At 48.5% G+C, this 57,671-nt stretch carries 42 protein-coding genes (2 of these 42 cut by a window edge); 23 read left to right on the top strand and 19 right to left on the bottom strand.

The window, feature by feature from the left end:
• From recB to rmuC, 13 genes are all read right to left on the bottom strand, one after another.
• Positions 1–2,014 carry the 5' portion of an exodeoxyribonuclease V subunit beta gene (recB, locus tag SHEWANA3_RS11850; protein WP_011717195.1) on the bottom strand. 1,778 nt of this gene lie to the left of the window's left edge, so the window shows 2,014 of its 3,792 coding nt (coding positions 1–2,014); it begins with the start codon at positions 2,012–2,014; the stop codon falls past the left edge of the window.
• A complete protein-coding gene (gene recC, locus SHEWANA3_RS11845; protein WP_011717194.1) occupies positions 2,014–5,718 on the bottom strand; it encodes an exodeoxyribonuclease V subunit gamma in 3,705 nt (1,234 codons plus the stop codon). Before recC ends, recB begins: the two co-directional genes overlap by 1 nt.
• Positions 5,719–5,827: 109 nt before the next feature.
• Positions 5,828–7,975, bottom strand: a complete 2,148-nt coding sequence (locus SHEWANA3_RS11840) for a DUF3488 and transglutaminase-like domain-containing protein (RefSeq protein ID WP_011717193.1) — start codon at positions 7,973–7,975, stop codon at positions 5,828–5,830.
• Positions 7,972–9,057 carry a DUF58 domain-containing protein gene (locus tag SHEWANA3_RS11835; RefSeq protein WP_011717192.1) on the bottom strand — a complete coding sequence of 362 codons (1,086 nt, stop codon included), beginning with the start codon at positions 9,055–9,057 and terminating at the stop codon, positions 7,972–7,974. The genes SHEWANA3_RS11840 and SHEWANA3_RS11835 overlap by 4 nt, the downstream gene beginning before the upstream one ends.
• A gap of 50 nt (positions 9,058–9,107) precedes the next feature.
• The gene (locus SHEWANA3_RS11830; protein ID WP_041412651.1) at positions 9,108–10,019 is read right to left on the bottom strand and encodes an AAA family ATPase; all 912 of its coding nucleotides are present in this window, start codon (positions 10,017–10,019) and stop codon (positions 9,108–9,110) included.
• Between the two features lie 446 nt (positions 10,020–10,465).
• Positions 10,466–10,900: a hypothetical protein gene (locus tag SHEWANA3_RS11825; protein ID WP_011717190.1), complete on the bottom strand. Its 435-nt coding sequence runs from the start codon at positions 10,898–10,900 to the stop codon at positions 10,466–10,468.
• A gap of 82 nt (positions 10,901–10,982) precedes the next feature.
• Positions 10,983–11,399, bottom strand: coding sequence for a hypothetical protein (locus SHEWANA3_RS11820; RefSeq protein ID WP_041412650.1), 417 nt, complete (start codon positions 11,397–11,399; stop codon positions 10,983–10,985).
• Between the two features lie 91 nt (positions 11,400–11,490).
• Positions 11,491–12,288: a hypothetical protein gene (locus SHEWANA3_RS11815; RefSeq protein WP_041412649.1), complete on the bottom strand. Its 798-nt coding sequence runs from the start codon at positions 12,286–12,288 to the stop codon at positions 11,491–11,493.
• Between the two features lie 144 nt (positions 12,289–12,432).
• Positions 12,433–12,885, bottom strand: coding sequence for a GNAT family N-acetyltransferase (locus SHEWANA3_RS11810; protein WP_011717188.1), 453 nt, complete (start codon positions 12,883–12,885; stop codon positions 12,433–12,435).
• Positions 12,886–13,011: 126 nt separating this feature from the next.
• Positions 13,012–13,380, bottom strand: a complete 369-nt coding sequence (locus SHEWANA3_RS11805; RefSeq protein WP_011717187.1) for a ribonuclease E inhibitor RraB — start codon at positions 13,378–13,380, stop codon at positions 13,012–13,014.
• A gap of 820 nt (positions 13,381–14,200) precedes the next feature.
• The gene (locus SHEWANA3_RS11800; protein ID WP_011717186.1) at positions 14,201–14,902 is read right to left on the bottom strand and encodes an EAL domain-containing protein; all 702 of its coding nucleotides are present in this window, start codon (positions 14,900–14,902) and stop codon (positions 14,201–14,203) included.
• Positions 14,903–15,116: 214 nt separating this feature from the next.
• Positions 15,117–17,042: a transglycosylase SLT domain-containing protein gene (locus SHEWANA3_RS11795; protein ID WP_011717185.1), complete on the bottom strand. Its 1,926-nt coding sequence runs from the start codon at positions 17,040–17,042 to the stop codon at positions 15,117–15,119.
• A gap of 93 nt (positions 17,043–17,135) precedes the next feature.
• Entirely contained in the window at positions 17,136–18,701 is a 1,566-nt protein-coding gene (gene rmuC / locus SHEWANA3_RS11790; protein WP_011717184.1) for a DNA recombination protein RmuC, read from the bottom strand.
• Between the two features lie 274 nt (positions 18,702–18,975).
• Here rmuC and msrP point away from each other — a divergent pair, with 274 nt between their 5' ends.
• Together msrP and msrQ are read left to right on the top strand one after the other, a co-directional pair.
• A complete protein-coding gene (msrP, locus tag SHEWANA3_RS11785) occupies positions 18,976–20,010 on the top strand; it encodes a protein-methionine-sulfoxide reductase catalytic subunit MsrP (protein ID WP_011717183.1) in 1,035 nt (344 codons plus the stop codon).
• 111 nt (positions 20,011–20,121) lie between these two features.
• Positions 20,122–20,769 (top strand): protein-methionine-sulfoxide reductase heme-binding subunit MsrQ, encoded by a 648-nt coding sequence (gene msrQ / locus SHEWANA3_RS11780; protein WP_011717182.1) that lies wholly within the window; start codon positions 20,122–20,124, stop codon positions 20,767–20,769.
• A 91-nt stretch (positions 20,770–20,860) separates the two neighbouring features.
• On the opposite strand, the gene gloA is transcribed toward msrQ, so the two are convergent.
• On the bottom strand, positions 20,861–21,271 hold the full coding sequence (gene gloA, locus SHEWANA3_RS11775; protein ID WP_011717181.1) for a lactoylglutathione lyase: 411 nt from the start codon (positions 21,269–21,271) through the stop codon (positions 20,861–20,863).
• 703 nt (positions 21,272–21,974) lie between these two features.
• Here gloA and SHEWANA3_RS11770 point away from each other — a divergent pair.
• From SHEWANA3_RS11770 to SHEWANA3_RS11735, 8 genes are all read left to right on the top strand, one after another.
• Positions 21,975–23,225 (top strand): cation diffusion facilitator family transporter, encoded by a 1,251-nt coding sequence (locus tag SHEWANA3_RS11770; protein WP_011717180.1) that lies wholly within the window; start codon positions 21,975–21,977, stop codon positions 23,223–23,225.
• Positions 23,225–23,686, top strand: a complete 462-nt coding sequence (locus tag SHEWANA3_RS11765) for a MarR family transcriptional regulator (RefSeq protein WP_011622868.1) — start codon at positions 23,225–23,227, stop codon at positions 23,684–23,686. Before SHEWANA3_RS11770 ends, SHEWANA3_RS11765 begins: the two co-directional genes overlap by 1 nt.
• A gap of 247 nt (positions 23,687–23,933) precedes the next feature.
• Positions 23,934–26,027, top strand: coding sequence for a prolyl oligopeptidase family serine peptidase (locus SHEWANA3_RS11760; protein WP_011717179.1), 2,094 nt, complete (start codon positions 23,934–23,936; stop codon positions 26,025–26,027).
• 258 nt (positions 26,028–26,285) lie between these two features.
• Positions 26,286–27,911: a phosphoethanolamine--lipid A transferase gene (locus SHEWANA3_RS11755; RefSeq protein ID WP_011717178.1), complete on the top strand. Its 1,626-nt coding sequence runs from the start codon at positions 26,286–26,288 to the stop codon at positions 27,909–27,911.
• 155 nt (positions 27,912–28,066) lie between these two features.
• Positions 28,067–29,095, top strand: coding sequence for a GGDEF domain-containing protein (locus SHEWANA3_RS11750; protein WP_011717177.1), 1,029 nt, complete (start codon positions 28,067–28,069; stop codon positions 29,093–29,095).
• A 240-nt stretch (positions 29,096–29,335) separates the two neighbouring features.
• The gene (locus tag SHEWANA3_RS11745; protein ID WP_011717176.1) at positions 29,336–29,770 is read left to right on the top strand and encodes a MarR family transcriptional regulator; all 435 of its coding nucleotides are present in this window, start codon (positions 29,336–29,338) and stop codon (positions 29,768–29,770) included.
• A gap of 57 nt (positions 29,771–29,827) precedes the next feature.
• Positions 29,828–30,883: an HlyD family secretion protein gene (locus SHEWANA3_RS11740; RefSeq protein WP_011717175.1), complete on the top strand. Its 1,056-nt coding sequence runs from the start codon at positions 29,828–29,830 to the stop codon at positions 30,881–30,883.
• Complete coding sequence (locus tag SHEWANA3_RS11735; RefSeq protein ID WP_011717174.1) at positions 30,880–32,460, top strand: DHA2 family efflux MFS transporter permease subunit; 1,581 nt, start codon at positions 30,880–30,882, stop codon at positions 32,458–32,460. Before SHEWANA3_RS11740 ends, SHEWANA3_RS11735 begins: the two co-directional genes overlap by 4 nt.
• Before the next feature lie 123 nt (positions 32,461–32,583).
• On the opposite strand, the gene SHEWANA3_RS11730 is transcribed toward SHEWANA3_RS11735, so the two are convergent.
• A complete protein-coding gene (locus tag SHEWANA3_RS11730) occupies positions 32,584–35,298 on the bottom strand; it encodes an acetate--CoA ligase family protein (RefSeq protein ID WP_011717173.1) in 2,715 nt (904 codons plus the stop codon).
• A 274-nt stretch (positions 35,299–35,572) separates the two neighbouring features.
• Here SHEWANA3_RS11730 and SHEWANA3_RS11725 point away from each other — a divergent pair, with 274 nt between their 5' ends.
• From SHEWANA3_RS11725 to SHEWANA3_RS11680, 10 genes are read left to right on the top strand one after another with little or no spacing between them, the layout of a single operon-like run.
• On the top strand, positions 35,573–36,709 hold the full coding sequence (locus tag SHEWANA3_RS11725; RefSeq protein WP_011717172.1) for a methyl-accepting chemotaxis protein: 1,137 nt from the start codon (positions 35,573–35,575) through the stop codon (positions 36,707–36,709).
• A 14-nt stretch (positions 36,710–36,723) separates the two neighbouring features.
• Entirely contained in the window at positions 36,724–37,017 is a 294-nt protein-coding gene (locus SHEWANA3_RS11720) for an STAS domain-containing protein (protein ID WP_011717171.1), read from the top strand.
• Between the two features lie 24 nt (positions 37,018–37,041).
• A complete protein-coding gene (locus tag SHEWANA3_RS11715; protein WP_244096560.1) occupies positions 37,042–38,715 on the top strand; it encodes a fused response regulator/phosphatase in 1,674 nt (557 codons plus the stop codon).
• Positions 38,716–39,081: a response regulator gene (locus tag SHEWANA3_RS11710; protein WP_011717169.1), complete on the top strand. Its 366-nt coding sequence runs from the start codon at positions 38,716–38,718 to the stop codon at positions 39,079–39,081.
• 18 nt (positions 39,082–39,099) lie between these two features.
• The gene (locus SHEWANA3_RS11705) at positions 39,100–41,214 is read left to right on the top strand and encodes a chemotaxis protein CheA (RefSeq protein ID WP_011717168.1); all 2,115 of its coding nucleotides are present in this window, start codon (positions 39,100–39,102) and stop codon (positions 41,212–41,214) included.
• A gap of 14 nt (positions 41,215–41,228) precedes the next feature.
• The gene (locus tag SHEWANA3_RS11700; protein WP_011717167.1) at positions 41,229–41,741 is read left to right on the top strand and encodes a chemotaxis protein CheW; all 513 of its coding nucleotides are present in this window, start codon (positions 41,229–41,231) and stop codon (positions 41,739–41,741) included.
• Between the two features lie 5 nt (positions 41,742–41,746).
• The gene (locus tag SHEWANA3_RS11695; protein WP_011717166.1) at positions 41,747–43,720 is read left to right on the top strand and encodes a methyl-accepting chemotaxis protein; all 1,974 of its coding nucleotides are present in this window, start codon (positions 41,747–41,749) and stop codon (positions 43,718–43,720) included.
• Positions 43,721–44,551 (top strand): CheR family methyltransferase, encoded by an 831-nt coding sequence (locus tag SHEWANA3_RS11690; RefSeq protein WP_011717165.1) that lies wholly within the window; start codon positions 43,721–43,723, stop codon positions 44,549–44,551.
• On the top strand, positions 44,552–45,172 hold the full coding sequence (cheD, locus tag SHEWANA3_RS11685; protein WP_011717164.1) for a chemoreceptor glutamine deamidase CheD: 621 nt from the start codon (positions 44,552–44,554) through the stop codon (positions 45,170–45,172).
• Positions 45,173–45,175: 3 nt separating this feature from the next.
• Complete coding sequence (locus tag SHEWANA3_RS11680) at positions 45,176–46,231, top strand: chemotaxis response regulator protein-glutamate methylesterase (protein WP_011717163.1); 1,056 nt, start codon at positions 45,176–45,178, stop codon at positions 46,229–46,231.
• 168 nt (positions 46,232–46,399) lie between these two features.
• Here SHEWANA3_RS11680 and SHEWANA3_RS11675 read toward each other — a convergent pair whose 3' ends face one another.
• The gene (locus tag SHEWANA3_RS11675; RefSeq protein WP_011717162.1) at positions 46,400–48,031 is read right to left on the bottom strand and encodes a diguanylate cyclase; all 1,632 of its coding nucleotides are present in this window, start codon (positions 48,029–48,031) and stop codon (positions 46,400–46,402) included.
• Between the two features lie 317 nt (positions 48,032–48,348).
• Here SHEWANA3_RS11675 and SHEWANA3_RS23025 point away from each other — a divergent pair, with 317 nt between their 5' ends.
• Both SHEWANA3_RS23025 and SHEWANA3_RS11665 read left to right on the top strand, forming a co-directional pair.
• On the top strand, positions 48,349–49,410 hold the full coding sequence (locus SHEWANA3_RS23025; protein ID WP_011717161.1) for a nuclease-related domain-containing protein: 1,062 nt from the start codon (positions 48,349–48,351) through the stop codon (positions 49,408–49,410).
• Between the two features lie 98 nt (positions 49,411–49,508).
• Positions 49,509–49,958 (top strand): SRPBCC family protein, encoded by a 450-nt coding sequence (locus SHEWANA3_RS11665; RefSeq protein ID WP_011717160.1) that lies wholly within the window; start codon positions 49,509–49,511, stop codon positions 49,956–49,958.
• Positions 49,959–50,115: 157 nt separating this feature from the next.
• On the opposite strand, the gene SHEWANA3_RS11660 is transcribed toward SHEWANA3_RS11665, so the two are convergent.
• The 3 genes from SHEWANA3_RS11660 to SHEWANA3_RS11650 form a co-directional block, all read right to left on the bottom strand.
• Positions 50,116–51,708: an ABC-F family ATPase gene (locus SHEWANA3_RS11660; RefSeq protein ID WP_011622847.1), complete on the bottom strand. Its 1,593-nt coding sequence runs from the start codon at positions 51,706–51,708 to the stop codon at positions 50,116–50,118.
• A 232-nt stretch (positions 51,709–51,940) separates the two neighbouring features.
• A complete protein-coding gene (locus tag SHEWANA3_RS11655) occupies positions 51,941–53,902 on the bottom strand; it encodes a phytase (RefSeq protein ID WP_011717159.1) in 1,962 nt (653 codons plus the stop codon).
• A 25-nt stretch (positions 53,903–53,927) separates the two neighbouring features.
• A complete protein-coding gene (locus tag SHEWANA3_RS11650; protein ID WP_011717158.1) occupies positions 53,928–56,762 on the bottom strand; it encodes a TonB-dependent receptor in 2,835 nt (944 codons plus the stop codon).
• 621 nt (positions 56,763–57,383) lie between these two features.
• Here SHEWANA3_RS11650 and SHEWANA3_RS11645 point away from each other — a divergent pair.
• A protein-coding gene (locus SHEWANA3_RS11645) for a GGDEF domain-containing protein (RefSeq protein WP_086017256.1) crosses the window boundary here: on the top strand, positions 57,384–57,671 show its 5' portion. It continues 687 nt past the right edge of the window; the window shows 288 of its 975 coding nt (coding positions 1–288); its start codon is at positions 57,384–57,386; the stop codon falls past the right edge of the window.

Here is a 57,671-nt window from a genome sequence, read left to right as displayed (position 1 = left end):
TGCCGCGTTTTTGCCAGATCTGGTGCAGCTCAAAAAACTGCTCCAGCAGTCTTTGGCGCTGCTCTTCATCTTGGTTAAAGGCATGGATTTGCTCGGCGCGATAACCAAGCAGGGCGGTTGCAAGGGCGCTACGCAGGGCGCGCTCGTCCTTGGGACTGGCCAAGGCGCGCAGAATGAGCGCCATTTCCCGCGCTTCGACTGTTTCAAATACGCTGTCGCGACTTAAAAAGACGGCGCCAATCTGGCGCTTGCTCAGCGCGGTTTTCATCACGGCCGCTTCGTTTCTATCGCGCACTAAGATGGCGATATCTTTAGCAATTAATGGCCCTTTGGGCGTGCGGCATTGACCATTGGCGGCCTGCGTCAGTAAACGGGTGATTTCGGCGGCGGTGTCTTCAGCCAAGGTTTGTCTAGCACTGGCTTTATTAAGCCCCGTTTCGCCTTCACTCAAGAGTTTTAACCGCAGCGCGGCACTATTGGGCGCTTGCTCGACGAGTTGTTTGGCCGCCGCACTGGCAGGCGTTTTGACTGGATCGAAGGGAATCGATTGGCTAATAAAAGGATCTGAATGCTGGGCAAATAAATGATTTACTCCGGCCACCAGATTGCGGCTCGAGCGATAGTTAGTATCGAGAAAATAGTGCGCCTGGGTTTGTCTGCGCGCCTCGATATAAGTGTAAATATCGGCGCCGCGGAAAGCATAAATCGCCTGTTTTGGGTCACCAATCATCAGCAGGCTTAATTTGCTATCCGTGCGAGGCTTAGGTTCAGCCGCCGAATTTTGAGTATCAAGCCCCAAACGGGTTTGATAAATCCCTGAGAAAATAGCAAATTGCAGAGGATCCGTATCTTGGAACTCATCGATTAAGGCCACGGGGAAGCGACTCGCCACCGCCTTTGGCAAAGTGTCGGGATTGGCCTGCATCGCCGCTGCCAAGGTGGTGAGCAGATCATCTGGTGTCAGCACATTTTTTTGCTGTTTTTGCTTGGCAAAACGCTCGCTGATCCCTTGTTTGGCGCTATAAAGAAATGCGGGTTTAATCGCGTTAATCAATGCGGCTAACTGCTCCATATGGTCAAGCAGTGGCGCCTCGCTCGCACTTGGGAGCACGCCGCCCTTATTCAGCTTAAGCTCGGATAACGACAGCGCTTCGAGCACTTTAAGCGGCGGTAAGCCATGACCAAAGGCTAAAAAGTTATCCAGCTGGTCGAACATTTCCGCCAGTTTAGGGTAATTGTCGCTCGCCTTACCAAAACGTTGACCGTTAAGCGGCAGGCTATGCAGTAACTCTAACAGCGCGTCGCGGCCACGCGGCCAGGCGAGTTTAAAGCGCTGCACACTCTGGCTTAAGGACTCTGCCAAACGAGCAAAGGGCTGCACAGGTTTAAGCGGTTTGGCCTCACTGGCACCGAGCAAGGCTCTCAACTGCTTGACTAATCCGTCGGGATCGCCAAATTCGCTGGCAATGATTTGGGCTAAATACTCAGGTAGCGGATAGCAGGCCTCGCGCCAAAAGTCCCGCACCGCATGGTGTAAAAACTCGCTGTCGTCTAAGGTGAAATCCGACTCGAACAACAATGATGATTCGAAGGCGAGATCGGCCAAAATTCGTTGACAAAATCCATGAATCGTAAAAATTGCCGCTTCGTCGAGGGATTTGAGCGCCAAATCGAAGCGTCTCAGGGCGATAGCGCGCTCGGCTTCAGGGGTCTTATCGTACAGCGCCTGCACAAAAGGATCGTTAATCTCTAATCCTAAGAAACACTTAAAGGCAACCTGAATGCGGCGGCGAATCCTGTCCCTCAGTTCCTCAGTGGCGGCATTGGTAAAGGTCACGACCAGAATTTGTTCACAATTGAGCGGTTCGCTTAAGCCATCCCCAAGCAGTAATCTGAGATACAGACCTGAAATGGTGTAGGTTTTCCCCGTGCCCGCACTGGCCTCGATTAAGCGACTGCCACCAAATGGCAGGGTGAGCGAATCTAACGGCAAAGCGGGTGATACCTTAGTCATCAGTGCGCTCCCTCTGTCGTGGCGGTTTGGGCTTCATTCAGGGCAAATTCCTCGAGTTGGGCGAGGGTATCCTTGTGATACAGGCTAAGCATTGGCCGATAGATGTCATCGGCGAGCTTGCCAAAATGTGCCTCGGTAAAGTCGTCGGGAAAATGAAACAGCCGCTGATAATGGGGATCTGTGCCTTCGCCAAGTTCACCTTGCTCGTCCAGCCATTCGCTCTGCGCCGCTTCGAGCCGTGCTTTGTGCGGGTCTGTGCTTGTGTGCGAGTCTTGCGCTTCATGCGCCTCAGCGCTGGCATAGGCGAGGGAGGTTCTTGGCATAAAGCACAGGGGATGAATTTGGCCCTGATAAAAATACTTTAATAAGTTGGCAAGCTGCGCATGGGCAAGCGCTGGCGTAATGGGCGCGAGGGCATGAAAATGCCCCATATCCAGCAGATAGCTAGGTTGCAGGTAGCTAGGTTGAGCCACTCCGGCGGCCATCAAACATAAATGACGTAAATACAAGGCTAAAATGTCCCGCCCATGGGCACTGCCGGGGCGGCAAGTGACCAATCCTTTAGGGCTGATATCATCGATTCGACCTTCGAGGATCACCCGCTTGGCTTTTAACTGAGTTCCAGAGTTCTGATGGGGTAACTCAAAGCTGAGCCGAATATCGGCATGCCGGGGAGCGACATCGCCGCGCATAAACAGGGTTCTACCGATCAGCGGCGCGATATCATGGCTGTATTGGCGCAGTAGCAGATCATCAAAGGGCTGCATAGGCAAGTTACCGCTGGCTTTAAGGCGTTGTAACAGTTCAGTGCTGGGCTCGTTTTGTCCTTGCTCAAGCGCATCGCCAAGGAGCTGAGCCTGTAATAAATAACGCTCTAACGCATTAAGACTAAAGGGCTCATCGTTATCATCTGCTTGAATATTAAGGTTTAAATCGACTTTCAGGGTACGATTAAAGAAATACTGCGCGGGATTGCGAAAGAAGCGAATAAAGGCCGAGATATCCACATGCTCTGCTTCGCCAAGCGGCTCAATATCCTGAACACTATCACCAATTGCGTCATCTTCGAGCACTATCTGGGTATGGGCTTCGATAAATCGGCCATGTTGCAACTGGCTATTGCTATCGGGCGGACACCACTGCTGGCTATAACTCTGTTTTATCCCATGGGAGGTGAGGGCTTGCGGCAGTGCTGCTTGATACAGTTTAGGATCAAAAGGTTGCAGCGGCTGATGGCTCACAATGGCCTCAAGCAATGCCTGTTGGGCGACTTCGTTACTGACATTAGAAGCTTCTGCTGCAAGGGATTCAGGTAAATAACATAGCTGGCAATATTCTATTAGCTCGGAGACCAGCATAGATGGAATACGCTCCGAGTTATCCCGTTCGCTACGGCCAATATAACTGATGTACAGCTGCTCCCGAGCCGAGAGTAACGCCTCTAAATACAGGTATCTATCATCTAATCTACGGGAACGATCGCCTTTGCGCGCACCCAAATGGGCCATCAGATCAAAGCCCACAGGATGTTGCACCCTAGGATAGACACCATCATTCATCCCCAGCAGACAAACCACCTTGAAGGGAATCGAGCGCATCGGCATTAAGGTACAAAAATTTACGCTGCCCGCGAGGTATCGTTGGCCGACACGTGACTCGGTTAAGCGTTGATTAAACCAAAGCGCCAGCACTTCGATGCTTAAATCTAAGTCGTTGGCTTGTGCACCCATATCGGCAGGGCTGGCGGCAAGTAGCTCTTGCTCTAAGGCGGCAATCGCATCGCGAATTTCCTGCAGCTGCTCTCGTTCGTCCTCATCGGGGGCGTAAAAGGCGTTTAACAGCTCGGTGAGTTCGAGTAACCGCAGTGAGGGCGCTTGCGCCTTGGCTAATACTTGGGTGGTCTCATCGAGGACTTCAATAAAATTCAACAGTTTGCCAAGGGCCTGTGCCGATTGACCCTCCACCCCAGCCACCGTTAAATAGTGCATTCCCTGCGGGGATGACTGATATAGCGGCGCATCGTCCCTTAAGGCATAGCCTAAGATTAAGCGTTTTATGCCAAAGGCCCAGGAGTTTTGCTCGAAGGCGGGCACACCCTGTTTAAGGCGGCTCTGTTCATCGCGGCCCCAACGCACACCTGCTTCATCTAACCAGCGGCGAATGAGTGGCAGCTCGTCTTCTTCGAGCTGAAAACGTCGCAAAATGGCTGGGACTTCGAGAATGCTTAAAATATCCGTCAGTCCGAAACGGCTCTGATTAATATTGAGTAAATTCAAAAAGCTATTAATGAGTGGCGATTCCTGCGCCGCGCCGCGGTCGGCAATGGCATAGGGGATATATTCCAGTCCCTGTTTGGCCGCAAACACCGCATCGATATAGGGGGCGTAGGCGGCGACATCCGGCATCATTACCACTATGTCTTTGGGGGTGAGTTGGTTGTCGCTATCCAGCAGGTCGAGTAAATGATCGTGCAGGGTTTCGACTTCCCTAAGCGGGCTGTGGCAACTCTTGATTAGAATCGAATCATCGTCGGCTGTTAATACCCGGCGATTCGCGACCTCTTGATATAGCTCAGCATCCGGCCCGAGTACCCGATCGAGTGTCTGCATTTCTAAAATATCGTATTGCACACCAGCCAGCATACTTGCGTTAGTGTGGGGATCGTTAGGATCGCCGCAGGGCTCGCAGTACACATCGTCGCCAAAGTCACAGTGCTCTGGGGGCAGTTCGAGCAGCATATCGAGTAATTCGCGGCCCATCTTGCCATTGTTGGCGAGCAGGGGATTGCCGACTTCGAGTTTATCTTCCCATTGCTCAGCTAATTGGCGTTTTCCTGCATATTGCAATGCCATACGCGCCCGATGGCGTGGGTCGATAATGTCGCCCCAGTAATGCTGACAGGGGCTAAGGCTTAAGATAATCACATCGATGCGGCTCGCGAGCTGGTGGAGCACATCGATGGTTTGGGGCGCCATGGAGGAGATCCCAAACACAAATAAACGTTGCGGCAATTTTGCGAGGGAATTGGCGCTATCCCCCAATGCGGCAATCAAATCCTGATGCAGATTGGCCCTATGGTAGTGGCTTTGACGCAGCTCATCGCGATTGTAGGCAATCAGCGCGCGCCAGAGGATGGGTTGCCAGCTTTGCTCCTCATTCAATTTGAGCGATTCGAGCGGCTCATTAGCTTCCCACGCGGCAATCCAGTCGGGGCGGTAAACTAAATACTGGTCGAAGATATCGGCGATGCGGCCGCAGAGCTGGTAAAGCTTAATATCATCGGCGCTTATGGCGCCAAGCTGATGGTTGCTATGGGTGTCAGCCGCGCTCGATTCCAGATTATCTATGGTATGGCCCAAATAATGGCGCAGTGGCCCAAAAGAAGGTTCATCCAGTAGCCGCGGCAGTAGTTGCATCAGCTTCCAGGTCATAGCCGCCTTAGTGAAGGCGTTTTCCTTGGGGACATTGGGGAGTAAATCGTGGCACAGTTGCCAAATAAAGCTGGAAGGTAGTGGGAACTCCAGCGCGGCGGCAATACCATTTTGTTTTGCAATTTCAAGGCGTAACCAAGTCGACATCCCGGGGCTTTGCACCAAAATATGCTCACTTTGCAATAACCCCGCGCCGGGTAGCGGCTGGCGCAAATACGCGGCAAGATGGGCACAGAGCACTTCCATTTGATTGGATTGGATTAACTTCAGCATATTCGACTCACGATTGGGGATTGCTGTTATGCATAGCAAAGTGGCTTGGCAATTCTATGTGACTGATTTATAAGATTCAACAATCTTGTCCCCCTGCAGTTTATCCCGCCTATTTTAACTGTTTACTTGGGCCAAATAGTCGCCAGTTAAGGGATTTAGCGGCGTTATTAAAGCGCTTTAACGCCGCTTGATAGTCACCGTCCGCAAGCTGTTGGTATTTCAGCGCGACATAGCTTTGGGTCAGGGTGTCAAACTCGCGGCAAAACTCTGGGGATTGCTGCTGATGCGTGTCAATAAGCTGCTCGGCAAAGGCGTTCGGGCCAAGGTGAGCGGGACGAACGATGCCAAATTTACTGAGGCGCTGGCAGATACGCTGGTACTTAGCGCTGATAGGATCCTGCTCCCGTTTAAATCGAAACAGCCCCACGCTGTAGGCGATATAGAGGCCGATAAGGCTGATACAGACACTCATAAACACCGCCACCTTGGTTTTAGTGACATCCCCTAAAATGCCGCTTAACACTTTGTTTTGCCGCTCCTGATTGAAACCGAGCACCCAGAGACTCCAGTAATAATCGAGGCTGGCAAAGCGCTGCCTTAACTCGTTGAGCCAAGGCATGGTTTTAAATCGCAAACTGCTAAAGGGGCTTTCTTGCAGGTAGCTTTGTTCGGGGGAAAACTCGGCATCGAAGCCTTGCTCAATACGATTAGGCGCGACCATGGCCGTTGGATCGAATCGTACCCAGCCTTCATTCTCGAGCCAGACTTCGGCCCAAGCATGGGCCATATATTGATACACGCTCAGGTAATCGGCCTGCGGGTTGTATTCGCCCCCTTGATAGCCCGTGACCATACGCGCGGGTAAGCCAGTGGCCCGGGCCATAAAGATAAATGCGGAGGCATAATGGGCGCAAAATCCGGCTTTATTTTCAAATAGAAAATCATCGACTTGCTGCGGGCCAATGGGCGGCGGGGTGAGGGTGTAAAAAAACGGTTCGCGATTAAAATAGCCCATCATGGCGAGAAGACGCTGCTTTGGCTCGGGATAGTTGGCCTTAAACTCGGTGGCGAGCGCCAGAGTTTTGGGGTTAGTGTCTTCGGGCAGTTTCTGGTTTATTTGTCGCTGCTTGGCAGTTAACTTGAGGTCCATTTGGGCCTTAGGCCAAGAACGGGCACTGTAGCCCATGCGTTGATCGACATTACGTAGGGAATAGAGGCGATAATCGGGGAGATTGATGACCTTTTCATCTTGGCTGTAGGCCACATCGAGCCCGAATAACCAAGGCTGGTGGCTAGGTTCCACAATCACTTGATAGTCGTATCGCTGCGGCGCATGGCTGCCTGTATCATCTGTCATCGCTGCGGGGAGTTGCCGCGCGGGATCTGGTCTTGAGGGCGGAAAAAACAGCGCATCCTTTTGAATTTGTTTGATGCCGACATCTTGGCGCCAGGTTTGGCCGTCGTAATCTTCCAGTACCAGCGCGCGCCAATAGAGTTCGGCTTGGATGGGTCTCGCCTCGGTAAAGCTTACCCTAAAGGCCAGTGCGGAGGAGCGGGTGAGTTTGCTGATATCGCTCACGGAAAGGGTATCCGAGAGCCCGGTTTGGGCTTCTTTCATATTCGGGACTAGCCAGAGCGGGGCAAAGCGCGGCAAGACCAAAAACAGCAGTAGCGCCAGTGGCACACTCTGAAGCAATAATTTAGCGCCAATCCAAGCGGTATGTTGCCAGTTGTGTTTACTTTGATACAGGGTCACCAGTACGCAGGTATTAATGATAGTGACACCAATTAAATGCACGGTATTGAGCATGGATTGATGGTCGATAAAGGTCAGCGCAATTAAAAAATAGCCCACAATTACCACGGCTCGCACATCTCGAACACTTCGCATCTCAATGTATTTTAAGGCATATCCTAAAATCAGCAGGTTGACTAAGGCGTTTAATAGCCCAATCTCTCCCGATACTAATGCGAGGGTAACCGCGGCGCCAATGGCAAGACTTGTGACTAAGTAGCGTGGTGGTTTTGCCACTTTGCCAACATAGATACCGACTCGCCACACCAGGCAAATGGCGCAGATCCCAAGGGTCCAAGGCGTCGTTTTATCAAACAAGGGGCTGAGTACCGCAATATTGGTGAGCAGCAGCCAAAATAGCGTTTGGCGGCTGATATTATCCCCCGTCTGCGGCCCATTGGCATGGTAGGTCGTCAGCTTGTGAGGATTAGCTTTGTGATGTGTTGAGGCTTGTGTTGTCATCGCCGCGGCTCCATTTTTGCCGCATGAACGCCTTGTCCATGGGGAGGAAGCGGATGCTTATGGCTAACGCCTTGGTTATTCGCCAATTTATCGATTTTATCCAGCGTACTGATATCTTGCCCGTAGAGTGCGAGCGCCCTTTGGCAGGCGATGCGATGGGCATTGCCCGTATCGGGTGTGAGGATCAGATCTTCCGCCCCGACACGTTGTAGCCACAGACCAAAATATTGCTCCTGCTGACTTAAATGGTTGACTTGCCAACTGAGCTGACCTAATTGCTGTTCAAGCTGTGCGGGATCGGGGACTAAGGTTAGCCACACGGGATCGCCCTGAGGCTGCTCGAACTCCTTGGTTAGCATGCCACGCCCTTGAGCCCATTGTTTCCATGCCACTTGTTTGAGGGATTCTCCGAGCACATGGGGCTTAAGCCCTTTGTATTCATCGATGCCGGCAATGTATTTTCCGGCTCTTTCTAACCGTTCGTCTTCACCGGATTCGGTGGCTGCTTTTAGCTGCAAAGGGCTTTCAATCGGGTGAGCGTAGACGATGTGCGCATTATCGAGATCAATATGGGACCAAGCGCGGCAAAGCCCTAAGGGATAAAAGGATTCAATCTTAAGTCGCCCAGGCGATACCAAGCCGCGGCGATCATGGGCAAACGAGACCAAGGCTTGCACCTCATCGGCGCCGACCTGTTTGAGTAAGTAAGCTAAATTATTCGGATAATTTAAGCTGATATTGTGGCTGCTGTGACTTGAGGTGAGCAGGACTGGAAAGGTGATGGTTTCGCCCGCATATACCTCAGGTGCTGTGAGCGCGCGAAGGCGCAAACCTGCGAGATTTTTATAGCTGTAGAGGATGCAGGTATTAAATAGGCTGAGTAGCAAAATGCTCAGCCCAATCACTAGGTTATTTTGATAGTTAGTGCCAAACAGATACAGCAGCAGTACCAGAGCAAGCCAGACTAACCCAAAGCCACTGGGCAGAATAAAGATGCTGCGATGGCTGAGGACAAACTCAGAACTGGGCGGCATGCGTCTTGCCAACCAGCGTTGCCAGAAAGCCGTCAATACTCGTTTCATCCTGTCCTCATCATAGTCTGAGCATCCTTATCGATATGATTAACAAGGCATTACATGATGGGATTGACGCTGGCGAGGATCCGCTCCGACAGCGCTTCCCCCTGCAATTGGCTGCTGGTGCGCAGTCGATGTTCGGCGACGCTGCAAAACACCGCTTGCACATCTTCGGGGACTAAATAGTGTCTTCCCTCTAAAAATGCCCATGCTTTAGCTGCCTGCAACAGGGCTTTGGTCGCGCGGGGCGACAAGCCGACGGCATCGGTTTGGTTGCGCGAGTCATGCACTAAGGCCAAGACATAATTGAGCAGCGCGTCCGACGCCGCGACTTTGTCGCATTGTTCCTGCAACTGGGTTAACGCCAGCGGGGTTAAACATTGGGGTAAATTATCGAGGGTTTGCGGTGTTTGGTCGCTTTTCAGCATCGCCAGCTCCGCATCATGGCTAGGATAACCGATGGAAATCCGCATCATAAAGCGGTCGAGTTGGGATTCGGGCAGCGGAAAGGTGCCGGATTGCTCCGTGGGGTTTTGTGTGGCAATCACAAAAAAGGGATTGGGTAATCTGTGGGTGATGCCATCGACGGAAATTTGCTGCTCGGCCATTGCCTCGAGCAGGGCGCTCTGAGTCTTAGGGCTGGCGCGGTTAATCTCATCGGCCAGCACCATCTGTTTAAAAATAGGGCCAGGATGAAACACAAATTGCGCTTGGTGTTTATCAAAAATCGATACCCCGAGAATATCGGCGGGCAGCATATCACTGGTAAATTGAATACGTTGATAGCTAAGGCCGAGGCTTTGGGCTAGGGCATGGGACAGGCTGGTTTTGCCCATGCCGGGCAAATCTTCAATTAATAGGTGCCCACGGGCGAGAATACAGGCGAGGGCTAAGCGAATTTGCCGTGGCTTGCCTAATAAAACTTGTTCAAGTTGTTGTAATAGTTGGCTTAAACCAGAATGTGCCACGGGAGACTCCTTGTGCATGGATAAGGTCATTCGCTCTACCACTATGGCGGAATATGTCGCGCTTAGCCAGTCGCTTTTACTGTGAAATCAATCGGCTTAGTGAGTCGTTGCTAAGTAATCTCATGCAGGATCTTACTGCTTTGAGCTTGAAGCTTAGGTATATAGGTGAGCCGTGGCATTTGCTCGCCGACGCGCAGTAAGTCCATCCGTGGATGCTCGACCGCCCCGTCCGTGGGGGCGGACGGTCGTCTCGCTAATCGCCATGGCTCACCTTCCTAGCATCGGTGTCGCCTGTGGGTTTTAAAGAAAGACAGAACAACTTTGGAACAAAAATCAGTTAGGTTATTAACTCTAACTTATGAGTTTCGGATTACAATTTCTATGGAGTGATGCTTTAAACAGCGGAAAACGCTAGCGCAGCGAGTGGTTTTCCGCTGTTTAACTTGTTAGGCATTTGACTCACCAAGAAACTCAGAGATTAAATGCCATTTCTCCTCATATGCTTCGTAGTTGGGAATATCTTTGAGATTTACTTTGCCCCAGTCTTTGCTGCGTGGAGCAGACTCAATTACACCAACAGGAAAAACATAATACCTTGGTGGCAGAACTTCTTTTTTGCCATCTTTTGAACCGCGATTAAGCAAAACCACAACAACGAAATCACAGCCGAAGTTTTTGATGGGAAAGCCGCCAGCACCAGTGCGCCACCTACTTTTGACCTGAACCATGGCAGATTTATTTGATTCAGGATTTGTTGCAACCAAATCATAGCCCGGCATGTTCGTATACGTTTTATACGAGGCGATCTTGTGTAACAGAAGCTGGCCTAGAACCAAAAATTCAGCCCCCTCAGCTTCCAACCTTGTATCTAATCTTGGCATGTGACTCCTTGATGCTTAACGCCGCGCACAGGGGCCGACAATGGCGGTCCCAGCGACCAACGGGAGCGACTTCTGCGGTTTGTTAGGGCTCTTCATTGCCTCTTGACTCGATCGGCACTTGAAGGTCTTGGATTGTTAATTCCCCAACAGTTTTACCATTACCTACTTGAATAGAAAATGCTGTTTGTACAAAAAGATTTATGCCAAGCATAAAAACCAACGAGGGGATCACGTAATAGAATAAACTACCTACGTTTCCGGCTTTATGCTCTCTCCTGACTATGCTGTTGAAAGACTTTATATTTAAGGTGAACAAGTAGATCGAAAGAGCAAGCATTAAACCACCTGTTAAGTAGTTTACGTATATCATGAAGTGCACTGTCATGGGCTTGCTAAAGTAGTGCATAGCAACATAAAAAACGACACCACATAAAGCAAAGTTTCTTATGCTATCAAATATATCTTTTGCCTTCGCTTTATCATCATTCCATTGTGACATGGTACTTAGTACTCCATTGCCCTAACGATAAGCTGTGGGGCGCGTGACGCGCAGCGGCACAGCGTCCCACACGAGCGACTTGTTAGCCTTTTTAGAAAAGTGTTTTGGTAAATTTTTCAACGCCACTTATGAGCTCCTGAACCTCATCTTTGGTTGGCTCGCGATCTTTACTGTGATCACATAAATTTCGAATGTCACCAAGCCGCTGAATTTGGCGCCACGCAGGCGTATCTAGCACTTCTGCGCCTTTCAAAAGGTCATTAAAGTCACTAATCGTTGGATTTTTCTTTCTAGTTGTGATGTTATGGTTTTCTGCCACCTGGCCAAGGTGCTTTTCTAATACTACTCCGGCTACCGCACCTGCACCTCGGGAAAAACCGCTCTTTAGTAACTCTTGAGCCGCAGCAATTTCTGAATCAAACAAATCTGCCTGTACAAGTTGGCGGATATCGAATAGTGAACTCTCAAACCGAGATGAGACTGCTTTGACGATCGCTAGTTGCTGCTCTAAGTGAGGAATAGCCGCATCAGGTCCCACTACTTTCTCTTTCTCCCAGCCTCGTGTAACTCTCAAACCTTGAAGATAATCTTCAATTCGGTAGTTCTCGTAACTTATATCTTTTCTAGGCTTGGGCTTCTCATAATGGCGCGCAAAATCAGCTAGTCTGTCGGGAAGAAGCTGCTTTATTAAAGCCTTCGATTCCGAATACCAAGATTGATAGTCAGTGCCAAATTTCGGCAGTACCTTTTTAAGAGCGGCGAAATCCTTTCCATAGGCTTTCTCAACTGCCTCTGGATGGCAGTCATACTGCATGGCCAACAACAAAAGCTCCCCCGTTCTAGAAAGGGCCTTCAAATCTTTTTTGAATTTTTCCAAGTTGGCTTGCATGGTATCTCCATTACGACATTTGGCTAACGCCCGCCTAAGGGGCTGGCAACGCATTAACAATAAACTCAATCACAACAACCGTAACCACCGTGGCTCATTGGGACTGGAAACGCCGCTCGTTGACAGTCCCTCTTGAGGCGTTTGTTATGCCAATTTTACCCGTTGAGTGTAATGTTCAAAGGCTGTGACTTTCACATAACCTTCAGACTCATAAAGCGATTTAGCTTTTTCATTGGATACCGCTGTCGCCAGTTTGACTGTTATCGCGTCTGTGTTTTTGGCAAAAGCAGCAACTTTCTGTAGTAAAGCTCTGCCGACACCTTTTTTACGTGCATTCTCAGACACATACAGATCGTTTAAATACCACATCCTTTTCATCGCAACTGAGGAAAAGGAAGGATATAGCTGTGCAAAACCTAGAGGCTCATTATCTTCTGATAAGGCTAGAAAAATCACTGAGTCACCATTTTTCATGTGCATCTCGATAAAATTTCTAGCACCTTGAATATCACTTTCTTGCTCATAAAACTGACGATAGGCATCAAATAAGATCGCAATGTCATCTAAATTTGAAACACTCGCTTCAACCACTTTCATCTGAACTTCCTTGTTCATAATTGGCATAACGCCGCCATAAACGGATGCGGAAGCAACGCGTAGGCAGTCCGGTGGAGGCCGCGTTTTTTTGCGGCCGTAACGAATTTAATGGCCTTGTTAAAAGTTTTATTTGGCTACAGGGCCAATATCCATACCATCATATGAATCAAGGCCAAACTCATGAGCAAAAATATACAGTTCATCATTTCTTGCATCTAGAGTCTTGGGTGAGTGAGTCTCTATACGCTCAACATGCAACCAAAACATGTCAGGTTCATTCGGTTCTTCTTTATCGGATAGATATATATCCACAAAGGTATACCCTTTTGAAATCAATGCTTCTTTGGCTTCTTCAAGTTTCGTAGGTTCGTTGTGAGTAAAGAAATAACCCCACAGCATGTTACCCGAAATGTTCCAGTCAGTGTTTTCACGAATATTCGAAAACATTTCCTCAAGTTGATTTATGGAAATATTCTTTCCCGGTATTTCAGACATCCCTTTCTCTCCCGCATATAGAAAGCTTGAAAACGTAAATAATAGTACTGTAGCTATGAGTTTCATGGACTTTTAACATTTTATTCGTGCGCATGCGCGTTTACCTCGTTGGACCAGTAAAAACACGCATAGTTAACTATCTGTATGTAAAGAAGTTATCAGCTTTTTATAAAATACACCATCTGGAAAAACGCGCATGCGCGTTTTCCAAACCTATTAACTAAAATTCAGTTATTATATTCACCTGATTTTAAAGAGTTTTATTTATTGCGGATGGAATTAGTGCGCTCTGATTTTGTCTGAAAATCATACCAAAACACCTAAGTTTAAATACGACTGTATACCCATACGTTGTTAGCTGATTTCTGGTAAGGCCAAACATAGGCAAATAGATAAGAATTTGTATGGCAGCAGGAGTGGGAATTTTCGGTTGAGCTAACGAGCCGAAATACAGAATGGGGCAAAAAGCTTTTAGCCAATGAACAGTTCAATGATCGTAAAGATTGCTATTGTTGCAACTGTGACTGTTGGCGGCATGGCCGCTCTTTCACATCTGACCCATAGGGATATGGGAAATGCCACTATGATGTAGGGAACATCATAGGCCATGTGAACGCGGCATTCGTACATCCATGTACAGCAGATGTCGTCGTCGAGCCCTCAGGGATGCTTCTTGTGAAATAAAAGGGCGGCGTGTCACAGGGGAAACAATGACAATCCATATCTGCGCTAGGTGACATTAAATTTGAAGAATCTCAGAGTTACCAATGGCCATGAACATGATTAATTCTTCCATACCAGTATGTGACTGCATCCTTCCCTAACAAATTAACCTTTCACTTTGCTCGGGGCGGATAAACCAAGGTTTGAATAGAAATCCCTGTACTAGATCGATATTTAGCTCGCGGGCTAGCTGGAGTTGTGCCTCGGTTTCTATGCCTTCGAGGATGCATTGTTTGCCCGTGCGTTTGCCAAATTCAATCAGGGCGCTGAGCAGGGCGATACCATGGGGCGCGTCGATTAATTTAAGCCAGTAGCGGTCAAACTTGAGGTAGTCCACATTCATCATTAAATCGATGGAGAGCATGGAGTGAGGGGCGCCGATATCATCGAGCGCCACTTGAATATTGGCCGCTTTAAATTGATGGAACAAGCGATTAGCAAGTTCGGCATCACTCACGCAGGTGTTTTCAATGATTTCTACCGTTAATTGCGGATGCTGCGATAGCTGGTCGAGTAACTTTTGGGTATGCGCGCCATCCACCGCGTGGGGGTCCACATTCACAAATAATCGCTGCGCCTGAGGGGCGTGTTTGAGCTGAAAGGCTTTTGCCTGAAACTCGACCGCCGCCAGTTGTTCGCTGGCTTCGTGTAATTGCTCAAACACTAGATTCGGGGCGATGGCTTGACCCTGCTCAAGGTAAAAACGGGCGAGTGCTTCATAGCCATGAATGCGTTGAGTATGGGGACAGACAAAGGGCTGATATTCGCAACTTAAGGATAAACCGCTGAGATTGAGCATCGAGACTGGCGTGTTAAATGACTAATCGCTAATTATTCGCATTTAGTGGCCAAGAGTGCAAACAAGTTTACCTGGCTTGAGCGCGTTTGCCGATTAAACACTCATACGGTTAAACCTTGTGATAAAACGGCATCTTGATGTGGCCAAAAATAATCAAGGTGGCCAACGCCACCTTGATTACTGTTTGATAACTATCCCATTTCCGCCATGCGGCTTAGTAATGGAACTTAAGCTCAGCCTCATTAAATAAAGGCTGTGGCTTTTGTTTTTGCGCCTCGTAAATCAACCGATAACTTAACACGGCTTGCACATATTCACGGGTTTCGGTGAAGGGAATGGACTCGATAAAACTCATGGCATCGAGCTTTCCATTCGACTCCGCTAACCAGCGGCGAACCCTCGAGGGGCCAGCGTTATAGGCGGCGGTTGCTAACACGCGGTTTTGATTGAAATCCTTCAACAATTGTGCGTAATAGGCACTGCCTAAGTTTAAGTTCAGCTCGGCGCTGTAGAGATCCTTAGGATCGCTGTACTTAGCCCCGTGTTTCTTCGCGGTAGCCTTGGCTGTTGCGGGCATAATCTGCATTAAACCGCGGGCGCCGACACCTGAGGTCGCATAGAGGAAAAACGCACTTTCGCGGCGGCTAATGGCGCGGATTTCATCAATGTTGACCTTGTGCTTTTTACTGGCGTGTTCGAAGCCTGACTGATGTGCCATCGGGAAGCGCAGGGGAATATCATCCCAGAGCTTGCCTTGAATACTGGCTTCTACGCCAAAGTCATACCAGCCTTGATCGTGGGCATAACGACCATAGCGGGCGCGCATCTCATTATTGCTGCGCTTTAGTAGGGCGACCCATTCATAACGGGCATCGAAGTAACGATCCAGCGCCATCAACTCCAGTACGCGCACAAAGCCTAAATCGTCTTCGAGTTTTTGACTGGTCCCATCCACCACAGGCTCAGGGCTTTGATTTAAGGACACGGGCTTATTCAATAACTGCGATGCGGCAAAACCGTAAAAGTTGCGCTCATTACTGACAGCTGCTAACGCCTTAGTGGCGCTTTCGGGAGCGTGTTTCGCGTTAGTGCGATACAGCCAATACTGCCAGCGCTCTTTGGCTGCGCTTTCTGGCGATAATAAATCTAAGTAGCGCGCGATATGGGTGCTGTCCTGCTCGCGGATCGCCCAGCGTAAGCGGCGCTCGAACATATCATCGCTCTTCATCTCGGGCAGCAGGTTATCGGCCCAGTCTTTAAAATTATCATCCTGCTCAATCAACACGCGGCGTACTAGATACTTTTGCAGCTGTTGATCCTGAGCTGGAGTAAAGCGTTTCGCTTTTTGATACCGAGTATATAAATTAATGGCTTGGTCGAGATCCTTACGGGCAAGGCGTTTTAAGCCTGCGGCGACGATATCGCCAACGATAGGATTTTTGTCCTTAAATTTTTCGGTATGGCGCAGGCTATTGGGGTCTTTAAACACCGCCACTAAGCGTTTTGCCTCTGCGCTATGCACGGTGATTTTTTGCGATAGGTAACTCAGCAGGCTGGTTTGGCCCTCATCGAAGCTCAGTAACATCCGCGCCCAAATCACATCCTGAGTGCGCTTACCGGCTTTGGTCCAGGCATTGAAGAGGGGATCGCATTCCTTGGGACGGGAATCGCCATAGACCCAAAGTGACTGCGCCGCCGTGTAGGCGGTTTGGGTTTCGCCCTTGGCGAGTTTGGCCTCATAGAAATAACACTGCAGCCTGACATCGGTCGGCGCGTCTTGGGCGAGGCTCAAAAAGTCGTTCCAACGCTTTTGGCCGCCGGCATTTAATAAATATTTTGAACGCAGGCGCTGATACATAGGCGTGGTTTGATACTTATCTATCATGGCCTTAGCGTCGTTGCCGCGTAAATCGTTAAGCTTGCCAATGTCGATATCATGGTCGAGATAAATCGCCAGCGGATAATCGCCTAACTTAGCTCGCAGGGGCTTGTAGGTGGCATAGTCTTGTTTCTTTAGGGCTTTTTCAGCCTCAAGAAAGGTCTTCTGGGTAGAAGTTAACGCGAAAGCCGCAGAGGCATTAAATGCCCCTGCGATGATAATTGCGCTGGATAACACCATCTTTGTCAATGGGTTGCACATGCAGAACTTGCCTCCGGGCATCAAGGTTACAATCGACTTTTCCCTATCGATTCAGGATTATGAGTTATTGGCTTTTAAACTGCGTGTTTATCGTTATTGTTCGAGTGCGGTGGCATCCTCAGTATGGGTCAAAAGCGTATCGCGATGAGTTTGATTATCACCGCTGTCCTGCGCATCACTCTCGTCTAAGGCTTCGTTAAGCGCCTTCTCAAGTAACATCTTATCGAGTTGCTTGCTGGTATCAACACCTAGTTGCTGCATTAAATGTGCTTGACGCACTAAATTGCCTTTGCCCGATGACAATTTGTTCATGGCACTGTGATAGGTTTTTTCGGCGTTATCCAGAGCGCGGCCGAGTTTTTCCATATCGTCGAGGTAGCCACAGAGTTTGTCGTAGATCCGACCCGCCTGTTTGGCAATGGTTTGGGCGTGCTGGTTTTGATACTCGTAACGCCAGATATTATTGATTGTTCGCAGGGCAACCAAGAGGTTGGTTGGACTGACCAGCATAATATTTTGCTCGAGGGCAAAGTTAACAAGACTTGGATCATGCTCTAGGGCTAGTAAGAACGCGGGTTCAATCGGAATAAACATCAACACGTAATCTAAGCTTTTGAGCCCGTGTAAACGCTGATAATCCTTTTGACTCAAGCCCTTAATATGATTACGGATCGATAAAACATGCTCATTGATGGCCTGTTCACGCACCAGCGGATCTTCGCTATTAAAATAGCGCTCGTAGCTGATGAGCGACATCTTGGCATCGATAACCACGTCTTTATTTTCAGGCAAATGCACGATCACATCGGGTTTAAAGCGTTTGCCGCTGTCGTCCTTCAGATCCTGCTGGGTGTGATATTCGTGACCTTCGCGCAGGCCGCTTTCTTGCAGCACGCGGTCTAAAATCACTTCGCCCCAGTTGCCTTGCTGCTTGTTATCGCCCTTTAAGGCCTTGGTCAGGTTAATGGCATCCTGACTCATTTTTAAATTGAGCTCGCGCAGATGTTCTAATTGATGTTTGAGGGCGCTGCGCTCCGACTGCTCATGGTTGTAGGATTCGCGAATTTGCTGTCTAAAGCCTTCTAACTGTTGCTTCAACGGCCCGAGCACACCTTCTAACTGATTGGCGTTTTGATGCTTAAAGCTTTCGCTGCGCTCTTCGAAAATTCGATTGGCAAGGTTTTCAAACTGAGTTTGTAGGCGAACTTCGGCCATTTCTAAGGTGGCGATTTTTTCCTGCATGGCGGATTGCTGAGCATCGGCCTTGGCCTGAATAGTCTGTTGCATCGCATTGGATTTAGATAAGGCCAGTTGGAGCTCGAGTTGGCGGCGATGGCTGTCGGCGAGTTGCTGCTCAATACTCGGCAGGCGCTCGGCCATGGCTTCGGCTTTACCCAGTTGTTCTATCTTTTGCTCTAAGCGTTGTTGGCATTGGCGCAGTTGGTTATCTTTGTCGTCGACTAAAACTTGCTGCTGGGCGAGGGAGAGCTCGGCGTCTTCGTTTACTTGCCGCATTTCTTGCTCTAATTCGTCTTTAAACTGTTGCCAGCGTGAGCGGGTGAGACGTTGATTGAGTAGGGCACCGATTAACAGTCCTAAAAAGGCCACGGCGAGAAGACCGATGATCTGGGCGAGGGAAAAAGATTGAGAAAATGGCATCTTATTAGCACTCCTTTAGCTGTGGCGCCTAGGGTCGCATGCCCCAAAAAAGGCTTCAAGTGCTTTAATTAACAATCTGTTTAGGCGATGACTCAAATGAGCAAGACTTAGTCGCTTAAGTTGAGATACTGTGAGGGATGAAATTTTTTTGCTGTTATCTGTGTCTATATCCCTACAGCTTATCAACACAGGTAAATATACCTGAGGCTTTTTGGGCGAGCGCAGAGTGTGAGTCAGCGCCGGTACATAACATTTATTTTTGCAGAGGTGTCCATTGGCTAATCAATCACGTTTTACACCGGGTATTTTGAAAAAAGCGCGCTGGCATATCCAAGATAATCAAGTGACACCCGAGTCGGTGTTTAAGGCCCGCCGCCATATAGTCAAAGCCATGGGCCTTGGCGCGATTGGGGCCAGCATTCCGGGTTATGTGCAGGCGGGATTATTCGATCTGTTTGGCGAACAACCCAAAACCAGCTTTATCACTACGCCATTGACCTTTGAGGCCAATGTCCGCTTTGGTAAGGACGAAGTGCTGACACCCGTGGATAAGGTCACCACCCACAATAACTTTTACGAGTTTGGTACCAGCAAGCAGGATCCGTCTGATAACGCCCAGCAGTTTAAGGTCGACCCTTGGCAATTACGTATCGAAGGTGAAGTGGAGCGCCCGATGACGCTCGATTATCAAGATCTCACTAAGCTATTTCCTCTGGAAGAACGCATATACCGCCTGCGCTGCGTCGAAGCTTGGTCCATGGTGATCCCTTGGGTAGGCTTTCCACTCGCCGCTTTATTGAAAAAAGTCGGCGTGACCAGTAAAGGCAAGTATGTTGCCTTTGAAACCGCCTTCGATCCTGAGCAAATGCCGGGGCAAAAGAGCCGCTTAATGGGTGGCGGCATTCATTATCCCTATGTGGAAGGTCTAACCATTGCCGAGGCGATGAATGAGCTGACGCTGATGTCGGTCGGACTCTACGGAAAAACCTTGCCGCCGCAAAACGGCGCGCCTATCCGCTTAGTGGTACCTTGGAAATACGGTTTTAAGAGCATTAAATCCATCGTCCGCATTCGGGTGATGGACAAGCAGCCTCCCACCAGTTGGAATCAACTCGCGCCCCATGAGTATGGCTTTTATGCCAATGTGAATCCTGCGGTCGATCATCCCCGTTGGTCACAGGCGAGCGAGCGGCGCATTGGCGAGGGCGGTTTGTTTTCGGCAAAACGCATCGATACGCAGCCCTTTAATGGTTATGGCGAATTTGTCGCCTCGTTATATGAGGGGATGGATCTGAGGCAGTTTTATTAACTCACTTGGCGGCTGTTGTTTAGGCGCCATTGATTGCGCCTAGCGAACGAGCTGCAATATCTAGCGGCATACTGGTTAGTGCCTTGAAAGAGTCAAAAGAGTAGGAGTCCTATGTTCAATATCACGGCGGTAAGAGTCACGCCAAAACAGCTGCTCTGGGTAAAGTTAGTCTTTCATTTGATTGGGCTTATCCCGATTGCTTGGCTGATTTTTACTGTGCTGTCGGGCCGTGCGGGCGGCGACCCCGTGCAGCATATTATCCACTTTACTGGCATTGGCGCTTTAAATGCGTTGGCGGCTACGCTGCTGATTTCCCCCCTTGCTAAGGGATTAAAGTTAGGCTGGTTAATGCAGACACGCCGTTTAGTTGGCTTGTATGTGTTTGCCTATGCGACTTTGCATATAGTGGCGTTTTTTAGTTTAGATCTGCTGTTTGCCTGGGAGTTATTCTTCAGTGAAGTGGCGAAACGGCCTTATATTTTAGTCGGCGCACTGGCCTATGCGATAGTCACCGCGCTAGCACTGACGTCCTTTAAAGCCTTGATGCGTACAATGGGCCGCCGTTGGCAAACGCTGCACAATGGGGTGTATGTGGTGGCGATACTGGCGCCGATTCATTTTTATTGGTCGGTAAAATCCGAAATTATTGAACCGAGTCTGTATATCCTTGGCTTTAGTTTGTTGCTCGCGTGGCGTTTGCCCATTTGGCAGAAGAAGCGCAGCAGCCGTATCGCCATGGCCGCCGAGGGCAAGCGGTAATCCCTAGTATTGGCATTTATTTATGAGCAAAGAAAACGGCGTTTGCAGGGTATGCAAACGCCGTTTTATATCAGGCGGGAAGGTAATAGGCTTAACCTAAACCTTGGGTCGCCGATTTCATTTGAATAAATTCAATCTTATAACCGTCGGGGTCTTCCACAAAGGCGATTTCAGTGGTGCCACCAGCAACAGGGCCGGGTGCGCGAGTCACTTTACCACCCGCAGCGGCAATGGCTTCGCAGCGGGCATAAATGTCTTCATCACCGATGGCAATATGACCAAAGGCCGTGCCGAGATCGTATTTTTCCGTTCCCCAGTTGTAGGTCAACTCGATGACGGCCTGGCCCGTTGATTCTTCACCGAAACCCACGAAGGCGAGGGAATATTTGTACTCTGGGTTTTCTGAGGTGCGGAGCAGCTTCATACCCAGCACTTGAGTGTAAAAAGCGATACTGCGTTCTAAGTTACCGACGCGAAGCATGGTGTGTAACAGTTGTGACATAGGATTATCTCGGTCAATGAATTACGGCGGCAGTATATCAAAATTTGTCGTAAGTCATGCCGGAATGTTAATCGAATAAATGGATTGCCTAGTCTTGATTTCGATAATTGCGTGCGCTAGGGAAATTCTTGCTTTGTGAGCTACGTCACTTTGCTTGGCGGTGCGGTGTGAAAAGTGCACGATTATTTAGCTCTTGCTCACAAAATAACTATCTCAATATAGGCATTTATCTCAGCCTTGATAATAATGGGGTTATACCAACTAGGAGAGTGAATATGAACACCGAACTAAAAATGGCGCTAGGTACAACAGTTGTAATTGCTTTATTTTTCAGTGCATTCTTTGTATCCATGTTCTGATATTGCCTTCAAATCCCTTCCCATGCAGAGGCGCTTAAGTCGATTGATTTAAGCGCCTTTGTGTTATTTGCCTTATCGTTTTTATCGCTTACCCGTTTCGAGTTTATGCCTTGTCTATACGCACATTGTGAATGTGGGATGGTACTTTGCTGCGTTTAAATTTTGTGAGTCGTTGCAACACTTATGCAAATAGTTTGAAAAATGATTATTTTGATATTTATATATTTTGATTTTCAAACTAAACTGGCGACAGAAGTCATCAATCACCACAGCGGGTTTGCTCTTGCTGCATGAATTTACGCACTCATTTATGCAAGCTAGGGAAAATCGCTTAGGAAAAAATAATGAAAACAACATCTTCAACCGAGAAACCGATGCAGAGTACTGGGCTTGGGCATTCTGTCGCGCAGTGGCAACATTCCCATGGATTTTCTAACCAAAATACCGCTGGCGAAAAAAATACCCGTTATGTGTTGTATCTCACCGTGATTACCATGGTGGCCGAGATTGTGGCGGGGACCATTTATGGATCTATGGCCTTGCTGGCCGATGGTTGGCATATGGGTACCCACGCCGCCGCCTTTATGATCACCTTATTTGCCTATTCCTATGCCCGTAAGCATGCCAATGATCCGGCCTTTGCCTTTGGGACTGGTAAGGTGAGTGTGCTTGGCGGTTACACCAGTGCCATCGCTTTAGGCTTAGTGGCCTTAGTGATGTTAATTGAATCGGGCATGCGCTTGATTAATCCTGAGGATATTCACTTTAATGAAGCGATTTTTGTCGCCCTGATTGGCTTAAGCGTGAACGTATTAAGTGTGTTCCTGTTGAAGGATCATCACTCCCACGACCATGGACATTCACACGGCCACTCGCATGGACATTCGCACAGTCACTCTCACGGCCATGATCACGACGATGAAGATGATGACCATAAGGATCATCAAGATAATCATTGCTGCCATGGGAACGATCATCATGCTGCTGACCATGACCATGACCATGACCATGACCATGACCATGACCATGACCATGACCATGACCATGACCATGACCATGACCATGACCATGACCATGACCATGACGACCATTCACACAGCCAGGCACAGGGTCATTCTCATGGGCATTCACACGGGCATTCGGGCCATGATCACAATCTAAGGGCGGCTTATTTCCACGTATTAGCCGATGCGTTAACCTCAGTGCTGGCGATTGCGGCACTGTTGTTCGGTAAATATATGGGCTTAACTTGGCTCGATCCGATTATGGGGATTGTTGGCGCGATTATTATCAGCCGCTGGTCATGGGGTCTTATCCAACAGACCAGTCCGATTTTGTTGGACGGTGGGGTAAAAGCCTCGCTACAGTGCAAAGTGCGTGAGACGATCGAGGCAGTACCGGATCATCAAGTCGCCGATTTACATATTTGGCGCGTGAGTGCCGATCACCATGCTATGATGGTGTCCATTGTGTCTCACTCACCGAAAGAAGCCAGTTATTTTAATCAGTTACTGACTAAGTTCCCTGAGTTATCTCATATTACCATTGAGCTGCATACTTGCCGTCAACGTGAGTGTGTGGCTAAGGAAGCCTAATGACAGTTGCACACCCGCATGATGCTTTATCAGCCGCGTCCGCCCATTCTACGGATCAGGCCCTGAACCATGTGATTATTGAGTTTTATGAAAAATTATCATCGTGGGAGCATGCTATTGTGCGCGATAAGGGTTTTAGCTTATCGCAGGTACACACAATAGAGTTGTTGGGTGTGCACGGCGCGATGCGAATGAAGGAACTGGCCGACAAAATCGGCGTGACCACAGGCACGCTCACGGTACAAATCGATAAAATGGTCGAATCCCAGTGGGTGATGCGTCGTCCCCATGAGAGTGACAGACGCTCGATTCTGGTCGAGCTCACCGAGAAAGGTCAGGCGCTGTTCCTTGAGCATGATGCGCTGCATTTGCAATTAACGACCGATCTCACCGCTAAGATGAGTGCAGAGGAGCGAAGCTTACTGCTGAGTTTGCTGACGCGGATGAACCAAGAGTTTTAATGGCAGAGTTAACTCGCTATTGAGTATTCACTAAAGCGCCCCATTGGGCGCTTTTTTATGGCATAACATCTCGAATATTTTCGATTCATTCTCGATTAATCATTCGTGATTACAATATCTTACCTTTTGTTACATTCTTGTTGTATTAAAGGTTGAACTGGAGGTCAATTAAGGTAATGTAGGGCAGAAATCAAGATGGACTCAATTTAAGGGCTCTGTTCAAGGACTCTGTCTAAAAAGGAATAACATGAATCGTAAATTACTGCCTTGGTGCATTGCAGGGGTACTCACTATGAGTGGTCAACTCCACGCCGAAGAAGACAAATATATTTGGCTCGAAGAGGTTGAAGGCGCAAAGCCGATGGAGTGGGTTAAGGCCCAAAATGCTACTTCTGCCGCCGAAATAAAAGCCTTCAAAGGGTTCGATACTTTAGTTGCCAACAGCCTCGCTATCCTCAATGACAAAGAGCGTATTCCTTACGCCACCCATATTGGCGATAAGCTGTATAACTTTTGGAAGGACGATACCCATGTGCGCGGGATTTACCGTCGCACCACCATGGAAGAATACGCCAAGGCGGATCCAAAGTGGGAAACCGTGCTCGATGTCGATGCCTTAGGTAAAACCGAAGCGGTCAACTGGGTGTTCAAAGGCATTGATTGCCAGTATCCACAGAATCAGCGCTGTTTTGTGTCCTTATCCCGTGGCGGCGCCGATGCGGTCGAAGTGCGTGAATTTGATTTAAGCACCAAAGACTTTGTGCCCGCGAAAGATAAACCTTTCTTCTTAAAAGAAGCGAAATCTAGCCTTAGTTGGATTGATACCGATCAGGCCTTTGTCGGTACCGATTTTGGCGATGACCAAAGCATGACGGACTCGGGTTATCCCCGCGTAGTGAAGTTATGGCAACGTGGTACGCCGCTTGAGCAAGCGAAAACCATTTTCAGTGGCGACAAAACTTCGGTCGCGGTATCGGGTTGGGTGATGTTTGACGACAAAACTCCGCTGAGCCTAGTTACTGAGGCGCATACCTTTTACACCGCCACTCAATATGTTTACCAAGACGGCAAACTGACTAAGCTGCCGCTCCCGCAAGATGCCGAGATCAAAGGCTATTTCCAAGGCAAATTGTTTATTGAGCTCAAGAGTGAGTTAGCAACCCCTGCGACGACATTCAGCCAAGGCGCCGTGGTGTATGCCAATGTGGCGGATTTAATCGCCCAAAAAGCATCCTTTACTGAATTTGTCAGCCCAACGCCGACCGCATCAATCGCCCAGTTAAGTTTCAGTAAGAGCGCGATTTTTGTAAATTGGCTCGATAACGTGAAGAGTAAACTGGTTCGCTACGAGCAAGACGCGAAGGGCGCATGGCAAAGCACGCCCGTCCCCTTTGAGGCCAATGGCGCGCTAACCGTGATGGATATGGAGCGCGACAGTGATGATTTCTTTGTTAATTACACGAGCTTTCTTGAGCCATCGACCCTGTATACCGTCAATGCTAAGGCGCTAAAACCGCAAAAAATTAAAGGTATGCCTCAGCAATTTGCAGCGGATAAATTTAAAACTGAGCAGTATTTTGCAACCTCAAAGGATGGCACCAAAGTGCCGTATTTTGTGGTGATGGCAAAGGATCTTAAGCTCGATGGCAGCAATCCCACTCTGCTCTATGGTTATGGTGGTTTTGAAGTGTCACTGCGCCCAGCCTATTCGGCAACCATTGGTAAAAACTGGTTAGAGCAGGGCGGCGTGTATGTGCTGGCCAATATCCGTGGTGGCGGCGAGTACGGCCCTGCGTGGCATCAAGCGGCACTTAAGCAGAATCGTCATAAGGCCTATGAGGACTTTGAGGCTATCGCCGAGGATTTAATCGCCCGTAAAATTACCTCGAGCAAGCATTTAGGCATTCAAGGTGGCAGTAATGGTGGTTTGCTGATGGGCGCCGCTTTTACCCGTCGTCCCGATCTCTACAATGCAGTGGTCTGCCAAGTGCCTTTACTCGACATGTACCGCTTCAATAAGTTACTGGCCGGCGCAAGTTGGATGGGGGAATACGGTAATCCCGATGTTCCTGAAGAATGGGCCTACATTAAAACCTATTCGCCATACCATAATCTGCACAAGGACACCCACTATCCTAAGGTGTTCTTCACTACCTCAACCCGTGATGACAGGGTACACCCAGGCCATGCGCGTAAGATGGTAGCCAAGATGAAGGACATGGGCATCGATGTGCTTTACTATGAAAATATCGAAGGTGGACACGCAGGCGCTGCAGATAATAATCAAGCTGCGGAACTAAATTCGATGGCGTTTGCCTACTTATTACAGCAGTTAAAATAATCGTGATGCGTGACAGAAAATATTAACAATTCGCGATTAATACCGAGCAAGTCCCTATAGGTTGGGGAGCAAAAAACGGTCGAATGCCTTGAGGTTCGGCCGTTTTTTTAATCCGTATTTTAACTTGTTAATAATATTACTCATTTTATTGAGTAGGCCAAGTTCAGTTGCTAAGATGACATTCATTTTTAGGCATAAGATTCCCTTAAGAAAACTAAGCTAGTTTCGGCCCACTATTTATTTAAGAGAGCATTACCAGTGCTGACGAGATTTAAAACTCTAACCGTGAACCGCTTCACCTTTATCACCGCATTATTTTACGTTTGCGTTTTTAATATCCCACTCTTTGAAGTCATCAAGAAAGGCATTGAAAAACAGCCCGATGTGGATCCGATTTTTATCGCATCCATGCCGCTGTTTTTAACCTTTGCACTGAGTTTTGTGTTTTCACTGTTTACGGTGAAATACCTAGTAAAACCCTTTTTCATCATTCTCACGCTGCTGTCATCGAGCGTGTTTTTTGCGGCGCTCAAATACAATGTCGTGTTCGACTACGGCATGATTGAAAACACCTTTCAAACCAACAGCGCCGAAGCCTTGATGTATGTGAACTTTGCTTCCATCCTCAACATGCTGCTCACGGGGATTTTACCCGCCTATTTGATTTACAAAGCCAATATCCAATACAAGCCATTTTTTAAAGAGTTGCTGCATAAAGTCTTGTTTATGCTGGCGATGTTGGCAGGGCTTGGGATTATCGCCTTCTTCTATTTCCAAGATTACGCCGCCTTTGGCCGCAATAACGATGAGATCAAGCGTTATATTGTGCCGACCTATTTTATTGGCGCGGCCGCTAAGTACATCAATGTGCACTATTTGCAAACGCCGATTGAATACCAACAACTGGGTTTGGATGCCAAAAATGTTACAACCAATGCCAACGGTAAACCTAACCTGTTAGTGCTGGTGGTGGGCGAGACTGCTCGTTCAATGAACTATCAATACTATGGTTATGATAAACCGACCAACGCTTACACAGAGGGCCAAGGCTTGGTCGCCTTTAAAGATACCCATTCCTGCGGCACGGCCACTGCGGTCTCGCTACCTTGCATGTTCTCGCGGATGGGACGTGAGGATTACGATTCTCGCCGCGCCTATGCCCAAGACACGGCCATCGATGTGTTAAATCACGGCGGGATTAAAGTGCAGTGGTTTGATAATGACTCGGGTTGTAAAGGGGTGTGCGATCAGGTTGAAAACATCACCATTGACTTGAATAGCGATCCAGAACTCTGCTCGGGACAATATTGTTTCGACCAAGTGCTGCTCAATAAACTCGACGAAGCCTTAGCCAATGCGGAGCAGAAAGACACTGTGATAGCCCTGCATGTGATTGGCAGCCATGGGCCGACGTACTTCCTACGCTATCCGCCAGAACACCGTAAATTTACGCCGGATTGCCCGCGTAGCGACATTCAAAACTGCAGCGCCGAAGAGCTGATGAACACCTATGACAACACGATTTTGTATACCGATTACATTATCAGTGAAGTGGTCAATAAGCTTAAACAGCAACAGACTAAGTTTGATACCGCCATGTTCTATGTGTCGGATCACGGCGAATCTCTGGGTGAGAAAGGCATGTATTTGCATGGCGCGCCGTACGGTATTGCGCCGATTGAACAGACCAGTATTCCTATGCTGGCCTGGGTGTCGGAGGATTTCAGCCAAGACAACCATTTGAATATGGCGTGTTTAGCCAAAGAGGCCGAGAAGGGCGGCTTCTCCCACGACAATCTGTTCGACAGTCTGCTGGGATTAATGAATGTTCAGACCCAAGTGTATCAATCTAAGTTAGATATTTTTGCTCGCTGCCGCGGTTAAGTTCAGCGTGCAGGTGAATACATAAAGGAGGATGGCAACATCCTCCTTTATTTTTTTGCGCCTTATCATAATAATTATTGTGTCCCGTATCCAAATCGAAGCAGTTGAGTTAACTTAAGTTATACAAAAAAGTAACAACATTAGGTGCGCGACTCATGTCATCTCCTGCTGCCACTAAAGAGCTCGATTCAGCGGCGCAAATTTTGCGTTTGGCCGTGCCACAAATGTCGGCGCTCGATATTCCGGTCACCCCAGAGAATTACACGGTTTGGTATGAGTATTTTGCCCAGACGAATCTCGATTTAAATCGCGCTATCGATGGCTTTCTGGCGAATAAAGTGGTGTTCACTAAGGAGGTGAATACCAGTCTGTACAAGAATTTTATTCAAGAGAAATCCCCCGAAGTCATCGAGAACGTTCAAATCGAAACTCAAATATTGATCAACTCGCTGATCAGTAAAATCACTCAGTTAAATCAGGGAACGGAGGCATTTTCAAGCACTCTGGCGGACTTTGGCCTACAGCTTCAGACTAAGCCGGATGTGTGCACGCTCAATCAGTTAGTGGATGGGGTGATTGATGAAATGCAAAGTTTACTCGTCAATAACCAAACCATGGAGCAGAGCCTGAGCGCCATGGGGCAAGAGGTACAAAACTTAAAGACCGAAATGGAAAATTTAAGTTTGGCGGCGATGACGGACCAATTAACCTCATTACATAACCGCCGCGCCTACGAAATTGCGATTCAAGATCATATCCACCGCGCCGAGCAGCAACATACCCGTTGCAGCTTATTACTCATTGATATTGACCGCTTTAAAGTGTTTAACGACAACTATGGCCATCAAGTGGGGGATAAGGTGTTAGCCTATGTGGCGCTCGCCCTCAAACAATGTGTGCGGGGGGATGACTTTGTCGCCCGCTATGGCGGCGAAGAATTTGTGGTGCTGTTGCCCAATACCCATTTCCACGATGCGTTGCAAGTGGCCGAAACCCTAAGGGAGCGGATTTCTGAGCGGCGCTTAGCCATAGGTAAAGATAAAAAACTCTCCTTGGGCGCCATCACTGTGTCTATCGGTTTAGCGTCTTTGCAGGAAGGTGATGATGCCGATACCTTGTTTAGCCGAGCGGATAAAGCCCTGTATGAAGCCAAATCCGATGGGCGCAATTGTGTCCGTGGTTGAGAGTTACCGCAAAGCGTCAGGTCATACACGCTCTTAACTTATTCCTGTGCCTTTAAGTGCTTTGAGTCAGATAGTCGTTGGAATCACTCGATGAACAAAGATTAATGCTCTATTTGATCAATAGCTTAACCCTTTACTCCGTCTGACTTTGCATTTTGTTGCCTTTGTTGATTGTGCTGGCAATTGCTTTACATTCGATGTCATCCATATAATAAGCAATGCTTACTATGTGGATGGCTTATGAAAACCTCATCAAATACCCTAGGCGCACTCTTAAGTGATATTACCCGCATGATGCGCCGTGTGTTCCAAGAAACCTACAGGCCCACGGCGGATTGCTCACTGACGTTATCGCAGGCAAGAGCCTTATTGCATATCGCCCGTAATGAAGGCCTTAAGCAGATTGAGCTGGCGGATCGCCTCGAAATTAAACCTATCACGGCCGCGAGATTAATCGATGTGCTGTGTGATGCTGGGCTGGTTGAACGCAGACCCGATGCCAAAGACAGACGCGCTTTTCAGTTATTTTTGACGGAGGCGGCCGCGCCCCATTTAGCCGAAATTGAACGTGCCGTGACCATAGTGTACACCCAAGCCTTTAAAGGATTCGATGAAGCCGAGTCAGAGACTGTTATCCGGCTGTTATCGCAAATCCATAAAAATTTTTCAGCTTAATCAAAGCAGATAAACCCATCCCCGTGATAGACATTTAGTGAAGTTGGAGTTGTTGTAATGAGTGACGCAAATCCTCAAGCACCTAAAGCGAATACGCGTAAAAAGCGCGGCATATTACTGATTGTGGTGCCGCTGTTATCCGTGCTGGCCATAGGTGCGGTTTACCTGCATGGCGGCCGTTATATGGAAACCGATAACGCCTATGTAAAGGCGGATAAAGTGCCCGTAAGCGCGCAAGTGGCTGGGAATGTCGACAGCTTGTATGTGGTTGAAAACCAAAGGGTTGAGAAGGGGAAAGTGTTGTTTCGCCTCGACGATGCCATGTTTAAGGTGATGGTCGATAAGGCGAGTGCCAAATTGGCACAGGTCAAGACGGATTTAGCGGTACTCAAGGCGAGTTACCATGAGAAGCAAGCCGAAATCACTCTGGCAGAGACCAAGTTAGCCTTTGCGGAGAAAGAGCAAAAGCGGCAGGAGAATTTGATCGGTAAACACTTTGTGTCTGAATCTCAGCTTGAAGATGCAAGGCAAAATACCGATATTGCGCGGCAGAATATTCAGACCCTGCAAAAAGACTTACACCGCATCGCCGAAAGCTTAGGCGGCAGCCCCGATTTTCCGATTGAACAACATCCCAGCTATTTAGAAGCCTTAGCCCAATTAAATGAAGCCAAGCTTGATTTAAGCCGCGTGGAGATTAAAGCCCCAGTATCAGGCGTCGTCAGCCAACTGCCAAAGCTAGGACAATATGTGAATGTTGGCGCCATTGCCCTCGCGCTGGTAGCCGATCATGCCCTCTGGATTGAGGCGAACTTCACCGAAACCGATTTAACCCACGTCAAACCCGGGCAAAAGGTCAATATCCATATCGATACCTTTCCCGATAATCACTGGCAAGGTACGGTCGAGAGTTTAAGTCCCGCAACGGGTGCAGAGTTCTCGCTGATCCCCGCGCAAAATGCAACCGGCAACTGGGTGAAAATCGCCCAGCGCGTTCCGGTGCGAATTGCCATTGATACCGCGCTGCCCGAGGCGCCGCTGCGCGCCGGATTAAGCGCCGTGGTGGATATCGATACTGAATATCAACGTCAGTTGTTGGGTTTTAGTCTGTGAGTCAGCAAGTGATGGCAGGGCAAGACCATGCCCAAGCTGAGGCCGTTAACGCGAGCGGTGCTTTGCAAACCGATACCAAAAAGCACGAGCAACATCTTGGGTTTATCACGCTTTCGGTGATGCTAGCGACCATTATGCAGGCGCTGGATACAACGATTGCCAACGTGGCCTTGCCCCATATGCAGGGCAGCATGGGGGCGACTCAGGATCAGATCTCTTGGGTGTTAACCTCCTATATTGTGGCCGCGGCGATTTTTATGCCGCTGACGGGTTTTTTAACCGCCAGGATTGGGCGTAAACGGGTATTTATGTGGGCAGTGGTGGGCTTTACGATTGCCTCTATGCTGTGCGGTGCGGCGCAAAACCTTGAGCAAATTGTGTTATTTCGCTTATTGCAAGGGGTGTTTGGTGCCAGTTTAGTGCCTTTATCCCAATCGGTATTACTCGACAGTTACCCGCCAGAGCGCCATGGTTCGGCCATGGCCCTTTGGGGTGTTGGTGTGATGGTCGGGCCGATTTTGGGACCATCCCTCGGTGGTTGGTTAACTGAGTATTACAACTGGCGCTGGGTGTTCTATATCAACCTGCCTTTTGGGCTATTGGCTTGGTTTGGTCTTGCCGCCTATGTGAAAGAAACGCCGCTGGACCATAGCCGCAAGTTCGATTTACTCGGTTTTGCCATGTTGAGTCTGGCCATTGGCGCCCTGCAAATGTTGCTCGATAGGGGAGAATCCCTCGATTGGTTTTCCAGTCGTGAAATCGTTATCGAAGCCATAATTGCTGGCATGGCGTTTTATCTGTTTATTGCCCATATCTTTACCCATAAACATCCCTTTATTGAGCCTGGGCTGTTTAAGGACAGAAACTTCAGTGTCGGGCTTATCTTCATTTTTATCATCGGGATTATTCTGCTGGCGACCATGGCCTTATTGCCGCCTTTTATGCAGACCCTGTTAGGTTATCCTGTGATTGATGTGGGTTACTTGCTGGCGCCAAGGGGCGTCGGCACTATGATCGCCATGATGACTGTGGGTAAGCTCGCCGGCAAAGTGGATGTACGTTACCAAATCTTTTTAGGTTTGATGCTCACCATTTTGTCCCTATGGGAGATGACGGGCTTTAACACCAATATTACCGGCTGGGATATAGTGCGAACTGGGGTTATCCAAGGCCTTGGCTTGGGCTTTATCTTTGTGCCACTCTCGACCATTACCTTTGCAACCTTAGCGGCAAAATACCGTAATGAGGGGACTGCGCTCTTTAGTCTGATGCGAAATATCGGCAGCAGTATAGGGATCTCCGTGGTGATCACCTATCTTGCCCAGCACACACAGATGAATCATGCGGCGTTTGCCGATTACATTCATCCCTTTAGTTTTGCGCTCAAGCACGCCGTTGATCTTCATGCCGTTGATTTATCGACGACACAGGGCATAGCCTTACTCAATGCCGAAGTGAATCGTCAGGCGGCGACCTTGGCCTATTTGCAGGACTTTAGGTTAATGATGTGGGTGACGTTATCCGCCGTGCCCTTAGTGTTTCTGCTTAAAGGCGTGCATAAAAAACCAAAGCCATAGGACGAGTATTCGTCGGAGTTGAGGGCATCACGCTAGCGATAAATGCATGATAAATAGAAAAACGCCGCATCTTTTGAGTGCGGCGTTTTTTATTGTGTCCAGCGGGGCGAAGTTTGCTTCGCGCTATTGACTCTTATTGGCGTTGGGCGCCTTAAGATCCATATGCATTTTGATCAAATGTTCTTCCATATCGAAGGTAACCTTAAAGCCTAAGCTCTTGGCAAGGCTTGCCATATTGCGGTTTTCAAACATGGTAAAGCCCGTTAGCACTGGGGTGTCATTGGCTTGATAGTATTTAATCAATTTTTCGAGCAGTAATTTACCCAGCCCAATACCTTGGTGATCGCCCCGTACCGCCATGGCAAATTCGGCTTCGGTATTGTCGGGATCGATGGAGGCCCTGACCGCACCTAGGGTGATGTCATCACCGTCCGGTCCCTTGGCGGTGGCGATAAACGCCATTTCGCGGGCATAGTCGATTTGGGTCAGTACCGCCATTTCCTCGTGGGTCATCTTAGAGCGCACGCCAAAGTAGCGTTTGTACCTGTCTTCATCGGAGAGGGAATTATCAAAGGCCAAATGCTTGGGCTCATCCTCGGGCAGGATCGGACGCAGCATGACCTTAAGACCATTTTTAAGCTCGGCAAACTCCTCTAATTCCTTGGGATAGGGCATGATGGCAAGACGCGAGGTGTTATCGGTATTGGCATCGTGCAGACGGATATTCACATCGAGCAGGGTGATGTTTTCTCCCGCCGCCAGCACAGGGTTAAGATCTAACGATGCTATTTCTGGGCAGTCAATGATGATGTGGGAAATTTGCGTCAGCATCACGCATAGGGCGTTCATATCCAGCCCCAGTGGTAAATGCCTGTCCTTTAATTTATGGGTCTTTAAGGCTTGGATCACCATGTAACGGGCCAGCGCCATATTGAGTGGCGGCAAGGCGACCGCAGCATCTTGAGTCGGATCCCACTCCGAGCCGCCTTCACCTAAACAGATGGCCGGACCGAAGACGGGATCGCTAATCACGGCGACCCGAATTTCCTGCGCGCCTGCGGTCAAGGCCATCTTCTGCACTATCATGCCCTCGATAATCGCGTCGGGATTGGCCTGATGTACCCGCTGGGTGATTGCGTTGGCGGCATGGCGAATATCTTCCGCCGAGGTGAGGTTAAGCATGACGCCGTGGACATCGGATTTATGCAAAATATTCGGCGATTGCACCTTGAGCGCGAGGGGATAACCCGCCTCATTGGCAATAGCGACGGCCTCATCGGCATCTTTGACAAACCAAGTGTCGATAGTATTGAGGCCATAGGCGCGTAAAATCGGGCTGGCCTCGTGGGTTTCGAGTACCGCTTTGCCCTTGGCCTGTGCCGCTTGCAGCAGTTTTCGCGCCGTTTGGCTATCGGTCGGAATATTGTCGGGGATCGACTGCGGCACTTCCTGCAACAGTTTTTGGTTACGGCGATATTCCACCATATGCATAAAGGCGCCGACTGCACCTTCGGGGGTGCGATAGGTGGAGATGCCGCCCTTGGTAAAGCGTTTGCGGGCTTGATAGGCCGAGTCTTCACCGCTCCAGTTGGTGAGGATATTTAAGCGGTTTTTCTTCGGATGCGCGTGGATCACTTTAATTAAGGCATCGGCAATCTCGACACTTTCACCAAGGGCGGACGGCGAATGCAGCACCAAAATGGCGTCTAATTCTTCACAATCCATCAGGATATTGAGTGCGCTGGCGTAACGGCTGGCGTTGGCATCGCCGATAATGTCGACGGGGTTTTGTTTCGACCACGTATTGGGCAACACGGCATCGAGTTTGGCGATGGTCTCTTGGGATAATTCCGCCAGTTTACCGCCGCGCAGAATAAGTTCATCGACGGCCAATACCGCTGGGCCGCCACCATTACTGATAATCCCTAATCGCTCGCCCTGCAATGGATTAGAGTGGGCGAGGCTTTCTACCGCGGCAAAAAGTTCAATTAAATCATTTACCCGCAGCATACCTGCGCGCCTAAAGGCGGCTTCGTACACGGCATCGTTACCGCCAATGCCACCCGTATGCAACTTGGCAGCCCGCACTCCTTCGGCGCTGCGACCGGATTTAATCACTAATATGGGCTTATTGCGGGAGGCTGCGCGGGCGGCAGAGAGAAAATGGCGTTTCTCATTGACAGAGTCGATATACAACATGATGGCACTAGTACGGCTATCACGGCCGAGGAAATCGAGCAATTCATCGAAGTTAATATCGGTGGCATCCCCAAGGGAGATAAAGGATGAAAAGCCAATACCTTTGTTGTTGGCCCAATCCAGTACCGTGGTACAAATCGCCGCAGACTGCGACACAAAAGCAATTTTGCCGGGCAGGGCGCTGGCGTGGGCCAAACTGGCATTGAGCCCTAACGGCGGTAACAACATCCCCAAACTATTGGGGCCAAGAATGCGCATGCCGTAGCGTTTTGCATGTTGCATGGCCAAGTTGAGCAGGCTGACACCTTCTTCATTCATCTCCTGCGCCATGCCGGAGGCCATGATAATCGCCACCTTACAGCCGAATTGCGCCAGGGTTTCGACGATGGCGGGCACGCGACTGGCGCGGGTACAGATGACTGCCAGATCGGGCTTTATCGGCAAGGCTTCAATATTGGGATAGGCAAGCACACCCATCACGGCGCGGTATTTTGGCGTCACGGGCATGATGGGGCCAGAAAATCCGCTCGAGAGCAGGTTTTTCATCAGCACATTACCGGCGCGTTTCTCACTATTGGAGGCGCCAATAATGGCTACGGATGTGGGTTTAAATAAGGAGTGTAATGTACGTTGACTCATAAATGATCCCATCCCAGTCGAAGACAACGCCAGTGTAACCTAGGCTTTGCAGGCTGCACAGCTAAGTTTATGTATCCACTAGACAAGTCTATGAGTTAATCAGCCATTCGCCTGATAAAAAAGCCGTTCTACTGATTTAGTTGGCGCCAAATCACTATTCGTACAATTTTTGCGCACGCCGTGCTGATTTGAGCGAAAAAAATCAGTTAGTCGTTTGAAAACCCCTGAATATGAAACTACTTTTTAATCACAGATCAATAATTGCGAAGTCTCTATGACATACAAGGATGGCATTGTTGCAGTGTTTGCAGCAGTAATAGGATATTTTATCGGCAGCTTAGTCAGTTTTACGCTGAGTACCTTAGTTGCCGTGATTATCATGCTCGGTTGGCAATTCTATCGACAATCCTCAGCCTCTCAACCCATACCTCACTCCTTTGCCACTTCCGCAGCGAGCGGCGACTGGCAAGATCAGCTTAATCTCTATCAAGAAGTGTCAGTGTCATTAAAGACCTGCGAGCAGAGTATCGACGATGTGCTGTCGGTACAGTCGGATGCGGTTGATTTACTCGGTGGCGCCTTCGATGGCTTAGGTAAATTAATGCACGAGCAAAGCGAGTTTATCTCAGCATTGGTTCATAGCGCCGATGATGAAGAAATCTTTCACTCAGAGCAGATGAAGCTATTTGCCAATAACACTTCGATGACGCTAGAGCGTTTTATTCAATCGACCATTGAGATGTCTGCATCCAATATCGATCTGCTCGAAAAGGTCAATGTGATTTATGAATCTATGCCTCAGGCGATGAAGGCACTCAAGGATATAGACCAAATCTCTTCGCAAACTAATCTATTAGCCTTAAATGCGGCCATTGAAGCCGCCCGCGCGGGCGATGCGGGCAGGGGCTTTGCCGTGGTGGCCGATGAAGTGCGCGCCTTATCTAATCGCAGTGCAGGCTTTAGCGAAAGTATTCAAAAACAGTTACATACCATTCAAGTGCAAATCGAGCAGCTCACCCATCAAGTGAGTAAAGTGGCTGCTCAGGATATGTCTTACATTATTGAGGCGAAAAAAGATCTCGATACCGCGCTGGAGCAAATCATTGTTAAAGCAGAAAAAGATGCCGCAGTGATTGACAGAATTGATGCCTCTGCCCATGAATTGGAAAGCGCCATTGCAGACGCTATTCGTGGCTTACAATTTAGCGATATCACCTCCCAAAGTATGATTTACACCAATCAGACGCTGCAACATTTGCGGGAGTCCTTAAATAGTGTCACCGCGATGTCGCCTGAAGAATTCGACGAACAGTGTGATGGTCTGGTATCCCAGATCAGTGGTCGGCGTAAAAATACCCATAACCCAGTATCAGCAAGTCAAATCAGTTGCGGTGAAATTGAGCTTTTCTAAATAGGGACATTGTGATGGCTAATATTTTCTACATCTCTTTGCCGGAACGTTTTGATTTTTATCACCATAAAAAATTCACCAACGATTATCAAAAGGCCTTTCTCGAAGAGGACATTAAGCACTTAGTGCTGGATTTTAGCCGCGTGCTTTACATTGATAGCTCGGCCCTTGGAATGATGGTGTTGCTGCATCGAAAAGCGTTGGAGCGACAGATCAGCACGGCGATTCGAGGTTTGCACGGTCAAGCGGAAGAAATTATCAACATAGCTAATATGGGTCGTTTGTATCTTGTCGAACGGGATGTATAAGTGCCTAAAAGCCAACGCTATATTTTGGTCATTGAAGATGACCTAGTGACAAACCAAATTATTACCGCGTTTATTCACAGTAAAGGTTGGGGGGTGATCACTTGTTGTAGTTTAGAAGAGGCCAGTGAGGAAATTTACCAGCAGAATATTGAGCTTATCTTATTGGATTATTTTCTACCCGACGGTTCAGCTTTAACGTTATTAGAAAAATTAAGATATTGCGAGTCACCTGTACCAGTGATTGTGATCAGCGCTGATAATGAGTATCAAAAAATATTATCTTGTTTTAGATTAGGCGCCCTCGATTACATTATTAAACCAATTAATTTAGAGCTATTTTGGCATAAAGTTGAAGGCCTGCTCGCACATTTTTCCTTAGAGAAACAAGTTAAGCAACAACGCTCTATTTTAGAAAAGATGCTATATCAAAAAGCCCGCGAAGAACAAATGGCGAGGCACTTATTTGAGCATCTGGTCAATATCGGTAATGTCACTTACGATTTTGTCAAAACGTTTACTCAAGCCAGTGCCAATTTTAGCGGCGATATTATTCTCAATACCGTGGGACCTAACGGTAATTTCTTTTTAATCATAGCCGACTCCACTGGCCATGGTTTAAGCGCGGCCATGCCGATTTTACGGGTGGCGAATACCTTCAGAGCTATGGTAGCGAAAGGCTTTAATTTGGTGAGTTTGATTTACGAGCTCAATGCCAACGTGTATGAAGACAGCCCCGGCGATCGTTTTGTTGCTGCTATGGTATTGGAAGTCGATTTCTTTAAGAATCAGATACATCTTTGGAATGGCGGTATGCCGGATGCACTGCTTTACCAAGATGAGTTTGAGGGTTCAACCGGGCATAGCGAGCTGGACCATATACAAAGATATCGCTCTAAAAATATGGCGCTGGGTATTTTATCGCCTAGTTCGTTTATCGCTAATATTGCTACATTCCCGATCCCTAAAACTGGCCGAATTTGTCTACTTAGTGACGGTTTAATCGAGCAACAGAGTAAAGGCGGTGTTTTTTTTGGCATGGATAGCGTGATTTCACTGCTGAGTTTTTACGGCCGCGATTTAACCGAGCACCTTAAAGCAAAACTCAAAAGTATTTTTGAACATGAGATAACCGATGATATTGCCGTCTGCGTACTCGATTTTGAGTTATTAAATAACTGGTATCGAGAACGAGAACATAAATCGAGTCAAATATGCATGAAAGGGGAGTTTGCTTGGGCGATAAAAATGATGGGGTCAATGCTGTTAAATGTCGATTATTTAAATTCACTGAATCAGTTTTTGAATATTTTTGGGTTTTCTACTACGTTTAGTCAGAGGGTATTTACTGTTGTTTCTGAGTTAGTTACCAACGCAGTGGACCATGGTGTGCTTAAGTTAGACTCGCGACTTAAAAATGATCCCGAGAGCTTTGAACTGTACCACAGTATACGTGAAGGCAGCATAGACAAATTGATCGCTTCTGACTGGGTCAAGGTCGAGCTCGAATGGCATGCACAGTTAAATGAACTCAAGATTATCGTGTCCGACAGTGGTGAGGGTTATATCCCCAAAGAGCAGGCTGCATCAACAGATTGGTTTCAAATTTCGGGTCGTGGGCTTTTATTAGTCAAGTCTCTTTGTAAGAGCTATGAATTAGTGGCTCCAGGAAATAAAACTAAAGTCATAATGGAATTGTAAATGAGCAAAAAAATATTAATTGTTGATGACTCGGCCGCGATTAGACAGATGGTCGAGGCGACATTAAAGTCGGCCAATTACCAAGTCGTATTAGCAAAGGATGGCCGTGAAGCCTTAGATTTATGCGGTGGGCAACGATTCGATTTTATTTTGACGGATCAAAATATGCCCCGTATGGATGGCTTAACCTTAATCAAATCCCTCAGAGGCATGTCGGCCTTTATACGCACGCCGATTGTGATGCTGACCACTGAAGCCGGTGAAGATATGAAGGCCCAAGGACGAGCCGCTGGCGCCACGGGATGGATGGTCAAGCCCTTTGACCCCCAAAAGTTATTAGCTATCACAGCCAAAGTGCTGGGCTAACTTAGGTCGGGGTGTGCTATGTCCATTAATATGGCAGAGTTCCATCAGGTTTTTTTTGAAGAAAGCCACGAACATCTTGAAAATATGGAGCAATTGCTCCTTGCATTAGATTTAGCCGCCCCCGATCCCGAAGAACTAAATACCATCTTCCGTGCCGCCCATTCGATTAAAGGGGGCAGTGGAATCTTTGGTTTTACCGCGCTGACCAGTGTGACTCACGTAATGGAGAATTTGCTCGATAAAACCCGAAAGGGCACGTTTGAGCTGTCATCCTCCGTCATTGATCTCTTGCTTCGTACCGTCGATACCCTGTCGCATATTTTAAATCTCTATCGAGAGGAAGAACCTATCGATTGGCAACAGGTGGAGTTTGCTAAAAACCAGTTAGTGGCGGCGTTAAATGGTGAGCCGTTTTCGACCCAGGCGGCCAAGGTTGTCGAGACCGCTAACCAAGAGAAACCTGCTGCGGTATCAACCAATTCGGCATCACAAGAAGATGCGAGTTTTGGTTTTTTTGAAGATGAAGTCGAGCTGGGGCTGGTCGATGAAACGGAACATTTCGGCTTTTTTGACGAGGCTTATACCGCAAAGGAAATCCGCGTCGAGGATATTCATTCAAACGCTGCAGATTCCGCAACCCATGCTGCTGTGAGTGACGATGAATTAGGTTACGGCTTTTTTGAATCACTGACAGCAGAGAGTTTTGCAAATGAGTTGGACGCGTTATCAACACCGATTCAGAATGTGCAAGTAACTGATAAGCCGGTATATAAAACCTTGGTTGAACAATCTGACGCCAAAACGGCTCGTTCAAAAAAGCCGCCTAAAGACAGCGCCCAACTTAAATCTCAAGCGACTACGGATGTAAAACTGGAGGCGCAAACCCATTTAGCTTCATCCCCTGCGATGAATACGACATCAGCAACACCAGCTGCCTCTAGCCAAGTGGCGAAAAAGGCGAGCACATCGACTCAAGATGCCACCTTGAGGGTGGAAACCTCCAAGATAGATACCTTAGTTAATCTGGCGGGTGAATTGGTGATCACCCAATCCATGCTCACTCTTATAGGCAATGAACTGGGCGGTGAATTAGGTGAGCGGCTTAAAACCGCGCTCAATGAGTTAGAGCGCAATACCCGGGAAATGCAGGAAGCCGTGATGTCGGTGCGCATGTTACCCGTGTCGTTCGTGTTTAACCGTTTCCATCGTTTGGTGCGGGATTTGTCGGAGCAGCTTGGCAAAAATGTCACTCTGGTGATTGAAGGCGGTAACACTGAAATTGATAAGGGAATGATCGAAAAGTTGGTCGACCCTTTGACCCATCTCGTACGCAACAGTCTAGACCATGGTATTGAAAAGCCAGAAAAAAGAGTCGCGGCAGGTAAAAGTGAGGTCGGTGTGTTGTCCCTTAAGGCGAGTCAGCGTGGCGGCAGTATAGTGATCGCCGTTCACGATGATGGCGGCGGTTTAAACCGCGAGCGCATTTTGCAAAAGGCCCGGGAAAATGGCATGGCACTGCCTGAGAACATGACGGACAAGCAAGTATGGCAATTGATCTTTGCCGCGGGGTTCTCAACGGCCGCTGAGGTCACCGATGTCTCTGGTCGCGGCGTGGGTATGGATGTGGTGCGCAAGAATATTGAGGCCTTAGGCGGTCGCATCGATATTGATTCCGTTGCGGGCGAGGGCGCGACCTTCGAAATCCAGCTTCCTCTTACCTTAGCCATAGTCGATGGCATGAGTGTCAGCGTGGGCAATCAAATCTATATCTTGCCCTTAGTGCACATTATTGAATCGATACAGCCACAAACCGAGCAGCTTAAATTTTTGGCTAAAGAGCGGTTACTCAGGGTGCGGGAAGAATATTTACCCCTGCTAAACCTCTATCAATTAATGGAAATAGAACCCCAAGCCAAGACGCCAGAAGCCGGCATAGTGGTCTTGCTCGAAAGCAATAATAAACGCTTTGGCCTGTGTGTCGATGCACTCGTCGGGCAGCAACAAGTGGTGATCAAGAGCCTTGAAAAACACTATCGGCGGATCCCCGGTGTATCGGGGGCGACCATCATGGGCGATGGCAGCGTGGCCTTGATCCTCGATGTTGAATCACTTGCACTGCATATCAAAAATTAACTAAGGATGTCGCAATGGATAACCGCACGAACACGGCGAGTAAGCAGGAATATAGCGTCCACGATGAGGTCGAGTTTTTAAGCTTTGTGCTGGGTGAAGAACATTACGCGCTCGACATTATGTCGGTGAAGGAGATCCGCGGTTATGAACCCGTCACCAAAATTGCCAATGCGCCGAGTTTTATCAAAGGCGTGCTCAATCTCAGGGGCGATATCGTTCCGATTGTCGATTTAAGGATGAAGTTTGCCGTGGGCAGTGCGACCTACAACGAGTTCACCATCGTCATTATGTTGAATGTGTTTGACCGTATCGTCGGGATTGTCGTCGACGCGGTGTCGGATGTGATTAAACTCGCCGCCGAAGAAATTCTACCCGCTCCCGAGTTTGGGGTGGCCTTCGATAGCCGTTACCTTAAGGGGCTGGCCACGGTAGAAGACAAGATGATCATTTTGGTAAATATACAGGCTCTGATCAGCAGTGATGAGCTGGGTCTAATTGATGCAAATAGTCTGTCTGATCAGGAGTAATCATAATGGGTATTTTCAATGTGTTTGGAAATGAAGAGGCGCGCCAGCAAAAGGAAGAAGAGCTGCAACGCTATTTCCAATTATTAGATAACAGCGGCAACAGCTTTATGATCGCCGACAGCAACCGCAATATTATCTACGCCAATAAAGCGGTATTGAATATGTTATCCGAGGCCGAGGCGGATATTCGCAAAGAGCTGCCGCAGTTCTCTGTGGCCAAGGTGGTGGGCAGTAATATCGATATTTTCCATAAAAATCCGGCTCATCAACGCAATATGCTCGAGCGCCTTACCCAATCCCATACGGCGCAAATCACCATAGGTAAACGGACTTTTAAGCTGATCCTCACACCCATTATCACACGTGAAAATAAGCACTTAGGCACGGGCGTTGAATGGATTGATAGAACAGAGAGCATAGAGTCCGAGCGGGCGACGCAGCGCATTTTAGAGGCGCTGAATAATACTAGTACCAATGTGATGATCGCCGATGCCAACCGCACCATTATCTATATGAACCGCTCGGTGGAATCGATGCTGCGCCAATCTGAGAGTGAGATAAGACAAGCGCTGCCGCATTTCTCCGTGGATAAAATTCTTGGCAGCTCGATGGATATTTTCCATAAGAATCCAGCCCATCAAGCCAGTCTGTTAGACAAGCTCGATCGTAAATATGAATCGCAGATCAAAGTGGCCAGTTGTCACTTCCGCTTAACCGCAAGCCCGATTATTTCTAAAACGGGTGAGCGGTTAGGCTCTGTCGTCGAATGGCTGGACCGTACGGTCGAAGTGCAAATCGAGCAAGAAATCTCGCGCATCGTCAATGCGGCTGCGGCGGGGGATTTCTCCCAACGGGCCGAGACGCAAGGTAAGCAGGGCTTCTTCTTGATGCTCGCCAATAGCCTCAATGCCTTGATTGAAACCTCGGATCGCGGTTTGCAGGATGTGGCGCGGGTGTTGATGGCGCTCGCCGAAGGTGATTTAACCACGCGTATCTATAACGATTACGAAGGCACCTTTAATGATTTGAAAAACTATTCAAATCAAACGGCTGAAAAGCTCTCTTACATGATAAGAGACATTCAAAAAGCCGCCGATACCATCAATACCGCCTCTTCTGAAATCGCCCAGGGCAATGCCGATTTATCGAGTCGTACCGAGGAGCAAGCATCGAGTCTTGAACAAACCTCAGCGAGTATGGAAGAGCTGACGGGCACAGTGAAGTTAAATGCCGATAACGCCAGTCAAGCCAATGCACTTGCCTCTAAGGCCGCCGACGTTGCCGTCGATGGGGGCGAGCTTATCCAGCAAGTGGTGCAAACCATGGCATCGATTAACGAATCGGCACGTAAGATCGCCGATATTATTGGGGTTATCGATGGCATTGCCTTCCAAACCAATATCTTAGCGCTTAATGCCGCGGTCGAAGCGGCCAGAGCCGGCGAGCAAGGCCGTGGATTTGCGGTGGTGGCCTCAGAGGTGAGAAGCCTGGCACAACGTTCGGCCAACGCGGCCAAGGACATTAAGGCCTTGATCTCAGACTCTGTGACCAAAATCGAGAGTGGCAACAGTTTAGTCGGCAAATCCGGCGATACTATGAAAGAAATCGTCATCGCCATTAAACGGGTGAACGATATTATGGCCGAAATTGCCTCGGCCTCGAATGAGCAGGCCATCGGCATCGATGAGATCAGCAAAGCCGTAGTACAAATGGATGAAATGACGCAGCAAAACGCGGCCTTAGTGGAAGAAGCCGCCGCCGCAGCCGAAAGCATGCAGTCACAGGCGCAGCAGTTAGCCGACAGTGTGGCGAACTTTACCGTGGATGAAGACACCAGCGCTGCGCCCAAATCCGTGGCGAGCACCAAAAAGTTAGCGGTTAAGCAACCGCCATCGACAGTGACTCGCATGCCCGTGAAACCTAAGGCGATGGCGCCAAAGGTCAATAAAGCCGACCAAGACGAATGGGAAGATTTTTGATTGAGCGAACATCAACCTCTAGGGAAAGAGTTTGTTTTTACGGCGGCGCACTTTAATACGGTGAAGACACGGCTGTATCAATTTGCCGGGATTAAGTTAGCCGACAGTAAAGACGCTATGGTGTACAGCCGCTTAGTCCGGCGGATCAGGGCGCTGAAGTTAGCGGGATTTACCGCGTATTTCGAGTATTTGCAGGCAAACGAGGGTGAGCACCAGGAGTTTATTAATGCGCTGACCACTAACCAGACGGCATTCTTTCGCGAGCCGCATCACTTTGAGATTTTAAGGCAATATTTGCAGGCTCATCCGCACACCAAAAGGATCTGGTGTGCGGCCAGCAGTACTGGGGAAGAGCCTTATTCGATTGCCATGGTGGTTGCGGAGCATTTTGGCCGTTTTAACACTCCCATCGAAATCGTCGCCTCCGATATCGACAGTCGGGTGTTATACAAGGCGCAAACGGGGATTTACCCCATCGAGCGTATCGAGGCGGTGAGTGCCGAGCGCAAGAAGGCGTTTTTTCAGCGTGGACGTGGGGCACAACAAGGCAATGTGCGCGTGGTCCCTGAACTTAAACAGATGTTGCATTTTACGCGGCTTAATTTGGTCGATGAGTTTTGGTCAATCAAGACGCCCATCGATGTGATTTTTTGTCGCAATGTCATGATTTATTTCGATAAAATAACGCAGGAAAGCATTCTTAAACATATGATGCTTTCCCTTGCCGACGATGGTCTCTACATCGCTGGCCATTCGGAGAACTTTAATATGTTCCCCCAGATCATTAAGCCCGTGGGCCAAACAACCTACAAGGCGGTAAAGGGAGCTTGAGTGCCAAAACCGAATATTGAGTACCCTGTTATCGAGCCGAATCGGTATTTTGACCATCATTTTGGCTGTGACGCCGTAAAAATTCTACCAGGAGAATTCTACGCCACACGGGATCAAACCATGATAGTCACAGTGTTAGGCTCATGCATTTCAGTATGCCTCTATGATCCTGACTTAAGAATTGGGGGAATGAACCATTTTTTATTACCGAGCGATAATGGCAACAGTTCTGGGATATTAACCGATTCGGCCCGCTACGGTGTATACGCCATGGAGTTGCTGATTAACGAGTTGCTCAAACTCGGTGCGCGGCGCCGCGCCTTGGTCGCTAAAGTGTTTGGTGGCGGCAACATGCTCAACGGGATCACCGCCCATAATATTGGGGAGCGCAATGCGGAGTTTGTGCTCGAGTATTTGCAGGTGGAGCAAATTCCAATATTGGCAGCGGATTTACTCGATTTTTATCCTCGAAAAGTATATTTCTTCCCCGGGACGGGATTAGTCAAAGTACGAAAAATCAAAACGATGCATAACAGCACCATTATGGACAGGGAAAGTGAATATCGCCTACGGATCAGGAATTTGCCCAGTGGCGGAGATGTAGAATTTTTTGGTGACTAAGCGATGACGATAAAAGTACTAGTGGTAGATGATTCGGCACTGATCCGTAACCTATTGGGCAAAATGATCGAGGCTGATCCTGAGTTATCTTTGGTGGGTATGGCCGCCGATGCTTATATGGCCAAGGATATGGTGAATCAGCATCGCCCCGATGTGATTACATTAGATATTGAAATGCCCAAGGTGGATGGGCTGACCTTTTTAGACCGATTGATGAAGGCCAGACCTACAGCGGTGGTAATGATTTCCTCATTAACCGAAGAGGGCGCCGATGCCACCTTCAACGCGCTAGGATTAGGTGCGGTGGATTTTATCCCTAAACCGAAATTAGACTCCCCCCAGGATTTTAATGAATATCAAGATTTGATTCTGGAGAAAATTAAATCGGCGGCGAATGCTAAGCTGAAAACCCAACGCACTCAACCCGTTGCTGCGACTCCGCCAAGCCTAAAACCCAACCTTGCAAATCGCGTGATCAATACTCAACTACTGGCAATTGGCGCTTCGACGGGCGGCACTGAAGCCATTTTATATCTGTTGCAACAGTTTCCTGCAGTCATGCCACCGATAGTGATCACCCAACATATGCCGCCGGGCTTTACCCGCACCTTTGCTGAGCGGCTAAATAAACTTACCCGTTTGAATGTTAAGCAAGCCGATGATGGCGAACGTTTATTGCCCTGTTATGTGTATATTGCGCCCGGAGATCAGCACTTAGAAGTGATTAAAGTCGGCGGCAGTTTTAAGACCCGTTTGACCCAAGGTGATAAGGTTAGCGGCCATAGGCCCTCGGTGGATGTGTTGTTTAATTCGGTTGCGGCGTGTGCGGGGGCCAATACCACGGCGGCTATCCTCACAGGAATGGGCAAAGATGGTGCCGATGGCATGGCATTAATCGACCAGCAGGGGGGCAAAACCTTTGCTCAGGGGGAACAGAGCTGTGTGGTGTTTGGTATGCCAAGGGAAGCGATTAAACGCGGCGTTATCCATCATGTGGTCGAACTGCCGCAACTGGCGGATAAAATGCTCAACTATTTAGCCTCGCTTAAGCGAGACTAAAAGCGCTTATAAATAGGTTTTGGTCTTATCAATGGCAAATCACGCGCTATTTTGTCATTCCTCGTAACAGTCTTATTTGTATGCATCAGTTTCGTCATTTATGCAACTGATAGCCATAAGTCACTTTTTAAAGTCCTGTCTTAGATTAACTCGTTGATGCGTTGAGGCTTATTTTAAAGTGGTGATTAAACGGTTGCGTCCAGTTCGCTTCGCCTCATACAGATTTTTATCCGCCAGCAATAAACAATCTTGAAACTCATTACATTCGGTCGAGAAGGCCAAGCCACCGCTTAGGGTGACTTTAAATTCAGCGCCTTCTTCAACAAATACGATATGACTAAAGCTCTCGCGAATGGCATTAAGCTTGGCAATGGCTAAGGGCGCGGGTAGATCGGGCAAGACCAACATAAATTCCTCGCCACCGTAACGCCCCATAAAATCCACAGGACGTAGAGATTGCTGCAACAGGTGGGCAAAGGCTAAAAGGACTTTGTCGCCGCCAGAATGTCCATAGGTATCATTTACTTGTTTAAAGTGATCTAAATCCAGCATGGCAATGCACACTGAAGAGTTGATACGTTTGGCGAGGTTATAACAGCGGCGTGCAGCAACCAGGATCTGAGTGTGATTGAGCAGCCCGGTTAAGCTATCACGGCTGGCGGAGCTGCGAATATCATGGCCACGCTGGGCGCGGGAAATCACTTGGGTCACAAACAGACTCGGCGCGGTTTGCTTTGAGATTAAATCGTCGGATCCCGCCTGAATGATGCTGACCTTGTTCTGCATGGTGTCGTCGGAGCTGAGCACGAGTATCGGACTCGAGCTGTACTTGTCTAATTGGCGGATCATTTTTGCCAGCTCTAAACCATTCACATCGGGCATATACAAATCAAAAATAAACAAGTCTGGCTCAAATTGCTCAAGGGTCGGCAATACTTGTTCGGGTTTGGTCATGCCTTTTACCATTAGGCCATGACTGCGAAGTAGGCTGGAAAAATAATCGACCATGGATTGCTGATCGTCCACTAGCAGAATTTTGAGCGGCTGTTTTTCTGACATTTTAAGCCATTGGTGGATCTTGCGTACCAGTAGCGTGGTTTCGGCGGGTTTGACAAAATACTCGCTGACATTGGCGCGGATCGCCAGCAGTCGCATCTCGAAGTCGCCGCGGGAAGAGAGAACAAACACGCGGGTGTTGTTTTTTTCAAATTCAGTCGCCGCCGTAAATAAAGCGGCCTCGGTATAATCGGGCAAGATAAGATCGAGTAAGACTAAATCGAAGGGCGAGGTATTTTGGATCCCCAGAAAATCGGTGAAATTTAAAAAATGCTGCACATTAAAACCAAACTCATGCAGCTGTTTAGTGATCATCGCCCCGACATTACTGTCATCCTCCACAATCGCAATTCGATACTCATGCCGTGCTTTGGTGGGCTTATAGGGGCTTTGCTGCATTTGCGCTTCCACCACGGGTGCTGCGGGTTCACTACGTAGATTATTTTGCAGCAGTTGATGGAATAGGGTGTCTAACCCCTTGATGACGGGCAGTTCTGGCGCAGGAGCGTCCAGTAGGTTTTTTAGCTGTAATTCGAGTCTATCGACGATATCTTTGGTTTCGGTTAAGCCGAAAGTTTCACAGGAGCCCTTTAAATTATGCACCTCACGGTATACGGCCGACAGCATATGGCTTTGCCAGTTTTTCCGTAGTGATATCCATAAGGTAATGATTTGCTTCTTTTTATCTGGTAGCGCATGCAAGTACTGACGTTTTAATTGTTCTAAGGATTCTTCAAGACTCATAAACCATCACCATGATAAGAATTTACAGAATAAATTGGTGCACAGCTGGCGCGTATGCAATACCCCATAAGGTTTAATTCACCCAATTCATTGAGTTGTGCTTTGTGGGTGCTTTAAGAGTGTAAACCAAGGCAGAGAAAATGCGGGCAAAAATACCAGTCTTGGTTGATTGTGATTAGAAATCTATTTCGCAGATGGGTTAACTAATTATCTCTCGAGTTCGTTATAGCAATTTATGGCGGTTGAAAATAATAAATCAGATCAAGTAACGTATAACCGTTGCAATGATAGCAAACAATAACAGGAGTTATTTCAAGGTGAAGGGATGCGTAAAGAATATCAGGCACAACGCCAAGTTCTGCATGTTGTTGGCTGTAATGGCCAGTGTCGTTGGTGTAGGCCTTTATCCTTTTTCGCTAAAGGCATTAGAGAAACAAGACTCTGAAGCCATCTGTATTCTTATCCAAAGTGAGATGCAAGATTGGCATCCAACCACGCCGCGTTATCAAGAGCTTAAGGCAAGATTCGATGCGCGTTGCCAGCAACCCGTCGCCAACGGTGTTAAATCCACGGTAAAGCAGCCTGCAATGCCAACTACGGCTCGCCAAGACAAGCCGCAGAACCCCAATCAGCTAACCGTGGTAACAGCTAAACCTACGCCCGCTCAAAGCACGATTTCGCCCATCTCTTCAGTACTCGAGTCGTTGTCGATTCTGATTTTTATACTTGTGTCTGCGATAGTCTCCTTGCTATTTCGTCCGACACTTAGGCAATACCGAGCAGAAAGGTTAGGTCAACAGGGTGAAAAGCGGGTCGCTAAGTTACTGAAACAGGGATTCAAAGATGAGGACTTCCGACTTTATCGCAATTTAATTTTACCTATGGATGAGATAACTGAAGGTACGTCTGCTTTGACAGAGGTGGATTTAGTTTTATTGACCCATTTTGGCGTGTTCGTTATTGAAGTTAAAAATTACTCCGGCTGGATATTTGGGGGAGAGAAGCAGGCCCTGTGGACGCAAAAAATTTTTACTAAACAAACCCGCTTTAAAAATCCTCTCCATCAAAACTATAAACATTGCTTAGCCGTTGCCCACTGCTTAGGGTTAGTGGAGGGACTCCATTCGGTTGTTGTTTTTAGCGATGAGGCGAGCTTTAAAACGCCGTTGCCTAAAAATGTGGTGAATGAGTCAGGACTTTTGAGCTTAATCGCTCAATATAAAGGGCAAATCAGTCAAACCACGCATAACACAAATCTGGCATTTACTCGCGCCGCAGAACGGCTGGATATTGCCCAGCAGCAATCAGACTCTGATGCTAAATCATTGCACTTAATGCAGTTTAAGCATCGCCGCGTCGAGCCAACCATCTCAAGCTGAGGGGATACTTAATATTCTCGCGCAGGTGATAACGAATGGGATTCTTGCGCTATCTTTAAGAACATCATTGGCCCATAAGCAATTGGAAGGATAAGGATATGTCGGATAACACAGGTACAGTGAAGTTACATAGAGTGCTGCGTGCGCCCGCGGCGTTAGTCTACAAAGCCTTTACCGATAAAGCGGCGTTAGAGCGTTGGTTACCACCTTACGGCTTTGTGGGGACGATTCATGAGTTTGAATTGGCCGTTGGGGCGGGCTATAGCATGAGCTTTACCCAATTCGCGACGGGATACAGTCACTCCTTTAAGGTGGTCTATACCGAGCTTATTCCCAACCAACTGATTAGACATACTGACCAGTTTGATAATGAGAATCTGCCTGGTGTGATGCAGGTGACTATCGAATTAACTGAGGTTTCCTGCGGTACCAATTTGCAGATCATTCAGGAGGGGATTCCAGCCGTTATCCCTGAGGAGATGTGTTATTTAGGCTGGCAGGAGTCATTACAACAATTAGCGGCTTTGGTGGAAGCGAAAACCGAGTAACGCAGTCAGTCACTGCGTATATGAAAGGCTGATACAAAAGGGGAGTATAAAAAAGACGCTAAGCTCGAGTAGAGTGAAGCGTCTTTTCTTTGGGTCTTTTGAAGTCCTTTAGCAAAAGGGCGTTTATCAAAAGCGCTTTTGCAAAAGCCGTTGGCGATTAGGCACTGGCAAGGTTTGCCAAATACTCATCAAAGGTCCCTTGGAAGTTGACTAATTTTCTATCGCGAATATCGATAATGCGGGTTGCTAACGAGGACACAAATTCGCGGTCGTGGCTAACGAAAATCAATGTGCCTTCAAAATCTTTGAGGGCATTATTTAAGGATTCAATCGCTTCCATATCCATATGGTTGGTCGGTTCGTCCATAATGATGACGTTGATATCTTGCATCATTAACTTGCCGAAAATTAAACGGTTTTTCTCACCACCTGAGCAGTTTTTGGCTTTTTTGTTGGCATCATCTTCGGTAAACAGCAAACGACCTAACATGGCACGCACCATCAAATCGTTGTGTTTTGGCTGACGCCATTGGTCCATCCATTCAATAATAGTCAAATCATTATCAAAATCGCTGGTGCTGTCCTGTGGGCAGTAACCAATGGAAGCGTTTTCAGACCACTTAATCACGCCTTGATTATGGATTAACTCATTGACTAAACAGCGTAATAAGGTCGTTTTGCCGACACCGTTCTCACCGATAATCGCAAGCTTTGCGCCGGCTTCGAGGATTAAATCGCCGCCTTCGAATAGCAATTCGCCGTCAAAACCGTGGGCGAGGTTCTCAAGCACCAATGCCTGACGGTGCATCTTCTTGCCTGGCGCGAAGCGGATTGACGGCGCGATACGGCTGGAGGATTTGACTTCATCCAACTTAATTTTGTCCATGCGCTTGGCGCGTGAACTGGCGAGTTTTGCCTTAGAGGCGTTAGCACCGAATCGGTTAACGAAGTCTTGCAGCTCTTCAATTTCAGCGCTCTTTTTGGCGTTGCTCGACAGCAATTGTTCGCGCTGCAGCGCCGATTGCTCAAGGAAGTATTCGTAGTTGCCAGGGTAAATCCGCAGCTCACCGTAATCGATATCCGCCATATGGGTACAGACAGCATTTAAGAAGTGTCTGTCGTGGGAAATAATGATCATGGTGCATTTGCGCTTATTCAGCTCAGTTTCGAGCCAACTGATGGTGTGAATATCCAAGTTGTTGGTGGGCTCGTCGAGCAGCAATATATCGGGGTTCGCAAACAGTGCTTGGGCTAACAGCACGCGCAGTTTCCAACCGGGGGCGACCTGTGACATTGGGCCATAGTGGAAGGATTCTTCGATACCGGCTTCAATCAGAATTTCGCCCGCGCGGCTCTCGGCGCTGTAGCCGTCCATCTCGGCAAATTCACTCTCAAGATCGCCCACACGCATGCCGTCTTCTTCGGTCATATCGGGTTTGGCATAAATCGCGTCACGCTCTTGCTTGATTTTCCACAGCTGGGTATCGCCCATGATCACCGCATCGATAACCGTGTATTGCTCGAAGGCGAATTGATCTTGGCTTAGGGTGCCGACCTTTAAGCCCGGCGTGATCGACACGTTGCCCGAGGTTGGGGCGAGGGCGCCACTTAAGATCTTCATAAAAGTCGATTTGCCGCAGCCGTTTGCGCCAATCAAACCATAACGGTTGCCGTTGCCAAATTTTGCCGAGATATTTTCAAATAATGGCTCTGGGCCGAATTGCATGGTGATATTTGCGGTAGAGATCAAGGGTATGTCCTAGGAAAAAGTCGTTAATAACGGCTTAAAAAGCTGGCAACCGCAAACAGTATTGCAATATCGAGCTAGTTATTGGCCAAATGATTTGGGCGCGGAGTATAGCGATTTCAGACTCAAGATGCGAGTTTCAAGCAAAAAGGTTCAAGGCAAAAATAAACCGAGCCACTCGGACTCGGTTATCATTCCTCTCGCCAGATCATGCAGCTTTCAACTGGCTCAATACTCAGTTAAGCGATAATTCCTCGATAATATTGCGCCAAGGCAGCCATTTAAAAGATTGATTATTATCGGGTAAATGATTGTGTCCATCCTGTACCACCAGCATTCCCTGTTGCCAAGCTCCGGTTCCAACGCTTAAGTGAGTCACGGCCAAGCCATCGGTTTCGCTACTGCCATCGATACTGGTTTCGCGGCCATTTTCCATGCCGTTAAGGTTGACTCCAATACGGAACTTACCTAATTGGGCATAAGGCGACTGTGCCTGATACAGCAAGTAACTGTTGTCGCCTTGACTCGACACCACCAGCAGATCCTGCTTTTTACCGTGAATATTGGCGCCTTGATAGAGTGAAATGCCTTCAACATCGGGGACTAAGTCGCCCTCGGCTTTAATGATGAGTTCACCTTGGGTACCGCCATTGGCCTTGGCATTAAAGCGCCAAATGCCTTTATCTTCTTCACCGATAAACAGCGCGTGCTGAGCCTCATCGACCACACAGCCTTCGACTTGGCTTGGGGTATGGATATCGCGCACCAGCTTGATGCTTGGGCCATTTGTTTGCCAATCGACGCGGTATTGGGCGATGCGGCCGGACTTTTCATTGGCGAATACATACAAGTTGTTAGCATCTTGGTACAGGCACATGCCATAAATATCCACCATATTGGTGGCTTGATTGGGATACTCGCTTAACTTGCCATGAGCATCGATTTCATAGAAGGCGAGACTGTCGTTATCCCTTAAGGTGGCCACGGCGATATCGCGTTTTTTACCACCCAGCATCACTTGCTGGCGCAAATCGACGTTATTGATGCGCCCCGATGGTAGGGCTTGAACCTGCTCGCCATGCATATTAAAACTCAATAGCCCCCAACGTTTGTTAGTGCCAAGCACTAGGCTTTTTTCCGGTTCAGTTGGATGCACCCAAATCGCCGGATCGTCCATGGTATCGCCGGGTCTATCGGAAGGAGCGCTTTCAACCCAAGCGGGAATTTCGACAATCTCCTTTTGAGTTTCTTTTGCGTTAGGTTCAATGCTAGCTGCGGATAATGATGCCTCGGTAAACCAATATTGATCGGTTTTATCATCATAAAGCGAGAGCTGAAGGGTGGTGTGATTGTCTTTAATGTTGCTAATATTACCGCCGCTGCGATAACCGCTTAGCCCTTGCACTTTACCCAAGTGGTAGTTTGCAATCGGTTGTTGATCTAAGGTCAGGACGCCTTTTTTATCGCTTAGCAATAACTTGCCATCGATGACTTGCATGCCCGCGATATCATTATTGAGCGCAGCGAGAACCAACTTAGCGCTATTGTCGGCGAAGGGGCTGGCATCAAATTGCCAAACACCGGATTCGGGCTCACTGACTAACAGTTTGTCGCCATCGATGGCGCAGCTGGTGCTGTTGACGGGAATCGCCTGACTGCGCATTTTTTTCGGCATAAAGTGCCCTGCATCGCCTAACAGCCATTGCTCGCTATAACCGTCTTCGCCGCCAAACCAAGCGTAGATATTGCCATCCTGCGGCCTTGGCTGAATACAGATCCAATTGATTTCAAACGATGCCATCGGCAACAGTGGCAATACATTGGTCGCGACTTTGCCTTCTATCTGTTTGATCATGATAGGGCGAATGCGATCGGCACGGCGATCGAGCGTTAGGGCATAGGGATCGCTAAAGGCCAACAGCTCAAACTCGCCTTTGACTAAGGTTTTGGCGGCGGGTAGCGACGTTTTATCCGCGCTTGGCATGCTTTGTAGCATCAAACCATTTCTTTCACTGACCCAAAGCCAATCGACGGCAGGGATTATTGCGTTGTTATCCTTGGTAAACAGCAAGGCTTGGGCTTGGCTGCCTTTGTGGGCTGGGGCTGTGATTGGTTGAGCGAATGCGCTCAAGGGCGCACTGATAAGGCCTGCTAAGCTAACGGCTATGGCACTAATTTTAGTAAATGCTGTTGTCATATCTTTGTTCTTATTCAATAGGTGATTAATAGTTGGTGTACTGCACGCCTAACTGGAAAGTGCGGCCATAGGCTTCGTATTGGGCGTTGTAAGCACTGTCACCCGTGTAGCTGTAGTAGGGCTCGTCGGTCAGATTCACCCCTTTGAAATACAAGGTTAAATTGCTGGTTAAATGGGCCTTGGCGACAAAATCCCACTGCAAGTGATTGTCTTGATAGAGATCGTAGCGCTCATCACTGAGCTCAGTGACTTCCTGTAAATATTCGGATTTATAGGCCGCCGATAACCAGACACTGGCGTAACTGTTTTCATAGCCAAGTGATAGGTTAGCGGTGAGATCCGATTGACTTGGCATCGGAATATCGCGGCTCAGTAACTGGCCATCCTCCAGCCAACTGATCTTGGCGCTGGAATCCGTGTAGGTAAGGTTAGAGTTGAGCACCAGTGCATTAAAGGGCTCGGGCAAAAAGTTAAACTCTTGCACATAGCTGAGTTCCACGCCGTAGATGTCGGCGCTGTCGCCATTGACGAAGGTCACGGCGCTATGGGCATCCACATAATCGCCACGGCCAGCTAAATCCGCCTGATAAATAAAGTTGTCGATATCTTTGTAAAACAACCCCGCCGAAATTAAGCCGATATTGCCGAAGTAGTGCTCTAGGCTTAAGTCAAAATTCATCGATTCGAGCGACTTCAGCTGTGGATTGCCAAAGGTTAAATCGATATCGCCATCATCCTCTTCGAGCAAATATCCCGGCGCTAATTGGCCGAACGTCGGGCGGACTAAGGTGTTGGTCCAGGCAGCGCGCAGCACGGTATTGTCGCTATAGCGGTAAGTGAGGTGCAGTGCGGGCAGCCAATGATCCTCATCGCGGGAGTGCTTGATGTCGATAAATTCGCCCTTGGCACCATCATAACCATAGCCACTGGAATCCCATTGATTTTGCTCGAAACGCAGCCCAGTTAAGATACGCAGTTTATCGATATCGATGTGGCCCATCAGGTAGGCGGCGTTGATATCTTCGCTGATATCAAAATCGTTAATGGTGGACTCGATATCATCGCGATTGCTGTCGGCATCGAGGCTATCGATAAGCTGCCATAACGGCGCAGCATTGATCCCGCTGCCAAAGCGACCGAGGTCATAGTCAAGCTCATTGCCCGCATACTGACTCAATAGCAAATCGTCATCGCTCACGCCTTGATCGCCTAAGTCGCTGTAGATCCAGATATCTTCGCGATTGGATTTATCGCGGCGACTCAGCTTGACCCCGGTTTTTAGCTCGACACTGTAATCCGCGAGGGTTAACTGGCGGGTGAGATCCAGTTGGCCACTGTTGATGGTGTCTTCGGCCTTGGAGGCGGCAATTTCAATCTCATCTAGCTCAAAGTTAGCGTTTTGAAAGTAGTCTTCGGGGGCGATAATCTGTGGCTGTTTGGTATTGCTAAAGCCCGTGTTATCAATCTTGGCGACAAAGTCGGCGCCAGCGATATCCCGCGGTTTTTCGGCGCTGGCGGTGCTGTGGCTCGCTTGATAGTCGAAGGTCCAGCGTTCGAAGCGGGTTTGACCGCCCAGTACAAAGGAGGTGATGTTCTGGTTCTCGGTGCGTGATTTTAGCGAGCGAGTGGTTTTGCCTTGGCTGAGGGCATTGGCTTGCTGCGGCGATTTCCACTTAGTTTTGGCGCTGTTACGGGTTTCGGTATCATCAAACTCACTGTAAAGGGTGCGCAGATACAGATCGGTATCATCACTTGGGCGATAATCGAAGTTCACGCCTATGCCTAAACGTTCCCGATTGATTTCATAATCCCGCGCGTCGATGGATTCAAGCGCCGCATCTTCCAAGCCGTTATCCCCGGCAAATTCCCATTTACCGCCGGTTTCGACGTTATCTGAGCCAAAGTCGCGGTTATACCAACTGGCACCTATGGCTACCCCTAGCTTGTCGGCAAAGATATCGCTGTAGCTGGCGGCGAGTTTGGGATTGGTATTGTCGGTTAAGGTATCTTGGCTCGCCTCGGCGTTGAGGTTGAGATAAGTATCATCGCGATCGAAGGCCGACAGACTTTTAACCTCAATGGCGCCACCCAGTGCATCGGCATCCATATCCGGCGTTAGAGTTTTACTCACTTCTACCGACTGCAAGAGATCCGATGGCACTACATCGAGGGCAACCGCACGGCGATCGCTCTCGGGTGACGGCAAGCGCGTGCCGTTCATCGACACTGAGTTATAGTCCGGCGCCATACCGCGTACACGCACAAAACGACCTTCGCCCTGATCTCGCTCGATAGATAGCCCTGGCACCCGCTGCAGCGACTCACTGATATTGCTGTCGGGGAAATTCCCCAGCACATCGGCGCTGACCACACTCAGTACATTGTCGGCGCCGCGTTGGCGGTTCATGGATTTACTTAATGCGCCTTGTTGGCCGACGACACGAATATGCTCGACATCTTGGCTGCTTAAGTTGATATCTTGCAGCGTGGTTTGTTTATCGCGAATGCTAACGCTATGTTCCAGCGGCATAGCACCGAGGTAGTTGACTACTAAGGTGTAATCGCCATCTTGCACGCCGACAAAGAAGAAGCGGCCATCGCGGCCTGCCTGTTGACTCAGGTTGAGCTCTTTTAAGGTGACGGTCGCGCCAGCAAGGGGTTGTTGACTGACATTATCGCGAATTTGCCCTTCAAGCTTACCAACGGCAAGGGCGCTAGTGCTAAAGCCTGCGACCATCATGGCTAAGCTTATTGCCGACAGACGTGCAGCCAATCGGGTTTTAGGAATGGCGTGCTGCTTTTGCGGCGCTTGGGAGCCTTGTTGTAACTCTTGTCGTAATGGTGGGGTACGAGATTGCATCTTGAGTTCCGTTTAAGTTGTTTCTGTTGAGTGTTATTGCAAGCCTTGGGTGAAGGCCTATTTGTGATGGCGGCCAAGTTAGGGGAGCAAAATGTCAGATTTGTGACGGGATAATTGAGCTGCCGTGTTTGGCGGTTGTTAACGGACGAAAATGGCGGTTTTCGACCGTGAGTGAGCCAAAATGACGCTGAAACATCACCGCAAAAAATAGGCATGGATTAATCAAAATCGCTCAGCAATGATGCAGATATGAAGAGTATGATTGGCAATAATGGCTTTATTTATAAAGCGTTATATCGCTGTCGGTCGAAAAGCAAAGAGATGCAGCAAAGGTTTAGTAAAGCCCGCGCAGACATAGAGTTCAGCATCAATCAGCTCAATATGGTTTTTTTATCCGTACCACTGAAAAGTGCCTGAGCTAATTTGCCGCTGTGGTCGGCACGAATAGTATGTGGTTAAGATTTTTATTTTATTAAATTCAATACATTAAGTTTGATTTGTTTATGTTTATCAGTTGAGCGCGACTAAATGGCGTCACGGCGTTGTCATAAAAGCCCGCTAACTTGCCATCCCATAAAGCATTAACGTTGTATTTGCCCCATTTGGGCTTCACAGAACAAGGTGTGTACTTTGGGAACTCCTGCAAAATCATTACGGCTCGCCAGCGTCTATGGCTTAAGTCTGCTTATTATCTTTATCGTGCCGCTGTTTCTTTGGCAAAGCACCACGGCCAAGACTGTGGCGGCGGTGGATTGGTTTGATGTCGTCACCGAGGGCGCCTTATTTATCCTCGGTATGTGTTGGTTGATGGTGATAGTGTCTGTTCGCCCCTCTGGCCGGGTGACAAATCTATTGATCGCTGGCCTCTCAAGTTACTGCTTGGGCTGCTATTTAGATTTGCTGGATGAG

The organism is Shewanella sp. ANA-3 (genome assembly GCF_000203935.1).
Taxonomy (GTDB): Bacteria; Pseudomonadota; Gammaproteobacteria; order Enterobacterales; family Shewanellaceae; genus Shewanella.
This window is presented reverse-complemented; position numbering and strand designations above follow the sequence as displayed.

Coding starts and splice junctions, on each gene's coding strand:
- gloA (WP_011717181.1), bottom strand. CDS start 21,271: ATGTCACAACTGTTACACACCATGCTTCGCGTCGGTAACTTAGAACGC.
- SHEWANA3_RS11710 (WP_011717169.1), top strand. CDS start 38,716: ATGAGCAAAAAAATATTAATTGTTGATGACTCGGCCGCGATTAGACAG.
- SHEWANA3_RS11840 (WP_011717193.1), bottom strand. CDS start 7,975: ATGACAACACAAGCCTCAACACATCACAAAGCTAATCCTCACAAGCTG.
- SHEWANA3_RS11665 (WP_011717160.1), top strand. CDS start 49,509: ATGTCGGATAACACAGGTACAGTGAAGTTACATAGAGTGCTGCGTGCG.
- SHEWANA3_RS11730 (WP_011717173.1), bottom strand. CDS start 35,298: ATGAGTCAACGTACATTACACTCCTTATTTAAACCCACATCCGTAGCC.
- msrQ (WP_011717182.1), top strand. CDS start 20,122: ATGTTCAATATCACGGCGGTAAGAGTCACGCCAAAACAGCTGCTCTGG.
- SHEWANA3_RS11795 (WP_011717185.1), bottom strand. CDS start 17,042: ATGTGCAACCCATTGACAAAGATGGTGTTATCCAGCGCAATTATCATC.
- SHEWANA3_RS11760 (WP_011717179.1), top strand. CDS start 23,934: ATGAATCGTAAATTACTGCCTTGGTGCATTGCAGGGGTACTCACTATG.
- SHEWANA3_RS11745 (WP_011717176.1), top strand. CDS start 29,336: ATGAAAACCTCATCAAATACCCTAGGCGCACTCTTAAGTGATATTACC.
- SHEWANA3_RS11695 (WP_011717166.1), top strand. CDS start 41,747: ATGGGTATTTTCAATGTGTTTGGAAATGAAGAGGCGCGCCAGCAAAAG.
- SHEWANA3_RS11820 (WP_041412650.1), bottom strand. CDS start 11,399: ATGTCACAATGGAATGATGATAAAGCGAAGGCAAAAGATATATTTGAT.
- SHEWANA3_RS11810 (WP_011717188.1), bottom strand. CDS start 12,885: ATGAAAGTGGTTGAAGCGAGTGTTTCAAATTTAGATGACATTGCGATC.
- SHEWANA3_RS11825 (WP_011717190.1), bottom strand. CDS start 10,900: ATGCCAAGATTAGATACAAGGTTGGAAGCTGAGGGGGCTGAATTTTTG.
- SHEWANA3_RS11805 (WP_011717187.1), bottom strand. CDS start 13,380: ATGTCTGAAATACCGGGAAAGAATATTTCCATAAATCAACTTGAGGAA.
- SHEWANA3_RS11675 (WP_011717162.1), bottom strand. CDS start 48,031: ATGAGTCTTGAAGAATCCTTAGAACAATTAAAACGTCAGTACTTGCAT.
- recC (WP_011717194.1), bottom strand. CDS start 5,718: ATGCTGAAGTTAATCCAATCCAATCAAATGGAAGTGCTCTGTGCCCAT.
- SHEWANA3_RS11705 (WP_011717168.1), top strand. CDS start 39,100: ATGTCCATTAATATGGCAGAGTTCCATCAGGTTTTTTTTGAAGAAAGC.
- SHEWANA3_RS11750 (WP_011717177.1), top strand. CDS start 28,067: ATGTCATCTCCTGCTGCCACTAAAGAGCTCGATTCAGCGGCGCAAATT.
- SHEWANA3_RS11835 (WP_011717192.1), bottom strand. CDS start 9,057: ATGAAACGAGTATTGACGGCTTTCTGGCAACGCTGGTTGGCAAGACGC.
- SHEWANA3_RS11680 (WP_011717163.1), top strand. CDS start 45,176: ATGACGATAAAAGTACTAGTGGTAGATGATTCGGCACTGATCCGTAAC.
- SHEWANA3_RS11720 (WP_011717171.1), top strand. CDS start 36,724: ATGGCTAATATTTTCTACATCTCTTTGCCGGAACGTTTTGATTTTTAT.
- SHEWANA3_RS11765 (WP_011622868.1), top strand. CDS start 23,225: ATGACAGTTGCACACCCGCATGATGCTTTATCAGCCGCGTCCGCCCAT.
- SHEWANA3_RS11725 (WP_011717172.1), top strand. CDS start 35,573: ATGACATACAAGGATGGCATTGTTGCAGTGTTTGCAGCAGTAATAGGA.
- rmuC (WP_011717184.1), bottom strand. CDS start 18,701: ATGCCATTTTCTCAATCTTTTTCCCTCGCCCAGATCATCGGTCTTCTC.
- SHEWANA3_RS11770 (WP_011717180.1), top strand. CDS start 21,975: ATGAAAACAACATCTTCAACCGAGAAACCGATGCAGAGTACTGGGCTT.
- SHEWANA3_RS11800 (WP_011717186.1), bottom strand. CDS start 14,902: ATGCTCAATCTCAGCGGTTTATCCTTAAGTTGCGAATATCAGCCCTTT.
- SHEWANA3_RS11700 (WP_011717167.1), top strand. CDS start 41,229: ATGGATAACCGCACGAACACGGCGAGTAAGCAGGAATATAGCGTCCAC.
- SHEWANA3_RS11655 (WP_011717159.1), bottom strand. CDS start 53,902: ATGACAACAGCATTTACTAAAATTAGTGCCATAGCCGTTAGCTTAGCA.
- SHEWANA3_RS11740 (WP_011717175.1), top strand. CDS start 29,828: ATGAGTGACGCAAATCCTCAAGCACCTAAAGCGAATACGCGTAAAAAG.
- SHEWANA3_RS11815 (WP_041412649.1), bottom strand. CDS start 12,288: ATGCAAGCCAACTTGGAAAAATTCAAAAAAGATTTGAAGGCCCTTTCT.
- SHEWANA3_RS11650 (WP_011717158.1), bottom strand. CDS start 56,762: ATGCAATCTCGTACCCCACCATTACGACAAGAGTTACAACAAGGCTCC.